50 protein-coding genes, 1 tRNA gene and 1 pseudogene (1 of these 52 cut by a window edge) are annotated in these 51,429 nt (G+C 41.4%); 28 read left to right on the top strand and 24 right to left on the bottom strand.

Annotation, left to right across the window (positions count from 1 at the left end):
- Together I8748_RS34720 and I8748_RS25445 are read left to right on the top strand one after the other, a co-directional pair.
- Positions 1-193 (top strand): annotated as a pseudogene (locus tag I8748_RS34720) (IS982 family transposase); the annotation flags it as partial.
- Positions 194-611: 418 nt separating this feature from the next.
- Positions 612-752, top strand: a complete 141-nt coding sequence (locus I8748_RS25445; protein ID WP_198127308.1) for a hypothetical protein — start codon at positions 612-614, stop codon at positions 750-752.
- 349 nt (positions 753-1,101) lie between these two features.
- Here the strand turns inward: I8748_RS25445 and I8748_RS25440 are convergent, their stop codons facing one another.
- The 5 genes from I8748_RS25440 to I8748_RS25420 all read right to left on the bottom strand — a co-directional run bounded on the left by I8748_RS25440 (position 1,102) and on the right by I8748_RS25420 (position 6,071).
- Entirely contained in the window at positions 1,102-1,440 is a 339-nt protein-coding gene (locus I8748_RS25440) for a P-II family nitrogen regulator (protein WP_017317688.1), read from the bottom strand.
- A gap of 306 nt (positions 1,441-1,746) precedes the next feature.
- Positions 1,747-2,355, bottom strand: a complete 609-nt coding sequence (locus I8748_RS25435) for a hypothetical protein (protein ID WP_198127307.1) — start codon at positions 2,353-2,355, stop codon at positions 1,747-1,749.
- Positions 2,356-2,723: 368 nt separating this feature from the next.
- Positions 2,724-3,545, bottom strand: coding sequence for a bifunctional hydroxymethylpyrimidine kinase/phosphomethylpyrimidine kinase (gene thiD / locus I8748_RS25430; RefSeq protein WP_198127306.1), 822 nt, complete (start codon positions 3,543-3,545; stop codon positions 2,724-2,726).
- 71 nt (positions 3,546-3,616) lie between these two features.
- Positions 3,617-5,248 (bottom strand): hypothetical protein, encoded by a 1,632-nt coding sequence (locus tag I8748_RS25425; RefSeq protein ID WP_198127305.1) that lies wholly within the window; start codon positions 5,246-5,248, stop codon positions 3,617-3,619.
- 388 nt (positions 5,249-5,636) lie between these two features.
- A complete protein-coding gene (locus I8748_RS25420; RefSeq protein WP_198127304.1) occupies positions 5,637-6,071 on the bottom strand; it encodes a hypothetical protein in 435 nt (144 codons plus the stop codon).
- A gap of 120 nt (positions 6,072-6,191) precedes the next feature.
- Between I8748_RS25420 and I8748_RS25415 the strand changes: the two genes are divergently transcribed.
- Both I8748_RS25415 and I8748_RS25410 read left to right on the top strand, forming a co-directional pair.
- On the top strand, positions 6,192-8,042 hold the full coding sequence (locus tag I8748_RS25415) for a S8 family peptidase (RefSeq protein WP_198127303.1): 1,851 nt from the start codon (positions 6,192-6,194) through the stop codon (positions 8,040-8,042).
- 119 nt (positions 8,043-8,161) lie between these two features.
- The gene (locus tag I8748_RS25410) at positions 8,162-8,395 is read left to right on the top strand and encodes a hypothetical protein (RefSeq protein WP_198127302.1); all 234 of its coding nucleotides are present in this window, start codon (positions 8,162-8,164) and stop codon (positions 8,393-8,395) included.
- Between the two features lie 202 nt (positions 8,396-8,597).
- Here I8748_RS25410 and I8748_RS25405 read toward each other — a convergent pair whose 3' ends face one another.
- From I8748_RS25405 to I8748_RS25365, 9 genes are all read right to left on the bottom strand, one after another.
- Complete coding sequence (locus I8748_RS25405) at positions 8,598-8,918, bottom strand: thioredoxin domain-containing protein (RefSeq protein ID WP_198127301.1); 321 nt, start codon at positions 8,916-8,918, stop codon at positions 8,598-8,600.
- A gap of 1,636 nt (positions 8,919-10,554) precedes the next feature.
- Positions 10,555-10,950, bottom strand: coding sequence for a nuclear transport factor 2 family protein (locus I8748_RS25400; protein WP_404800366.1), 396 nt, complete (start codon positions 10,948-10,950; stop codon positions 10,555-10,557).
- 191 nt (positions 10,951-11,141) lie between these two features.
- The gene (locus I8748_RS25395) at positions 11,142-12,350 is read right to left on the bottom strand and encodes an FAD-dependent oxidoreductase (protein ID WP_198127299.1); all 1,209 of its coding nucleotides are present in this window, start codon (positions 12,348-12,350) and stop codon (positions 11,142-11,144) included.
- 66 nt (positions 12,351-12,416) lie between these two features.
- Positions 12,417-13,214: a DUF3598 family protein gene (locus I8748_RS25390; RefSeq protein WP_214662745.1), complete on the bottom strand. Its 798-nt coding sequence runs from the start codon at positions 13,212-13,214 to the stop codon at positions 12,417-12,419.
- A gap of 45 nt (positions 13,215-13,259) precedes the next feature.
- On the bottom strand, positions 13,260-14,603 hold the full coding sequence (locus tag I8748_RS25385) for an aromatic ring-hydroxylating dioxygenase subunit alpha (RefSeq protein ID WP_198127298.1): 1,344 nt from the start codon (positions 14,601-14,603) through the stop codon (positions 13,260-13,262).
- A gap of 221 nt (positions 14,604-14,824) precedes the next feature.
- The gene (locus tag I8748_RS25380; protein ID WP_198127332.1) at positions 14,825-15,187 is read right to left on the bottom strand and encodes a Lin0512 family protein; all 363 of its coding nucleotides are present in this window, start codon (positions 15,185-15,187) and stop codon (positions 14,825-14,827) included.
- 352 nt (positions 15,188-15,539) lie between these two features.
- A complete protein-coding gene (locus tag I8748_RS25375; protein ID WP_198127297.1) occupies positions 15,540-15,986 on the bottom strand; it encodes a type II toxin-antitoxin system VapC family toxin in 447 nt (148 codons plus the stop codon).
- A complete protein-coding gene (locus tag I8748_RS25370) occupies positions 15,986-16,285 on the bottom strand; it encodes a hypothetical protein (protein ID WP_198127296.1) in 300 nt (99 codons plus the stop codon). Before I8748_RS25370 ends, I8748_RS25375 begins: the two co-directional genes overlap by 1 nt.
- 123 nt (positions 16,286-16,408) lie before the next feature.
- A complete protein-coding gene (locus tag I8748_RS25365; protein WP_198127295.1) occupies positions 16,409-16,846 on the bottom strand; it encodes a DUF2262 domain-containing protein in 438 nt (145 codons plus the stop codon).
- Between the two features lie 101 nt (positions 16,847-16,947).
- Between I8748_RS25365 and I8748_RS25360 the strand changes: the two genes are divergently transcribed.
- From I8748_RS25360 to I8748_RS25350, 3 genes are all read left to right on the top strand, one after another.
- Positions 16,948-17,967: a S66 peptidase family protein gene (locus I8748_RS25360; protein ID WP_198127294.1), complete on the top strand. Its 1,020-nt coding sequence runs from the start codon at positions 16,948-16,950 to the stop codon at positions 17,965-17,967.
- 119 nt (positions 17,968-18,086) lie between these two features.
- A complete protein-coding gene (locus I8748_RS25355; protein ID WP_198127293.1) occupies positions 18,087-18,464 on the top strand; it encodes a hypothetical protein in 378 nt (125 codons plus the stop codon).
- A 433-nt stretch (positions 18,465-18,897) separates the two neighbouring features.
- Positions 18,898-19,074, top strand: coding sequence for a hypothetical protein (locus I8748_RS25350; protein WP_198127292.1), 177 nt, complete (start codon positions 18,898-18,900; stop codon positions 19,072-19,074).
- Between the two features lie 48 nt (positions 19,075-19,122).
- On the opposite strand, the gene I8748_RS25345 is transcribed toward I8748_RS25350, so the two are convergent.
- Positions 19,123-19,488, bottom strand: coding sequence for an ArsR/SmtB family transcription factor (locus I8748_RS25345; RefSeq protein ID WP_198127291.1), 366 nt, complete (start codon positions 19,486-19,488; stop codon positions 19,123-19,125).
- Between the two features lie 80 nt (positions 19,489-19,568).
- Here I8748_RS25345 and trxA point away from each other — a divergent pair, with 80 nt between their 5' ends.
- The 7 genes from trxA to I8748_RS25310 all read left to right on the top strand — a co-directional run bounded on the left by trxA (position 19,569) and on the right by I8748_RS25310 (position 26,121).
- Positions 19,569-19,901, top strand: coding sequence for a thioredoxin (trxA, locus tag I8748_RS25340; RefSeq protein ID WP_198127290.1), 333 nt, complete (start codon positions 19,569-19,571; stop codon positions 19,899-19,901).
- Positions 19,902-20,008: 107 nt separating this feature from the next.
- Positions 20,009-21,121, top strand: coding sequence for an alkene reductase (locus I8748_RS25335; protein WP_198127289.1), 1,113 nt, complete (start codon positions 20,009-20,011; stop codon positions 21,119-21,121).
- Between the two features lie 304 nt (positions 21,122-21,425).
- Positions 21,426-22,091, top strand: coding sequence for a nitroreductase family protein (locus I8748_RS25330; RefSeq protein ID WP_198127288.1), 666 nt, complete (start codon positions 21,426-21,428; stop codon positions 22,089-22,091).
- A 217-nt stretch (positions 22,092-22,308) separates the two neighbouring features.
- Positions 22,309-22,998, top strand: coding sequence for an SDR family NAD(P)-dependent oxidoreductase (locus tag I8748_RS25325; protein WP_198127287.1), 690 nt, complete (start codon positions 22,309-22,311; stop codon positions 22,996-22,998).
- A 165-nt stretch (positions 22,999-23,163) separates the two neighbouring features.
- Positions 23,164-23,862, top strand: coding sequence for a glutathione binding-like protein (locus tag I8748_RS25320; protein ID WP_198127286.1), 699 nt, complete (start codon positions 23,164-23,166; stop codon positions 23,860-23,862).
- 325 nt (positions 23,863-24,187) lie between these two features.
- On the top strand, positions 24,188-25,384 hold the full coding sequence (locus I8748_RS25315) for an MFS transporter (RefSeq protein WP_198127285.1): 1,197 nt from the start codon (positions 24,188-24,190) through the stop codon (positions 25,382-25,384).
- 245 nt (positions 25,385-25,629) lie between these two features.
- A complete protein-coding gene (locus tag I8748_RS25310; RefSeq protein ID WP_198127284.1) occupies positions 25,630-26,121 on the top strand; it encodes an orange carotenoid protein N-terminal domain-containing protein in 492 nt (163 codons plus the stop codon).
- A 385-nt stretch (positions 26,122-26,506) separates the two neighbouring features.
- Here the strand turns inward: I8748_RS25310 and I8748_RS25305 are convergent, their stop codons facing one another.
- Both I8748_RS25305 and I8748_RS25300 read right to left on the bottom strand, forming a co-directional pair.
- Positions 26,507-26,929 (bottom strand): hypothetical protein, encoded by a 423-nt coding sequence (locus I8748_RS25305; protein WP_198127283.1) that lies wholly within the window; start codon positions 26,927-26,929, stop codon positions 26,507-26,509.
- Between the two features lie 141 nt (positions 26,930-27,070).
- Entirely contained in the window at positions 27,071-27,916 is an 846-nt protein-coding gene (locus I8748_RS25300; RefSeq protein ID WP_198127282.1) for an FAD-binding domain-containing protein, read from the bottom strand.
- A 111-nt stretch (positions 27,917-28,027) separates the two neighbouring features.
- Here I8748_RS25300 and I8748_RS25295 point away from each other — a divergent pair, with 111 nt between their 5' ends.
- Together I8748_RS25295 and I8748_RS25290 are read left to right on the top strand one after the other, a co-directional pair.
- On the top strand, positions 28,028-29,554 hold the full coding sequence (locus I8748_RS25295; RefSeq protein ID WP_198127281.1) for a cryptochrome/photolyase family protein: 1,527 nt from the start codon (positions 28,028-28,030) through the stop codon (positions 29,552-29,554).
- A 142-nt stretch (positions 29,555-29,696) separates the two neighbouring features.
- Complete coding sequence (locus I8748_RS25290) at positions 29,697-30,641, top strand: M48 family peptidase (protein WP_198127280.1); 945 nt, start codon at positions 29,697-29,699, stop codon at positions 30,639-30,641.
- A 20-nt stretch (positions 30,642-30,661) separates the two neighbouring features.
- On the opposite strand, the gene I8748_RS25285 is transcribed toward I8748_RS25290, so the two are convergent.
- A complete protein-coding gene (locus I8748_RS25285) occupies positions 30,662-31,789 on the bottom strand; it encodes an alpha/beta fold hydrolase (protein WP_198127279.1) in 1,128 nt (375 codons plus the stop codon).
- A 388-nt stretch (positions 31,790-32,177) separates the two neighbouring features.
- Here I8748_RS25285 and I8748_RS25280 point away from each other — a divergent pair, with 388 nt between their 5' ends.
- The gene (locus I8748_RS25280) at positions 32,178-32,453 is read left to right on the top strand and encodes a hypothetical protein (RefSeq protein WP_198127278.1); all 276 of its coding nucleotides are present in this window, start codon (positions 32,178-32,180) and stop codon (positions 32,451-32,453) included.
- 831 nt (positions 32,454-33,284) lie between these two features.
- The gene (locus I8748_RS25275) at positions 33,285-34,061 is read left to right on the top strand and encodes a WGxxGxxG-CTERM domain-containing protein (RefSeq protein WP_198127277.1); all 777 of its coding nucleotides are present in this window, start codon (positions 33,285-33,287) and stop codon (positions 34,059-34,061) included.
- Positions 34,062-34,515: 454 nt separating this feature from the next.
- Here I8748_RS25275 and I8748_RS34715 read toward each other — a convergent pair whose 3' ends face one another.
- A complete protein-coding gene (locus tag I8748_RS34715; RefSeq protein WP_214662744.1) occupies positions 34,516-34,665 on the bottom strand; it encodes a hypothetical protein in 150 nt (49 codons plus the stop codon).
- Positions 34,666-34,747: 82 nt separating this feature from the next.
- On the opposite strand from I8748_RS34715, the gene I8748_RS25265 reads away from it, so the two are divergent.
- The 7 genes from I8748_RS25265 (at position 34,748) to I8748_RS25235 (ending at position 42,214) form a co-directional block, all read left to right on the top strand.
- Positions 34,748-36,370, top strand: a complete 1,623-nt coding sequence (locus I8748_RS25265; protein ID WP_198127275.1) for a type I restriction-modification system subunit M — start codon at positions 34,748-34,750, stop codon at positions 36,368-36,370.
- Positions 36,367-37,605: a restriction endonuclease subunit S gene (locus tag I8748_RS25260; RefSeq protein WP_198127274.1), complete on the top strand. Its 1,239-nt coding sequence runs from the start codon at positions 36,367-36,369 to the stop codon at positions 37,603-37,605. The genes I8748_RS25265 and I8748_RS25260 overlap by 4 nt, the downstream gene beginning before the upstream one ends.
- 68 nt (positions 37,606-37,673) lie before the next feature.
- Complete coding sequence (locus tag I8748_RS25255; RefSeq protein ID WP_198127273.1) at positions 37,674-37,934, top strand: hypothetical protein; 261 nt, start codon at positions 37,674-37,676, stop codon at positions 37,932-37,934.
- Positions 37,912-38,280 (top strand): type II toxin-antitoxin system VapC family toxin, encoded by a 369-nt coding sequence (locus I8748_RS25250; protein WP_214662743.1) that lies wholly within the window; start codon positions 37,912-37,914, stop codon positions 38,278-38,280. Before I8748_RS25255 ends, I8748_RS25250 begins: the two co-directional genes overlap by 23 nt.
- Before the next feature lie 45 nt (positions 38,281-38,325).
- A complete protein-coding gene (locus I8748_RS25245) occupies positions 38,326-38,940 on the top strand; it encodes a Uma2 family endonuclease (protein WP_198127271.1) in 615 nt (204 codons plus the stop codon).
- Between the two features lie 59 nt (positions 38,941-38,999).
- A complete protein-coding gene (locus I8748_RS25240; protein ID WP_198127270.1) occupies positions 39,000-41,888 on the top strand; it encodes a type I restriction endonuclease subunit R in 2,889 nt (962 codons plus the stop codon).
- Positions 41,889-41,905: 17 nt separating this feature from the next.
- Positions 41,906-42,214 (top strand): helix-turn-helix domain-containing protein, encoded by a 309-nt coding sequence (locus tag I8748_RS25235; RefSeq protein ID WP_318781263.1) that lies wholly within the window; start codon positions 41,906-41,908, stop codon positions 42,212-42,214.
- Positions 42,215-42,265: 51 nt separating this feature from the next.
- Here the strand turns inward: I8748_RS25235 and I8748_RS25230 are convergent.
- Positions 42,266-42,338: transfer RNA gene (locus I8748_RS25230), tRNA-Val, on the bottom strand.
- Positions 42,339-42,596: 258 nt separating this feature from the next.
- Between I8748_RS25230 and I8748_RS25225 the strand changes: the two genes are divergently transcribed.
- A complete protein-coding gene (locus tag I8748_RS25225) occupies positions 42,597-43,616 on the top strand; it encodes a zinc-dependent alcohol dehydrogenase family protein (RefSeq protein ID WP_198127269.1) in 1,020 nt (339 codons plus the stop codon).
- Positions 43,617-43,739: 123 nt separating this feature from the next.
- On the opposite strand, the gene I8748_RS25220 is transcribed toward I8748_RS25225, so the two are convergent.
- Both I8748_RS25220 and msrB read right to left on the bottom strand, forming a co-directional pair.
- The gene (locus I8748_RS25220; RefSeq protein ID WP_198127268.1) at positions 43,740-45,065 is read right to left on the bottom strand and encodes an OmpP1/FadL family transporter; all 1,326 of its coding nucleotides are present in this window, start codon (positions 45,063-45,065) and stop codon (positions 43,740-43,742) included.
- Between the two features lie 237 nt (positions 45,066-45,302).
- Entirely contained in the window at positions 45,303-45,803 is a 501-nt protein-coding gene (msrB, locus tag I8748_RS25215) for a peptide-methionine (R)-S-oxide reductase MsrB (RefSeq protein WP_198127267.1), read from the bottom strand.
- Positions 45,804-47,003: 1,200 nt separating this feature from the next.
- Between msrB and hetF the strand changes: the two genes are divergently transcribed.
- The gene (gene hetF / locus I8748_RS25210) at positions 47,004-49,526 is read left to right on the top strand and encodes a cell division protein HetF (RefSeq protein WP_198127266.1); all 2,523 of its coding nucleotides are present in this window, start codon (positions 47,004-47,006) and stop codon (positions 49,524-49,526) included.
- Between the two features lie 263 nt (positions 49,527-49,789).
- Here hetF and I8748_RS25205 read toward each other — a convergent pair whose 3' ends face one another.
- Together I8748_RS25205 and I8748_RS25200 are read right to left on the bottom strand one after the other, a co-directional pair.
- Entirely contained in the window at positions 49,790-50,314 is a 525-nt protein-coding gene (locus I8748_RS25205; RefSeq protein WP_198127265.1) for a DUF411 domain-containing protein, read from the bottom strand.
- 81 nt (positions 50,315-50,395) lie between these two features.
- A complete protein-coding gene (locus tag I8748_RS25200; protein ID WP_198127264.1) occupies positions 50,396-51,124 on the bottom strand; it encodes a class I SAM-dependent methyltransferase in 729 nt (242 codons plus the stop codon).
- A 141-nt stretch (positions 51,125-51,265) separates the two neighbouring features.
- On the opposite strand from I8748_RS25200, the gene I8748_RS25195 reads away from it, so the two are divergent.
- On the top strand, positions 51,266-51,429 hold the 5' portion of the coding sequence (locus tag I8748_RS25195; RefSeq protein WP_198127263.1) for an SDR family NAD(P)-dependent oxidoreductase. 817 nt of this gene lie beyond the right edge of the window; the window shows 164 of its 981 coding nt (coding positions 1-164); it begins with the start codon at positions 51,266-51,268; its stop codon lies beyond the right edge, outside the window.

Here is a 51,429-nt window from a genome sequence, read left to right as displayed (position 1 = left end):
GTCCGCCAACCCATAGAAGGTGTTTTTCACGAAATTCACCCATACTGGGCGTAATCCTGAACGCTTACTCAACAAAACTGTTGATGGTTTTTGTGTCCATATTGCTGCAAAAATTGCATCTCACACTCTACGTCTATTACTTCGTCGCCGTTTTGGCATTAATGTTCTCACTTTCCAGTCTCTACCTCTTTAATTCACATTAGGCGTAATTCGTAATTCGTAATTAACGTGAGTCTCCAACAAAGACCCATGTTTAAGTCTGTTTTGAAAAGTTTGTTATGGTGGGAAACCCTCCTGACAAATTTTCGCAAAATCCAAAATTTAAAATCCTATCAGTCTACTTACTATGGTCATCTGCAAATTTTGAATATAGCAACCTGAAAAATACATAAATTCCTACCTCCTCACAAAAGATCTCCCTATCCCCCCATCTCTCCTGCTAAAGACGCGGTGTTACCCCTCATCCCATTTTTCGATTGCAGAGCTTAAAATGAGAAAAACAATCACAGTAATAACTGCGATCGCGACGAATTAACTATAAGCTCAATAATACTACGGATAAATACTGATTACCCTATCCTCCCACAGGGGGTTTTTTATGTAGCTGAAATATGCGTATTGAGGTGTTGATAGCTCAATCAGGTGAATCAGGATGTATTTGGGGTAATCAGGACTTACGCAACTGGCACACATATTTTCTGCGATCGCAGTCAATAGTCAACAATCAAGGTTTTTGGACTATTGACCATTGACTATTGACAACCCACGCGAAAAAAATATGACAATGCGCGTCAGTCCTAGTAATGTTATTTTTAAGTTGAAATTAAGAAAAACTGCAACTTAGTATTTTGTTTTACCAAGTTGCAGTCAAGCAAATTTCAAAATCCGGCTAGGGTTCTGCCCTTAAAGTACACGCACTGTAGTAATGCGTCTAGCCCTTATGCAACTACACTTCAAAAAACTACACAATGCACATTTTGCAGGTAGCGTCAACAGCTAGTAACATTGGTTCCATAAAGGCAGAACGATAGCGAGAAACGTTGACTGCTGACCGTCATCAGTCAACAGTCATCAGTCAACACAAATATATGCAACTTTGATTTAGACTGCTTCTGTGTTCTTTTCTCCAGTACGAATCCGCACAACTTGCTCAACAGGTGAAATGAAAATTTTGCCGTCGCCAATTTCGCCTGTGCGGGCAGCAGCAATAATTTTGTCCACTACCATATCAACTTGGCTGTCCTCAACAACGATTTCCACTTTCAGCTTTTGCAGAAACTCAACGGTATACTCAGAACCACGATAGCGTTCAGTTTGACCTTTCTGCCGTCCGAACCCCCGGACTTCAGAAACTGTCATGCCTACAATACCAGCGTTCACCAAAGCAATTTTTACCTCATCAAGTTTAAATGGGCGGATAATTGCTTCTACTTTCTTCATCTTCTCGACTCCTTAGTTCTAATAGGTTCGTTTATCTATCTAACCAGATCCACTGTCTGACACTTTCACCATTTGCACTATTTCAAATAGATATGTAAGAATTGCAACTTTTTTTTAAACTGTATACACCCTCAACAAGCAATTCTGACATTAGCAGTGGCCAGGATTGATCAATCCTTGAGATTCTGATTATGAGACATTGTTGTGTAGTGAACGTTTTTGTATGTAGTTTTGTAACTTAAAAGACAAATTTCATTTATTGAAACAGTGATTTTGGATCAATTACACCAAAAATGCATGTATCAACTAACGACTCTGATATTCAAATAGTGGACGCACAATCAAATAACCAGCAGCAAAAGCAGTAAGCATAATTAACAGGATAGTGAAGGCTAACCACCAACCATTGAATTCCTTTGCCTCTGCCTGTGTGGTAGGATAATAGCCGACTTCCTGCTCTTCAATGAGGACTGTTTGTGGCATTGGGGCATTTATGTCCATTGTGGGCACAGAGAAGTCAGAACGATGACTTTTGCTGTTCGACACTTGAGAAACCGTAGGTTGACGCGAACGAGAAAACTGCTGACGTGGATGTGTATCAGCCGCTGGATGGTTATTTAGACTTTTCCCATCAAAAGAAGAATTTTGAGCTTGGTGAGAACCAGGTGTAGCATCAAAACCTACCAATTTTTGCAGGTGTAAAAAAGACTGAACCACTTTGCTAACCTCGTGGCGGAGTAGTTGATTTTCTTGCACCAGTTGTTGGTTTTTGGCAGTCAGTGCATCTAACTTTGCCTGTGTTGCTTGTAACTCTACTGCCAATTCCCGGTAAACGTACATTGGTACAGAGGGGGGGTAGGTTTGAGATGTTGGTTTTGCAGGATTGCTGTGAACAGAACCTGTGGTTGTTCGCATTGTTGATTTGGTATAAAAAATAGAGGTAATCAGGTCATCCAGAGAGACTATCAAATTCTAGTCATCCCTGAAACTATGCCCAAGAATAATAGAAAAATGCCGAGAGAGCAAAGATTTTTTCTTTACATTTGGAATAAAGTTAGTGGTGAGCCAGCGCGGTCTTGGGGGTTTCCACGCCACTTCCTTCAACGGGGGGAACCCCCGCAACGGAGTGGCTCCCCATGAGCGACTGGCGATCTCAAGAGCGTTAGCGACGGAAAGCGTAGCGTCTCCCCTTGGGAGAAGGAGCGTCACCCCGAAGGGGTAAGTGGTTAGTGGTCAGTGGTCAGTGGTTAGTGGTGACTAGCAACTGACAACTGACCAAAAAGTTAATTTTGTAACAATGAAAAAAAGTGTCCCACAGGGCCTTGCCCTTTGCCAATATCTAAGGCGTAAGAAAGTGCAGTGGTGACATATTCCTTTGCCTGTTGTACTGCTGGCCACAAGTCATTTCCCATTGCCAGATTAGCAGCGATCGCAGCTGATAATGTACAACCAGTACCGTGGGTATTTTTGCTTTCCACTAGCCTTGTGGTCAAGATTTCCAGCTTTTCGCCATCAAACCAGACATCAACACCACGTAAATTTCCTTGCATTCCTCCACCTTTAACTAAAACAGCCTTCGCCCCCAAATTTTCATGAATAGTTTGAGCAGCTTTGCCCATATCATCTAAAGAATTAATTTGTAAGCCGCTCAAAATCTGTGCTTCATAACGATTTGGCGTCACAATAGCCGCCTTGGGAATCAAATTTTCGCGCAGAGTCTTCACAGCGTTATCATCAATCAATTGTGCCCCGGTGCGTGATACCATCACCGGGTCAACCACTAAGTTATCGATTTGTAAAGCTTCTACTTGCTGGGCAACAGCAGAGATAATTTCTTGGTTGAGTAACATTCCGGTTTTTGCAGCTTGTACGCCGATATCCTCAACCACTGCTTGAATTTGCGCCACAACTGCCTCCACTGGCATAGCATCAACCCGCGCCACCCCCAAAGTGTTCTGTGCCGTGACACAGGTGATAGCGCTAGTACCGTGAACACAATGAAAGGCAAAAGTGCGTAAATCAGCTTGAATTCCCGCACCACCACCACTATCTGAACCAGCAATGGTTAAAGCAACAGGTACACTGGATATTGTTTCAGCGTTCATAAATTTGGAGGAAGTAGGGAGTGGGGAACAGAGTTATTTTCATTTCGTAGAGACGTTGCATTGCAAAGTTTCTACTTCAATTCGTTGACTTTTGCTGCCAAAGGATTTGTTTGTGGGTTTTGTGGTCGTTCTTGTGGCACAACCGTGAGATAAGGTTGAAGCTTGGCTGCATCAACCCAACCAGAGTAATATTTTACACTAGTTGATTTTGCCGAAAGCTGAAGTAATTCTAAATCGCCACGCATACTATTCCAATCAATAGGCGCATCCGGTGAGATTTGACCAGAACCAATGCCGCGCGGGCCGCCGCCGACTAAATTAAGGGAGACTTCATCCAATCCTCGCACAAAGCGCTTACCATTCCAATGCCACTCAAAACCAGGCCAATAAACAGGTGGTTTTCCTGGTGATAAAGACCGCTTAAACTCATAAATACTTCCACCTTCATTCACCTCCACCTTAAACCCTTGAGGATATCTCACCTCATAGCGTCCTTGGAGAGTTTGGAAATTTGTAGGACTCCACCACAACACCTCTACATCTTCACTGTTATTACCAGACAAAGAGACAGCAGGAGTTTTATTAGTCAATGCACTGTAAAGTGGTAATTTATCTGATGGCAGTTTAGCCATTGCTGTAAATCGCCAGCAAGACCAATCACGATTATCAGCAGTTTGCCACTTCACTCGACAAACGCCGTTACCAGTACCGATCCATAGTTGGTCATTTTCCAACTTGAGTTTATCAGGAATTGCCCCCACCAAAGGACTATTATCAATAGTGTAAGCAGTCAAAGAACCCGAATTCGGATTTTGGGAATTAGGACGGTAAGCAACTAATCCTTTAGCAGGAATATAAAGATTGCCTTCTCCACTCACATTAGTACCCATCCACAAAGTAGGATTCTTGCCATCACCAGCGATCGTTAAATCAGTAATTTGGGTAGACCAGAGTTCCTCTGGTTGAATGAGGGTAAATTTATCGGTCTGCGGGTCATAACTGACAATAGTGGCAATACCGTTATTACCTTCTCCTTGTTCAAAAGCAACCGACCACCAGATACGATTATCAAAAATCACAGCAGAAGTAATGCGGGGAAAACCTAATTGACTTCCTATTGCTGAATAACCAGCTTTTACCGCTGCATTTTGCAAATTTTTGAGAGTATATAAAGTTTTTTGCTGAGTTTTTTTACTATTAGGATTAACTAACTCAAAGACAACTTTATCTTTTGCAGGTTCCGGTTGATTTTGTCTTGATATATTACCATTCTCACCTAAAGAAAACTTCGGTTCTCTCAAGACTCGATACTGATAAATTTTTCCTTGAAAAACGATATTTTTGAACTTAGGATTAACCGTTTCTTGTGCGAATGCTGCATAGTTACTTTGTGGCTGTAACTCCTTGGGTAGAGTGCCTGGTTGCACCGTCCAAGAATTGTTACTACGACAGAAAACAAAATCATACTTTAAACTCTGAAACCGAACCGTATCTGCATCAGTTACAATATTACGAATGTGGAAATCAAACCTATCATAAAAGCTTTCATTCTTCTTCACAGCAGGTAAGGAAACAACCGTAGCCTTTGGACAATTTTTAGCTTGAGGTTTAGGATTAATATTTGCTTGCGAAGAATCATTAAAACCAGAAACACAAGCATTGAGCAGTAAAGCAATCCCAAAAAAGGGAATAATTTTTTTCATCACCAACTACACTCTTAAAAAAGAGCCTCAACATTTTTAATTCATAAAAATCACTACAAACTCTTTAAAGTGAATTCCTAAATTTATTAAATTTATTGCATAAATATTTTTTAATTCACGCAGAGGCGCAAAGGCGCAGAGAAAGAGTTAAAAATCGAGCCTTTTACAAGAGGCCTATTGAAATAACTTTATAAAACTCTTTCTTCTCTTGGCGTCCTTGGCGTCCTTAGCGGTTCGATAAAAAAATACTTATCACAACACCAACAGGATTGCTATATCTAACAAAAACTTAAGCATAATTAATAAAACTTGCCCATAGTAGAGCTAGCACACACCACACTCTAACTCTACTAACCATTCATCCTTAATGATAACTAATGACTACTGCTTACTGATTTTGTTCCAACTGTAAATTTTGCAATGCTCCCTGCAAATACTTACCCCATTCTGCCGCCAAAGGTATTTCTGTAAACGGAACCCGCACAGAATTAGCACCTTTACTAAACAAAAACTCTAACTCAATAGTCCGACCTTTTTCTGGCAACCTTTCCAATTCTATTGATTTACCATCTATTAACAGCCTGACTTCTTGAACATCAACTAGAGAAAATGTTTCTAGTTTTATCGGCCCTTTTGGTGTGGGTTTACCCCAAGTTATATTGTTACCTTTTTGACCCAATACAGCATAAATATCATACTTAGCTCTTTCAAATTGTTCTGCCCAAGCACGATAAGCCTCGACTTTTTGATACTCCTTCGAGCCTTGCCAAGCCAACCAGAAAAACATTGCTAACAAAGGCAACCACAAAAGACCACGTTCCATTGTTTAAACTATCCTGAATGTGAGTAAAAGTTGTGTAACTAAAGTGCAAAATACATCCACATAGGGACGGATATAAGTTATCGTAGTGAGCAAACTGGCAAATAGCGGTGATGAGTTAATATGAGAAGACTTATATTATTGTGCTTGTTTGTCATTGGGTTAGTAACTGCTGTGTTTGGCTACCTAAATTTTCAGGGGCTAGCAGCTAAAGGTGAGTTTGACACGATTTTGCTTGATTTTCGGGAAGATATTCCAAGAGAATTAGTAAAGCAGGATTTACAAGCGATCGCAGCGCAATACAACGTTATACCCCAATTAGACAACAAATTTTCAGCCCAGGACAATGTTTATATTATCAAAGGCGATCGCCAGCGACTGAAAGAATTACAAAAATCTCAATTTGCCAAAGCGACAGAATTCATCGAACCAAATTACATCTACAGAATAATCCCCCAACCAAGTGAAGCCGTTGGGCTAGCAACAGTTTTAAAATCTTCAGATGGTGAGCAAGTAACCCCCTCGTTAACTGGCCCTAATGACCAGTATTACAGCAAACAGTGGAACTTGCACCAAATTGGTGTTGAAGGCGCGTGGAGTCAAACTAAAGGTAGCGGCATCACCGTTGCTGTAATTGATTCAGGTATCACTCGTGTACGCGACTTGGAACAGACGAAATTCGTCAAAGGCTATGATTTTGTTAACGACCGTGAAGAAGCCACAGATGACAACGGACACGGTACTCATGTCGCCGGTACTGTTGCTCAATCTACCAATAATAACTATGGTGTAGCTGGCATTGCTTACGAAGCCAGTCTCATGCCGCTAAAAGTACTCAGTGCGAACGGTGGTGGTACCGTAGCTGATATTGCCGAAGCCATTAAATTTGCTGCTGATAACGGTGCAGATGTGATTAATATGAGCTTGGGTGGTGGCGGTGACAGCCAGTTAATCAAGCAAGCAATAGAACATGCCCATAGAAAAGGTGTAGTCATAATTGCCGCCGCCGGCAATCAAAACGCCAATGGTGCAAGCTATCCAGCACGTTATCCCCACGTTATCGGCGTTTCTGCACTCGGCCCAGATGGCGAAAAAGCAAGCTATTCTAACTTTGGTGCTGGGGTTGATATATCCGCCCCTGGTGGTAGTAAAGCTGGTACAATTCTGCAAGAAAGCATCGACGAAAACGGCGAAGTTGCATTTGTGGGGCTTGAAGGTACTAGCATGGCTTCGCCTCACGTTGCTGGTGTGGCAGCATTAATTAAAGCCAGTGGTATCAAAGATCCAGATGAAGTATTAAAAGTCCTTAAGCAGTCAGCAAGAGTTATCCAAGATGATAGTTTGAACTATTATGGTGCTGGACAACTCAATGCCGAAGCAGCAGTTAAACTTGCCACTCAAGGGCAAATTACTTTCCAAGATTTCTTCCAGTGGTTACGCGATAATGGCTATCTTAACCCAGGTTTTTGGATTGACGGCGGCGCGATCGCACTTTTACCCAAACTTCTCATGGTATTGGGTTCCTATTTGTTAGCTTGGTTTTTACGAGTTTACTTTCCCTTCACTTGGAGTTGGTCTTTATCCAGTGGCTTAATAGCTGGCAGTTCTGGGTTATTCTTCCTCAAAGGAATTTATATCTTTGACCTTCCCCAGTGGCCTATGAGAGTTTTGGGCAGTTCCATTCCCGAACTCGGCAACACCATACAGGGCACAAATGCTTTTAATCCTTTATTTGCCAGTGTCTTGATTCCCCTTGTTTTAATAGCATTATTACTAGGACATCCTAGTTGGAAATGGTTTGCCATTGGTTCCACCTTGGGTGTTGCAGCTTGCTTGACAGTCAGTGCAATTTACGACCCAGCAGTTTGGGGTTTAGGAAGTGGTAACTTAGCTAGGTTCTTCCTCATCATCAACGCCCTACTTTGTTATGGTTTGGCTAGATTAGCATTAAAAAACGAAAATAAACCAGCATAGAAGGGGACTGGGGACTGGGTACTGGGGAATTAGGAATTTCTACTCCTAACTCCTAACTCCTAACTCCTAACTCCCTACTCCCTACTCCCCACTCCCCACTCCCTACTCCCCACTTAATTATGAGCATCACAGTTACAGGCACTATCGAACGTCGTCAAATTGGCACTGGCGCTTGGGCGTTAGTCACAGATGAGGGTGTTACCTACGAAATTCTCAAAGGTGCAGACAAAAGCTTACTCAAAGCTGGACAAAAAGCAAAAGTTGAAGGACAGGTGCGCGAAGATATCATGACAATTGCCATGATAGGCCCTGTCCTAGAAGTCAAATCTTTCCAGGTGATTAATTCTGACTAGAGTTCAGTTGTCAGTTGTCAGTTGTCAGTTGTCAGTGGTCAGTTGTCAGTTGTCAGTTGTCAGTTGTCAGTTGTCAGTTGTCAGTTGTCAGTTGTCAGTTGTCAGTTGTCAGTTGTCAGTTGTCAGTTGTCAGTTGTCAGTTGTCAGTTGTCAGTTGTCAGTTGTTGTTCTCCCCTGCACCCCTGCTCTTTTGACCCAAGCATCAAGCACTAGCCGTTGAATTCAGAACCTCTTGCAAACGGCTTCTAAACTCTCCTTTGGGATGACCTCCTTTGACTTCACCGATAATTTGGAATTCTCCCTCTGGAGAATCACAGAGAATATAAGTTGGCCATCCCATGTCTGATTTATCAGGATATTGAGTTAACAAAATTTTACGATACCTGCGGTAAGTAGCTGTATCTTGCATTTTCACATCAATAAATTGCAAACCCAGCTCTTCAGCCACCTTTTGGTCATAAAAAGACATTTTGTGGCAGATGCCGCACTCTTCCGAAGAGAACTTAATGACAGCTAAACTCATCTGGTTCTGTGCCTCTCTGCATATTTAGCGGTATATCCTAGCATAGCTTCACGGAGCCTACCATATTATCTAGAAGACTAACAATTTACATAAAGCATTTAAACCTATAAACCTCAAACCCATAGAAAAAAATTAAGAATTTCAGCAAATAAGTACCTGGCTGCAATTCAAAATCAAGTGTGTTCTTGGTTTGCCAAAGAGCGTAAAGAGCTTTAAATTCAAGGACTAGAGCTATTATTGATTTGGAGTCAGAACTTCTGGATGGACTATCTAGTTCATCAGGAAATGAAAATTATCTGGAAACCAACATAGAAAGTTAAACAATATTAATGATATGATGTGCTAACTTCCAACTTTTAGGCGGTAGAAGTCTTACAGGGTGTCTAGCGATCGCAAAAAAAGCAATATCCTTAAATAATTCGTTATTTGGCTAATGCTGCGAGTTAAAGCATCTAAACTGATTCATAAGCACCAAGAGTAACCTGAAAACCCTATAGGGATAAGGATGCTTGCTACGATTCAAAGTAATGGGTCAACAAGCGGTGACAGAAAAAGAAATGGCACACTATACACGCTAGAATATTTTACCAAACTTGCGCTAGAATATTGCCCTAAGCCAATATCCGCAGTTACAGCAGACAAATAACAGATTTTCCACAAAAATCCCCCAGTGGGTGTTAGCCAGCTAGGGGAGTTAGTTATCAGGGTGCATCTACCAATTAATTGTTCTAACTTGAAACACAATCCTCCGGATTAATTTGTACCAATTGAAGTGGTTTTTTTCTTCAAATAGAAAAATCCCCCAGCGGTGGCAGCCAACCAGAGGAGTTAATTATCAGGGTGCATTTACTAACAATCTGTTCTAGGATTAAACAGTATGTTCTGGATAAAATTGTCACAAATAAACTTGCTGTTTTCTCAGCACAAAAAAATCCCCCGGTGGTGGCAACCGACTAGGAGAGTTAATTATTAGGGTAAGTTTATCAGTAATTGATTTGTTTGAGACTGAATGAGTAACTTTCGGGTAAGATTGTTGTAAACAGGGTTGCTGTTTACCCAGCATCAAAAATCTGTTAGTGAGTGTCAAGTAACCAGAGAAGTCATTATCAGGTACATCTACCAATCAATATTCGCTATTTCACCAGCAGCCTCCGGATAAATCTTTTATAATCGTGGTTGTCAGTGATACCGAAAAAAATCCCCCAGCCAGTGTTAGCCAGCCAGGGGAGTTAATTATCAGGGTGCATCTACCAATTAATTGTTCGCATCTCAAACAGCATCTTCCGGACAAATTTCTAATCGTGATACCAAAAAAAATCCCCCAGCCAGTGTTAGCCAGCCAGGGGAGTTAATTATCAGGGTGCATCTACCAATTAATTGTTCGCATCTCAAACAGCATCTTCCGGATAAATTTCGATATCACGTTTGCTTGATTATTTATACCTGAAACAGATATCTTGTAGGGGCGTACAGCTGTACGCCCCTACAGTTAATCCATGTGTCGCAAAGATTATTTCAAATATCATGTCCTTTGGTTATTACTTGCGATATGTCCGCAGCGATCGCAACGAAGTGAAGCAATTACAAAATTTCCGCGATCGCTTCCCTACTCTGTATTCCTCGCAACCTGAAACGTTTAAGAGCGCAGTTGAGCTACCATCAAAGCAGGATTCCAATATGCGCGAGTCGTTTGAATCTTGTTAGCTTCGTTAATCTCGAAAATAGTGATTCCCTCGAAGGTTACTGATTTGCCACTCTTGCTGAGTCCGTGCATTGTCCACTTGACTGCTGCTTCATTACCAGCAACGAAGGTATGCTCAGTTATTGGTTCCAGTTTTTCAAAGACTGCTTGCAATTGCCCGATAAACTGACGGAATCCTTCATGAATTTTTGTTGGTGGTTCACCAACCGGATCATAACTAACAGCATCTTCAGCAAAATTCTCTACCCAGCCTTCTGGATTCATGGCTGCAATGTTGGCAAAGTAGGCGGCGACTATTGTTTCAATAGCTTCTGGATGGTTGGTCAAAATAATTCGTAATTGATAATTCTTAATTCGTAATTATACCCCATACCTCAAGGTAGTTGCTCTGAACAATGAATAACTTTTGTATTTTACATTAATAAATTAAGTTGCACTACATCCTCAATTTATTAAATATTAATTCATGATTATTAAATTATTAATTACGAATTACGAATTACGAATTAGTAATTATTTGGTCACAGGCTTTTTTGCTCACTAACTATGCATGGTCTAGGATTATACAGCCAATCATCAAACTCTGATTGGCTCACCTGTGCCAAACTTAACGATTCGTGCAGAAAGACTTCATTTTTAATATCTAAAGCGCGGTTGCCTTCTATGGCACTGCGAGCTTGAATTACTTGGGTACGTTGTATGCGTTGATTGTCGTAGTTAGTAAGGGCGTCTTCCAGGCTAGAGCTATGGGCTAGGTACTGGGAGAGTTCCCAGGCATCCTCCAAGGCTGTATTGGCTCCCTGTCCGATCGCTGGTATCATTGGATGAGCAGCATCACCTAAAAGCGTTACCCTCCCTTGACTCCATTTTTGCAAAGGTGGTCTGTCACATATCAGTCGTTCTACAATTTCTTCGGCATCCGTTGCTTCAATAATTGCCTGTACTGGTTCTGCAAAGTCTGCAAACAGTTGTTCAACTCTTGACTTCACCTCAGCAGCATTTGAGGAGAGAGTTTTCTCAGGTGATACCACTCCAGCACTCCAAAATATGTCTCCTTGACTCTGGTCAATAACTAAGAAATATTTGCCTGTAAATGTGCTAATTAATGTTGTTTCGTCAGCAGCTAATAGTTCATGGCTGAATTTGATTGCAGCACGCCAAGACAGGCGTCCAGCATAACGAGGCTCACCCTCACCAGTTAGTTGCTGTCTGACCTGGGAATTTAACCCATCAGCCCCGATGAGTAAGTCTGCTTCTACTGTCTTGCCATCTGCAAAATATACTTTGATTTTGCTGTCACTTTGCTCAAAGCTGGTGTAGTAATGATTGAGGTGGATAACATCGCTTGGCAATCTTGAGGCAAGAATTTCTTGCAAGCGTGACCATCCAATTTGTAACAATGGTTGACCGTATTTATCCGTAAAAGTGATGGAATTTTCTCCAATCATTTCTCCGGTAGTTTTCTTCAAGTTGATTTTGCGGATCTGGCTACCCGAACGTTTCAAAGCGTCAGTTATACCTGGGGCGATCGCTTCTAAACTATTCAAGCCGTTGGGATGTAGTGACAACCCAGCCCCCACTGGTCGCAAAGCATGGGCTTTTTCATAAACTTGGGCATCAATACCATGTTTTCGCAAAGCGATCGCCGCTGCTAACCCGCCAGGCCCAGCACCAACAATAGCAACTTTCTTGACAACGGGAGTAAATTGACTTTGATAGTTTTCAAGCATAAATTATCAAGTTCAAAGTTAGTTTATAATTTTTGATACCAAATTTAGATAACTCCTCCCCACTTCCTATTTATTCTCAAATTGCCGATGAAATACTTCATAAACCAATAGTTCAAAATTACCCAAAACGTTATATTTTGCTGTTAGTCGCTTAAAAATAGTTGGAGATACAAATCTTCCGGCTACAATTTTAAATGCCTGACCAGTTTCTAATCTTTCAGGAGTATTTACAACCACACCATCAGGTAAGAAAACAGTTTTATTTATACCTTTTGTCGGGTCTAAGATGAGTTCTGGAATAGGTTCAGTATCGGAGACTCTTAAATCAGGAGTCATGTACTGTTTTTTCCCTATCCACTGACCATCTATTTCTTTCACCTCAGAACTAGGAGGTTCTAAAGTAAAGCTACCTAAATGTTCACGAATGTGAGTAATCCTTTCTATATCGTGATTTTCTGCATAAATAATCCCAACACTAGTTCGCCAATCATTGTGTCGGAAAAATAACTCTAGTGCGAATTTTTTTTCTGCTTCCAAGGTTTTACTTAACCAAACAGTTGCACCTTGACCAAAAGATAACGTCCTCATAGAAGGGACGGCTGTATGAACTAAACCATCAGGCTGGTTACAAGTTTGCTTTTCCAGTTGCCAGCTTTTTTCTGCTGTACTTCCATCAGAGTAAGTGTAATTATTTGTGTGATAAATCAATGTTTTATCTTCATTAGCATGAAAACTTCTCACACATTGAAAGGTATTGATAACTTCTTGAGTTGGGGAATATTGAGTCCAAGTTCCATGCCAAGCAGTTTCTTCAAGAGTGTGATTACCAAATAAATTTGTCCAGTTTTGCTCTTGTAGATTCATAATATTCAATTCTTAAATTCGATAGTTTGCTTGAATTAGATAAAATTAGTGGCGTGTGTAGGAACGCTCAAACTGAATTTTGAGTTTCTGGGCACCAAATGCCAAACCAACAGACGCAATAGCAGCTAAAATTATGCCTATTTTCAACTGTGGATTATCTATTAATATGCCTAAAGATGCTAGGGCGATCGCTACTCCTATAAAGATTTGTTTGAACTGATTTGTCACCTGATAAGCTCGGTTGCAAGAATGACAAATTTGTGTATGTTGTAAGAATCGGTCTAGGGATGTCGAATTTTGATTAGATTCGCTCGTGTCTATATTTTTGGCAGAAGTATAACCTTGATAAAAAGGCAAAAATTTACCATATTTATCTAACCATTTGCGGTATTCAAGTACCAAAGTATCAGACGTTTTCAGCGGTAAATAGACTTCTTTTAAACTTGTTCCCAAACGTTCAATTTGTGCCTTTTGTTCCACAACAAGTTGCAAATCTCCTTCCAAGACTTGGTTTCGCGTCATGATGTGATCTACCCAACTAGGCAAATATTTGAGTTTCCAATTGAAAAAATTACCATAATTTCTGACGAGAATTCGGCATCTATTCTTACCGAGAGGGATAGAATACAAACCTGTTCCACCTTGCCAACCTCGTTGTACAAAGTTAATTTTATAAGCAATTAAGTTGGGAGCAATGAAATCTAAATCATTCCAAGGCTGATTAGGTGTTCGTAATCTCCTATACCGTCCCCGAATACCTGCAATTGAGCTTTCGATGACTTCCATTTCCAGCGGTTGGGCGTCGTTTCGATTGCCCATAATGCCATCATGGCTAATGGGAATGTGTGCAGGGTCGATCACATTTTCTATGAAATAGCTTTGGTCATAAGGTAGATCACGCATGTAATCTGTGCTGAAAAATCCTGGTGTTTCTAAATCCGTTAAAGTAGGAATTAATTCAACAGCAGCAGTGTCATTTTCTCCCGCCCAAACCCAAACGATACCTTGGTGTTCTACAACTTTAAAAGACGATACACAAGCATTGACAGGAATTTTGGCATCAGCAGGTAACTGAGGAATGTGCAGACATTGGCCATCTGTACCGAACTGCCAACCGTGGTACAAGCACTCAATTTGACCATCAATTAGTTGTCCATCGGAGAGTCTAGCAGCACGATGAGGACAACGATCTGTTAGACAAATAAGTTTTCCTTCTTGATTTTTGAATAATACAAAAGGTTCTTCATACAAAGAAAAAGTGTAAGGTCGGTCTTTTGGCAAGTCTTGGATAAAACACACAGGATACCAACATTGTCGCCAGTTAAATTCTTGCTTTGCTTCAGATGTTTCAAAAGTAGAAGTTGATAGCCTGTTGATTTCTAATGTCATAATTGAATTTGAGTTTTTATCTAGAAAAATTAAAAAATTTACTTATTAAGATGATACACAACTAATAAATAGATAATATTATTACCTATTCCCCATTCCCAATTCCCAATTCCCCATTCCCAATTCCCAATTCCCAATTCCCAATTTCCAATTCCCAATTCCCAATTTCCAATTCCCCATTCCCAATTCCCCATTATCCAGTGTAGCGATCGCATCAGTTACTAATTTTCAATCAAAACGGTCACAGCAGCGATCGCTATCAACATTTCGTCATTTTTGTCGTTCAGAGATTCAATAGCTCGCCCTTGCACCACCATTCCCCCAAATTCTACGGTGAGAGTTTTTTTGCCAAAAGGTAGTACAGCTAGTACTTCCTCTTCTCTAACTTGTTCTGGATAAGGTACTGCTACTTGGACTTGGACAATCATCTCATTGGGGTCACTCAAACCAGCGATTTCCCAAACACCAGGTAAAGCATTGTGAGCGATAGCATTACGTACAGCTCTTGCTGCTGCTACCGTTGGTTCTTGTCCATGTTGATCTATTCCCATCCCCATTTCAATAATTAAGCGTTTGCGCTCCACTGCTACCTCCCGGAAATCTTTCTTTTTCACTTTATCTTTCAATACAGCAACAGCATACTCTCTTTAAGAAGGATTATTAACTCTTTGGGTAGATTCTGAAAACAAGGGATACGGAATCTATGAGGTGTAGAGTAGCCAATATATTTTTCTTGGTGTCTTAGTGACGCCAGTTGCTTCAAGTCTGGCGACCGAACGCACTGGCTCGACTTAGTGGTTAAAAAATTGACTTGTGAACCACTAAGACACAAAGACACAAAGGTGAAAAGCCCAAAATTCGGTAAATTTTTTGAATATGATTACTTTGCGCTTGTGTAGCATTAGATATTGCCTTTCTCATGCCTTATAAATTGTCTTATGGTGTTATATCTTTGGGGTGAACACCAGTAATTTCTAAATAACGGGCAAAATCACTATCATTAAACGTCAGGATATGGGTTAACCCATGCACTAACATTGCTGCAACCAACCTTGTATCATGTACCTTGACCCCTGACACCCTATAATCCACAACTAAACGCCGCCATTGCGTATGAACGGCGGCACTATCAGGCAAAAAATTGAAGTAACGTTTTATCACTTGCGCTCTCTGGTCTGTCTCCTCAATTGATAAGCCAAAACCGCTTCGTGCCGTTGTAGGTCGCGTACATACGTTCCAAAATTCTCCCAGAATTTGTGATGTGTAACAGATTTCTTCTCCCCTTTGCAGTAAAGAATAGATGGCATCACGAACCAAAATATGATTTGGATCTGAAGGAGAAACGAACCGTAATAGGATGTTTGTATCTGCCATGAACAGCATCAGTCATGATTCCCATAAATGCTTTCACGGGTAAATGCTTCTGGCGGTAAAACTGGTATTTTTTCCGCACCTTGAGCTAATAATTTCATATCGGCTGACCATTGTTGTGGGTCAAAAGTACGCTTTGTACCCAGATCGGCACTTTGTTGTTTCTGTCCGTGTGATGTGCCGAATATATCCCTTTCAATCAAATCACGGATATATGCTGCTCTGTCGCCTCCAAAGTGCCTCACTCGCTCATCAATCAGCCAAAGGAGAGGTTCACTGATTCCAGTCACTTCAATTTTGTTATTGTCCATGTTGTTTTTCACTTCCATACTTAAATTATGGATCTATGCCAAAAGCAAAAAAATTGTTCTAATACACTTAAGGACAAAATTACTAACTTAAATGTATTAATCAATAAAAACCTTTATGCTAAATTATCCAGAAATACTAGCATCTATGAAGCAATTATCTTTATCCATTGTGATCAGAATACAATGTCCAAAAAATAGATTTCCATCGTTATAGTAGAACTCCACTTCACCATCTGGAGAAAAGACTAATCCTTCAAGTATGATTCGGTTTTTGAACTCTTCAGATGTTAAAAATGTCTCGTCTTCATATAGCCATGTTTTATTCTTAAGTTCTAACAACTTTTTTACAGCATATTCTTCTGCATTTTTAGCATAATTTTTCAGATGTCTTACAACACTACTAGCTCTAGTCAATATTGATTCGATTTTATCGTTATCTTCTATTGAAAGGCTGATTGAAAGTTGTGTTTCATAAAAAACAACTTGACTTTCATACCAATCAAATTTGGTGTCATACCGTAGCTCTCCTAAAATTTCGTGCTTGATATTGGGTAAATTCATGTATTAAGCAATAATAAAATATACTAATAAAATAATAAGGCAGTAATTGGAGAGGGAAAAAGTATGAATGAGAGCAGAGAATGTGAGGGTAAACTTCTATCATGAATATCCAGCGCCGCCAATTTCTCGCAACCTGTGGACTAGCTACTTTATCCACTCAGATTCCAATACTGGCTGCTCAAGGCAAGTTGTCTTTGAATACCATTATAAAACCGCCGCGTTTGCAAGTTGGTGATACTGTAGGATTAATTGCTCCTGCGGGTATTGTTGAACCCAAAGATATCGAAGTAGTTAAGCAATATTTGACAGAGTTAGGATTAAAAGTCAAGCTTGGGGCGCATATTTTAGACCGTTATGGTTATTTAGCGGGTAAAGATGCCGATCGCGCTCTTGATATAAATACCATGTTTGGCGATCGCTCGGTGAAAGCAATTATTACTATGCGTGGTGGTTGGGGCTGTAATCGAATTTTACCGCTACTCGATTATCCTCTCATTCGCTCCCATCCAAAAATTTTAATGGGATATAGCGATATTACTTCTCTATTATTAGCAATTAATGCCCGCAGTCGGATTATCACTTTTCACGGCCCCGTCGCCATATCTACTTGGAGTCCATTTGTATTGGATTACCTCAAGCGCATCTTATTTAATAAAGAAGCGATGACAATGGAAAATATTAAGACTGGTGAAGTGCGAGTAGAAGCGATCGCACCGGGAAAGGCAAAAGGTAAACTTGTGGGTGGTAACTTATCGGTACTATCAGCAATGGTAGGTTCACCTTACTTACCTTCCTGGTACCAAAGTATTTTATTTGTAGAAGATACTAATGAAGATGTTTATCGAGTAGATAGGATGCTGACTCAGTTAAAAAATACTGGCATACTTAATCAAATTGCCGGTTTTATTTTTGGGCAATGCACTGATTGTAGCCTTGGTGATGAACCATCATTTACCTTAATGCAAGTATTGCAAGACCACATTCTACCTTTGGGTATTCCCGCTTGGTACGGTTCCATGATAGGTCATCTAAAAGATAAATTTATCTTGCCAATTGGTCTAGAAGTGGAAATAGATGCCGAAGCTGGGACAATTAAGTTGTTAGAAGCCGCTGTGAGTTGAAATAAACACTCACTAATTTACCTTCCCCTTCACCTTCTCCTTAAATTCAGTGCTTATACCGAGTTATAACTACTGAGATGAGGAGTAGAAATATATGCAATCTTATAATTTTAACGCAGATGTTAATTAAAATAGGCGGTATGGTGGGAGCGATCGCTATTTTGTTGAGCAGTAATGTAGCGATCGCCCAAGACACAGACAGATACATCACAGTAGGGCATGATAAGTTAGGAAACAGTATAGCTTTAGACAAGGAAACTATTACCGGCACCACATACAAGCTTTATGGCATGTATAAAGATGGCATATTCGAGACGACATTCCATGCTTTGTGCAAAGAATCGCGGCTATTTCTCAATCACATAGCTATTTACGGGTCAGAGGGACAGCTACTTCAAGAAGATAATAAAAAAGGAGAAATACCTTTTGTCGCCACTTCTTCACCAGGTAAAGCAATGCAAATTGTTTGTCAACAAATTGGTGCGCCTAGTAGGTAGATGCTATATAGCAGTCGAAGCATAGTTTAGGTAAGTCGGCACTAAATACAGCAGTTTGCAAGTAAATGAAGTACACAACGCAGAATTCATTCATCAGATGGAAAGCTTCTAACTCCTGCCTCCTGCCTCAAAGCCTGTAATTTTTGTACCTCATACCAATGAAAAATGCTGTATTTAACCCACATTCTGCACCCAGAACCTGAATTCTGGCTTCTGAATTCTTCTTCAAAACAGGACTTCCGCACGGACTACGATTTTACGTCCGCAGCGAGCGTACTCCTTCAAAGAACCCGCTTTCAATGTGAAGTAATCGCAAAAGCTTAGTTTTTCGTCACGAGTGCGTAATTCCTACAAAATCTCTGTTTACGGACATATGTCAGAACACGAATTTGTTAGTTAATTTAAAGCTGGAAACTAAAATAGGTCAGAAAAGATGAATAAGACGCTTCTATCAATTTTAATGTTTGCATTTTTACTGTTGTTTATTGTCTCTCCCTTTGCTGCCCTTTCTGGTTTAATGCTTGTTTCAGTAATTGCAGGGTTTTTATTTGTATTAAGTAATTTGCTTCAAGTGGTTATTCATCATAATACGGATTCCAATGCACCATAAAATCTATTGAACTTTCAAGTATTAATACGTAAGAATTGTGAAAAATCCTTACCTCTCACTCTGTCTTTGCACCACTTTAGCAGGAACTTTTGACTGATTACATATCATCAATGGTTGAGCCGATCGCAACACCGCATCTAATAACCCTGGAAACAGTGCCTCTAAATCTTCACGCCGCAACTGATTAATGTGTTGTGTCCCTTCTTTATGAGTCAAGACTACCCCCGACTCCCGTAAAATCTTGAAATGATTGGACATGGTAGACTTGGCGATCGCAAAATCAAACTCAGCACAGCATTGCTCACCCTTAGTCGCCAGCAAGCGCACTATCTCTAGCCTGACTGGATCGCCTAACGCATATAGCACTCCCGGTAAAGAAATGTTTTTTCGGTCTGGATGATATAAGAATCTCATATTTGCATTATCTCTTAAAATCGACTATATTTTAATTATTCGATATTACCGAACAATAGAATTAAATCAAAAAGGCAATTATGTCATCCGTTACAAATGTCACAGAAGCCACATTTAAACCAGAAGTCCTAGAAAGTGAAATTCCAGTATTAGTAGACTTTTGGGCACCTTGGTGTGGCCCTTGTCGGATGGTGGCTCCGGTTGTAGATGAAGTTGCTGCTGAATACGAAGGACAGGTGAAAGTGGTGAAGCTGAACACAGATCAAAACCCCACAATTGCCAGCCATTATGGAATTCGCAGCATTCCCACGCTGATGATCTTTAAAGGAGGGAGACAAGTCGATACAGTCGTGGGTGCAGTACCGAAAACCACCTTGACTAAGACTCTAGCACAGCATATTCAAGAAAGTTAGTAGAAGGCGGGGGAGATGGGGGGATGAGGGAGATGAGGGAGAATACCCCATTCCCAATTCCCAATTCCCAATTCCCAATTCCATATACTCTATTTAAAAATGTAACCATGAGTACTGATATCAACTTATTTTCTCCCTATCAACTGGGGAACCTGGAACTACCCAACCGTATAGTAATGGCCCCCTTAACCCGAAACAGGGCAGGGCAGGGAAATGTGCCACACCAACTGAATGCCACCTACTATGCTCAACGGGCTTCCGCTGGACTAATCATTTCTGAAGCAACTCAGGTTGCTCCTACTGGACAGGGATATCCTCATACACCAGGAATTCATTCACAAGAACAGGTAGCAGGTTGGAAGTTGGTGACTGATGCCGTGCATCAACAGGGAGGGCGAATCTTTCTACAACTATGGCATGTAGGCAGAATTTCTCACCCGGATTTGCAACCTGATGGAGAATTACCTGTAGCACCTTCTGCCATTACTCCCAAAGGTGAGGCTTTAACCTATGAAGGGCCAAAACCCTTTGTGACTCCCCGTGCATTAGAAACTTCGGAAATACCAGGAATTGTAGAACAGTACCGTCAAGGCGCAGCCAATGCCCTAGCGGCTGGCTTTGACGGTGTGGAAATTCACAGTGCCAATGGTTATTTACTTGACCAATTTCTCCGGGATGGCACTAATCAACGCACAGATAAGTATGGAGGCAGTATTGAGAATCGTGCCCGACTGCTATTAGAGGTGACAGAGGCAGTAACTAGTGTGTGGGGTGCTAAACAAGTGGGAGTACGCCTTTCTCCTAGTGGGACGTTTAACGACATACGTGACTCCAACCCATTAGAAACCTTTGGTTATGTAGCCCAAGCACTGAACCAGTTTGATTTAGCCTACCTACATATTTTTGAGGCTATAGACGCAGACATCAGACATGGTACAACAGTCGTGCCAACCAGTCATTTGCGCGATCGCTATACAGGTACAATTATAGTCAATGGCGGCTATACCCGTGAAAAGGCTAATACTGTACTAGCAAACAACGCAGCAGATTTAGTTGCCTTTGGTACTCTATTTATATCCAATCCTGATTTACCCCAGCGCTTAGCTATCAATGCACCCCTAAATCAGCCAGACCAATCAACTTTTTATGGTGGTGGGGAAAAAGGATATACAGACTATCCATTTTGGTCAACTGCTAGCCAAAAAGTAGGGATTTCCTAATACCAATTTTGGATTTTGGGTTGCACCAAAAAAGTGCTGTCAGCGTAAATTGGATTTTGGCTTTACAATCTTTAGTGAAAGGCTGTTTGAGGAATTTCAAGCAATACTAAGCTGTTCTACATAAAGATTGCATATCTATTTGTGTTGACTGATGATTGTCATCGGTAATCGGTCAAAGACCTTCTTTTTTCAAAGACGCTACCTGAACACGAATAATTATGCAATGAATATGTGTTTTAGCTGAATTGTCCCAGTTTGATAGAATTCCTGGCTCGTCAAATTAAAATTAAATTAGGAGAATCTCATGAGTGCTATCACCCAAACTCAACCTTTAGATGTACCCAGTGCGATCGCTCAGCGACGTTCCATCAAAACTTTTAAAACAGACCCCATCGCTCCAGAACTCCTGAAGCAATTGGTAGAGTTGACCGTGGCTGCACCTAGCAGTTTTAACATCCAAGACTGGCAAATCATCCTCGTTCAAGATGAAGCCCAAAAAGCAGCACTGTCAGCAGCATCTTTTAATCAACAGCAAATTGTCCAAGCACCAGTTACATTTGTCTTCGCCGCCGATCCCACAGTAGGCGAAAAAGACTTAACCCCAATTCTAGAGCAAGGATTTCAGACAGGGGCATGGAATGAAGGCACTGTAAATTACTTTAAAACTGCCGTTCCCCAATTTCAATCAACCCTAGGAGATAAACGACGGGAATATGCCATCAAAGATGCGATCATTGCAGCCACCCATTTAGTATTAGCAGCAGAAAGTTTAGGATTGTCTACTTGCTTCATGAACGGTTGGATAGAGGAAAAAGTTAAAGAAGTGATTGGTGCAGCAGATAATCCAGATTTAGCGATCGCCGTTCTGGTTCCCGTTGGCTATGCAGCAGAACCCCGCTTGAATCCTGGTCGCTTACCATTTTCCTACAACGTCTCTGTTGACAGAATCGGTAATCCATATCAGGGTTAGTTCTGAGTTGAGGGGATAGGGAGATGGGTAATGGGTAATGGGTAATGGGTGATGGGTAGTGGGTGAGATGTGATGACTAATAGTAGAATCCAATTCTCTTTTTCCCAATTACCAATTACCAATTACCAATTACCAATTACCAATTACCAATTCCCCATTGCCCCTTATCCCCAGAAGGGGCCCCGAGTTCCCCATTCCCTATGTAGGAATTAAATCCATGCCAACAACAGCTTTAATTGTCGGAGCAGGTAGTGGACTTAGTGCTTCTTTAGCTCGCTTGTTTGTGAAAGAGGGAATTAGTGTAGCTTTAGCAGCTCGCCAAATTGAAAAACTCACTCAACTCAGTAGTGAAATTGGAGCGGTCAGTTTTGCAGCTGATGTCTCAAAACCAGACCAAGTACAGCAGTTATTTAATGATGTTGACAATAAACTGGGTTCAGTGAATATTGTCGTTTACAATCCCAGCTATCGAGTGCGGGGGCACCTTGTGGATTTAGACCCAATCGAGGTAGCAAAAACTCTAAGTATAACTGCTTACGGTGGCTTTTTGGTTGCTCAAGCTGCTGCAAAAAGGATGTTGCAGCAGGGGAATGGTGCTATCTTTTTTACCGGAGCCTCAGCCAGTGTGAAAGGTTATCCTCAGTCTGCACCCTTTGCTATGGGTAAGTTTGCACTGCGTGGTTTGGCTCAAAGTATTGCCCGTGAACTAGCACCAAAGAATATTCATGTAGCGCATTTCGTAATTGATGGTGCTATCCGCTCAGCATTACGACCAGATCCAGCAGACAAACCTGATAGTACTCTTGATCCGGATGCGATCGCTCAAACTTACCTGAGCATACTACGCCAACCCCGTAGTGCTTGGACATGGGAAGTTGAATTACGGCCTTGGGTTGAGCATTTCTAGGCAGGGGAGTAGGGGAGATGAGGGGCTATAAATAGCGATCGCACTTTTGCTCCCGTATCTACCTAAATTTTATCAATAGTTCGGAAACCTTTAGCGATCGCCTGAACTTATATTACCGCCTTAACCGTGTTTCCACTGCATTAAACACTGTAGGAAAAATAAACTATGATTGACCTTTACTATTGGACAACTCCAAACGGTCATAAAATCACCATATTCCTAGAAGAAGTCGGCTTACCTTACAAAATTATTCCTGTAAATATTGGCGCTGGAGAGCAGTTTCAGCCGGAATTTCTCCAGATTTCTCCTAATAATCGCATCCCGGCAATTGTTGACCATGAACCAGCTACTGGTGGTACGCCAATTTCTGTTTTTGAGTCTGGTGCAATTTTATTATATTTGGCAGAAAAAACCGGAAAATTGATACCGGAAGATTTGCGCTTACGCGTTGAAGTTCTTCAGTGGTTATTCTGGCAAATGGCAGGTTTGGGGCCAATGGCAGGACAAAACCACCACTTTAGCAACTATGCACCCGAAAAAATTGACTATGCGATTAACCGCTATGTGAATGAAACAGGACGCTTATACGCGGTGCTAGATAAGCGACTAGCAGATAGAGAGTTTGTCGCTGGTGATTATTCCATTGCGGACATTGCTGCTTATCCCTGGATTGTCCCCTATGAACGCCAAAGCCAAAAGCTAGAGGATTTTCCCAACCTGAAGCGCTGGTTTGAGACAATTAAAGCGCGTCCAGCAACAATTCGCGCCTACGAGAAGGCAGAGGCATTCAAAAATCAGACGCTAGATATCGAAAAGTCGCGGGAGTTATTATTTAACCAATCTGCAAAAACGATTCAGCGTTGACTGAAAACGGGGTATGGGGTATTGGGTGTGGGGTGTAGGGGAAGAGATTAAAACTCTCACATCCGCGCATGGTATAGAGCAAACGAATGTAGGTTGTGGAGAAAAAGAAATAATTTGTTTCGAGGAGAGTGTCTCAAGAAACAAAGCGTCCCTGAAACGAAACCTGTAAAAGAGCAAGCATGGGGTTAACCACACCCCACACCTTAACCCCTACACCCTTTTCATCTTTCAACATTAGATGCTATCTGTGATGTACCCGTTGATAGTTGCCATAAAATCGTTGAAGTGTGAAAAAATGTAAAGACTTCAACAACAGGAGAACTTGGTGGGTAAGTTCACAACGGTTCAACCTGGCAAAACGCCTGCTTCATTAGGACTTTTAGGCGCTGCTGCCTTTATGGTAATTGCTGATGCACGGGTAATTGACCCACTGCTGTACATCATTGCTAAAGAGTTCCACGTCAGTGTTGGCAGTGCTGCGGTGATTATCTCAGCCTATACAATTCCCTATGGACTGTTTCAACTAGTGTACGGCCCACTAGGCGATCGCATCGGCAAACTGAAGGTAATTACAGCAGCACTAGCAGCATTTGCTATAGGTACAGCGATTTGTGCTTTTGTCTCAAATATCCTTTTACTAACCTTACTACGCTTTTTGACAGGAGTTGCTGCTGCTGGTATAATACCAGTCACCCTAGCTTATATTGGTGATAACTTTCCTTACGAAGAACGTCAAGCGGCGATTGGAAAGTATTTAAGTGCCTTGATGCTTGGTCAAATCCTTGGCGGCAGTTTGGGAGGCATTTTTGGGGAATATATTAGTTGGCGCGACATCTTTTTAGTATTTGGGATAACTTCCTTAGCCGTTGCTGGCTTGTTGTGGCGCTTAACGCGCCATCACAGAGATGGAAATCGTCAAAGAGGTCGGCTGAGTTGGCAAATGTTTCAGCCTTACTACCAACTCATCACCCAGCCTACTGCTCGTATCGTAATTTTAGGGGTATTTATTGAAGGCTTTTGTGCTTTTGGAGGATATGCTTACGTCGGTGCATTTCTTCGAGACCAATATAGCCTACCCTATTTAGCGATCGGCTTTATGCTTAGTGGTTTTGGATTTGGTGGACTAATTTACACTTACTCCGTGAAATGGTTGGTGCGGAGGCTGGGTGAGATTGGTTTGATTGGGGTTGGAGGGTGGTTGTTGTGTTTTGGTTTTTTAGCGATCGCATTATTTCAGAACTGGGTATTATTTATTCCCTTGACCATTTTAATGGGATTGAGCTTTTATATGATTCATAGTACCCTCCAGACCCAAGCCACCGAGTTAGCACCTGAGGCTAGAGGTGTTGCAGTCTCGCTATTTGCCTTCAGCTTTTTTATGGGCCAGGGAATTGGCGCTGCGGTCTTCGGTCTAATTGTGGATAATTACGGCTATGCTCCTTGTTTTATTTTGACAGGAGTAGCGATCGCTTTGCTCTCCACCTGGCTTGTCAAAACCAAAAGAAACCACAGTGAAAGCTAGCTGTTAAGTTATTTACCCGTGCCCAATTTTCAATTCCCAACCCCAAAAGGGTTTATTGGAATCTGTCTATTGACCGATAATCACGAATATAAATGTTGAGAATTTTGGCATAGATTTTACCCATTTTTTACTAGTCATAATTATTCTCTCTGGTTTGGATACTTCTGTCTTCAGTAAGGTTAAACACCGAAGATACGTTTGTTACGTTTGTTATTGAAATTCAATTAATAGCAACAAACCTTTTTATGACTTATACCCAAACCAACGATCCAACTATTCGCGAATGTGTCCAAGCTTGGCAACAATTGGATGTAGACCAACAGCTGGCTTTGTTCTGGTTTATTTACGAAGAAATGGGGGAATCCATTACACCAGCAGCCCCAGGTGCTAGCACTGTTTCACCAGATATTGCAGAAGGTTTGTTCAATCAAGTTCAAGAACTATCTCACGAACAACAATTACAAGTTCAGCGTGACTTAATTAATAAAGTTGATTCTCAAATTAGCCGTGAATATGGCTCTTTGAGTGATACCACCAAGTTACTATTTTGGTATCGTTTAGCTCAAGGTATGGATAGCGGTAGTGTTATTCCTGTGCCTGATGATTATCAGCTTTCAAAACAAGCTGACACCTTGTTAGAGAAAATCAAGCAATTACCTTTTGAGAAACAAATGAATCTTTTCCGAGATTATGTTTCACCATTAGGCGCTCAACCAAAAGCGGGTGCAGAAATCTAAAGTTTCGTACTTTGCTAATCAACTCAGGACTTACGCAGGGACTAAGATTTTACGTCATTACGAACTGAGGGTTGTAATTGCAAAAGCTTAGTTTATCGGGAGTTCGATGACCTCTCCCTCTGCTAAAAGGCGCTATCGTCTACACATAAGTGATTTAATCACCTAAAATCTCCTTTTGTAGGGTGCGTTATGGACTCTTGTCCTAACGCACCGTCAGAGATTTGTGGTGCGTTATGCTTGCGCGATAACGCACCTACCAGACTCTAAATTATTGCAATTATGGCGATGGCTAGGTTGGGCTACGCCAACGCAATTGTTATTTTGGCGAACGCATTTGTTATTTTGGCGAACGCATTTGTTATTTCGGCGTGTCCATAACGCACCCTCAGCCATCTTCAAAAACATATTTCTCAGCTACTTTCCAATAACGCGAGAACCGTTTCAGGTCAATATAGCCGTCGTAGTCAAAAAATGGTTCTACTTCCAGCACTTCCACTGCTAAAGAAGACTCAATCTGATTGCAGATATCATCAAATCGGGGACTGGGACTATCTGCTGTGACAACTAAGTTAGCATTATGCTCTTTGGCAAAGGCTAAAATTTCCTGAGCGACATCTCCACGCCGGATCTCAACAGGTAACTCTAGCAAGCATTCATAGATAAAAGTGAGGCGTTTGAGACCCAGTTGCCATTCTTCTATTAAAGCATCGTCCCAAACCCAGATAGCTGGTGTGTTTGGATATGCTTGCAGTGCGGGGTTATATGGACTTAAACAGTCTCCATGTACCCAAATGATTGGTTTAGTCATTTGTCAGTTGTTAGTTGTTAGTTGTCAGTTGTCAGTTGTCAGTGGTCAGTTGTCAGTTGTCAGTGGTCAGTTGTTCCTTATCTCCCCTGCTCCCCTGCTCCCCTGCTCCCCATCTCCCCTGCTCCCCTGCTCCCCATCTCCCTATCTCCCCTTCCCTCTCTTGCCACGTTGCCAGCTTTGGCTGTTAGATTGTTTGGTAAATTCTCCTTTGGGAAAAAGTTGCTGTTCTATTTGTTCATAGCTGCCTTCAAAGTCACAATGTCCGTAAAGTGGGCATTTTTGACAATAAACTCCTTTGGTATAGCGTTCTAAGTTTTCACGGTTGAAAAAGTAGGGTTTGTGGCTAAAAGTGCTGGCTACCCACTGCCATGACATATTATTACTAGCAGGATCGCCATCTAGCAAATGTTCGAGAAACCATTTAGCCCCTGCTTGCCAACGAATCCGTCGCCAATGCACTATGTAAGCAGCTAACCACATACGGGCGTGGTTGTGTAGGTAGCCAGTTTCTTGCAATTCACGGCTAAGGCTGTCAATGCAAACTCGCTCTGTACTGCCTTGTTTGATATCCTCTGGTAAATCGGGTGCGTAGTCTTTTTGGGTGTAACCTGTTTTGTATTCTTCTTGGTTTTCCCAGATACCGTTACCCAGTTTGACATAAAGCCGTTGCCAATAGTCACGCCAGCCTAATTCATTAATTAGTTTCGTGGCGTCGTCTGGGTGCTTTACGTTGTCAAGCACATGATCCCGAATTTCTCGCAAACTTAAAACCCCGTAGCGAATATAAGGCGAAAGTCGCGTGACTGCACCTGTTAAAAAGTTGCGGGTTTTGGCGTAAGTTGCAGGGTCTACTTTTTGCAATGCTTTCTTAGCAGCTTTGCGTCCCCCCACGATATCACTGATGTGGCGATCGCGTTCTGCCGCTTTGGGGAATTGTTCCTGGAGATAAGCTATCAATTCATCACGGTTAGAGAATTTTTTTAACATAAAGCGGTAAAAATAACAAGAATCTTGAGTGATATAATTGGCGATCGCTAACTAGCTAACTATATTTAAGCTTATGCTGAAAGTGACTGCATAGGTATTTGTGGTACTAACATGACAATTGGGATTTGGATATTGGGCGACCAACTGTGGCCAGAACAAGCAGCTTTGCAAAGTTGTACTCATCAGGATAATCTGCCTGTAATTTTGATTGAGTCGCTACATCATGTTCAAGTAAGACCTTACCATCAACAAAAGCTAATTTTGGTTTGGTCAGCAATGCGACATTTTGCACAGGAGTTGCAGCAACTAAAATATTCAGTCACCTACAAAATAGCTGAAGATTTTGAAACACCACTAACTGAATGGATCAAGGCAAATGGAATTACTCAGTTGCGGGTGATGATGCCAAATGACCGACCATTTAGCAAGATGATTCAAAATTTAGAACTCCCTTGTCAAATAACTCTGATTCCTAATAACCAGTTTTTGTGGAGTACAGAAGAATTCAATAATTGGGCTTCATCTCGTAAGCGTCTACTGATGGAAGATTTTTATAGAGAAGGAAGGCGGCGTTTTCAAATTTTGATGGATAAAGATAAACCAGTAGCAGGACAGTGGAATTTAGATAAAGAAAACCGTCAACCGCCCAAAGGTAAGTTAAATACACCTGGGGCGAAATGGTTTGAGCCAGATGAGATTACACTTGATGTCATAGCTAAAGTGAATTCTCTATGTTTGACTACTTATGGAGAAGTAGAAACATTTCGGTGGGGGGTAAATCGCCAACAAGCACTCTTAGTATTAGACTGGTTTATTCAACATCGTTTAACAGATTTTGGCCCCTATCAAGATGCAATGGTAACAGGAGAAGAAACCATGTGGCACGCACTGCTTTCTCCTTACTTGAATATTGGGTTACTCCAACCAATGGATGTAATTCAAGCAGCCCAACAAGCTTACTTTCAATACCAATTGCCTTTAAATAGTGTAGAAGGTTTCATTCGTCAGGTGTTGGGTTGGCGAGAATATATGCATGGTATTTATCATTTTGTAGATGCCGATTACTCAAACAAAAATTGGTTTAACCACACACAACCGCTCCCGGAATTTTTCTGGACTGGTAAAACCAAAATGAATTGTTTACACCAGATATTAACACAAGTGCAACGTACTGGTTACGCTCATCATATTCAGCGGTTAATGGTGTTGAGTAATTTTGCATTAATTGCTGGACTTGAGCCACAAGCAGTGGAAAACTGGTTTCACGCAGCGTTCATTGATGCTTATGACTGGGTAATGCAGACAAATGTGATTGGTATGGGTTTATTTGCTGATGGAGGATTATTGGCATCTAAGCCTTATGCTGCTTCCGCTAACTATATCAATAAAATGAGTGACTATTGCAAAAGTTGTGTTTATAACCACAAAGAACGGACAGGTAAAAATGCTTGTCCGTTCAACTTCTTTTATTGGGATTTTCTTGACCGACACCGTAATAAATTACAGTCTCAAGGACGGATGAGCTTTATCTTGAACAATCTTGATAAAATGTCTCCTGAAGAATTACAGTCTATTCGCCAACTAGCTCAAGATTGGCACGCTCAAGAAATATCCTCGCCAACGGTGGATCAACCGTAAGGCTGTAGTTATAACGTGCGATCGCTAATAAAATTCTGTTTCCGTCTTCACTGAAGTTTTGGATACAAAAAGTTATATTCTAACACCCAAAGTAAATACCAAAATGTGCTAAATTATTGACTTATTTATATTAAAATATCAAATGAACGTTGAAGGTATTCGCCTGAAAAATATCAAACTGCAACAAAATAATATATTGCAGAAAGTTTTTAATTTAGCTTCTGAAGCTAATTATGAATCAACTCAAATACAACAATTAAATCAAAATTTAATTATAACAGCAACAACAATTGAAAAAATATGTTATAACCAACAAGCAACCCCAGCAAGTCTGACTCCTCCATCCCGTAGAATCTACTCATGGATCAAGTTTTTGACAAATGAACATTATTTGGAACTTCACCTAAGAGCTAGTAGCTATGTGTTGTCAACTGCCAAAGAAATCCTGAATCAACGTGGTCAAAAGTCGCTCCAACTAATGATAGGCATAACTAATTTAGCTGGGCTATATCAGGGAAAAAGAAATAATAGCACAGCTAATATCATGATTAGTGAAGGGTTTATCAATGCACCAAAAGTAGTATTGCAAGCATTAGTGGAGTCTGCTCTTTTTGGCAAGAATCAACAGAATACGCAACTAATCAGATCATTTGTCAATACAGAAGGATACACTAATGTAGTGTCAGAGCTTGATTTGATTATCGAAGTAGTGGCAGAAAACCCACAAGGAAAGTTTTATAACCTAGATGAGTTATTTAATAAAATTAACCATGAATATTTCGCGGCAAGTCTTGCCAAACCGCGTCTAGCATGGAGCCGAATTAACACTTACCGTAAATTTGGACACTATGAGACAGCTAGAGATAGGGTAGTGATGAGTTTAACCCTTGATAATCCTAAAGTACCTGAATTTGTAGTTAAGTTTGTGTTGTATCACGAATTGTTGCATAAGTATTACGGCACGAAGTTAGTTCACGGCAAAAAAATGGTTCATACAAAAGAGTTCCGTGCCAGTGAAAGCCAGTTCAAATCGTATGACGAAGCATCAAGATGGTTGACAAAATTGGCATCTAGTCGCTTTTTATAAGTAATTAAGCGAACTTGATATTACTCGATTATATGGCGATCGCTTTCACGGTTGCAAAATGCGTTAACAGCTTCGGCAAATTGATGATTTTGCTCCATCAACGCCATGTGTCCACCTGGTTTGATAGTAACTTTTTGAGCATGAGGTAATTCTGCTACCATGCGATCGCTTGCAACAGGTTTAGTGGCTATATCTGAAGCACCAGAGACAACCAAAACAGGAACGTTAATTTTTGCTAATGTCTGTGTTTCATCGAACTTGAACATTGCCAGGGTACCACGAGCCAAAACACCAGGCGAACCCAACGCTGATAACAAACTTGCAAAATTGAGTTGACCGCGTGTTTCAGTACCAGTGAAACCAGACAATTCTACACTGATATACAGTAAACCATTGAAATAGGAAAGCCAAGTCATCAACCACAAAATGGGTGATAGCAAGATAGTGAGGTATAACAAAGGTTCGAGCAGGGGTTTTTGCAATTTGCGTACCCAACTACTAAATATACAAGTTTTGACTGGATTAGTGTAAGTAGTATCCACTAAGATTAAACTTGCCACCCGTCGCCGCAACTGCTCTGGAAACAGTCGACAAAATGTCAGGTTAATCATTCCACCCATACTGTGCCCTAGCAGAATAACAGGTTTATCTCCAGCAATGCTAATAACAGCTTCTAAATCGCGAGCATATTTTTCCAAAGAGTAATCGTTATTTTTTGGTCTAGAGGATTTTCCCAACCCTGGTAGATCCCAAACAATCACTCGAAAGCGATCGCTTAGTTGTCGTTTGGCATAGTACCATACTGTACTGTTGGGCCCCCAGCCGTGTGACATGATAATTGGTTGGGCATCTGATGGCCCAAAAAACTCTACTTGCAATACGCTACCATCTGGTTGTGATAAGCGCTTGACAGTTTTACTACGCATGAATTTAGGTTCTTCTACTCCAGGACGACGTAGCAGAGGTAAACTGATAAAGCGACCAGCAAAAGTCCACAAAACCATTACCAGTCCGCCTACTAAATATGCTGTTCCTACCAATTCCCGTTCATACCACTCATAAATAAGATAGATTCCAGTACCAAGTACCCCAACTGACAGTAGTTGAGCCAACCAGACGAGCAGAAAATTATGAGGCATGAACAGCATGAGCCTGAACCTTTTTAACTGCGTTGTTCTTTAGCTTCATACCATACTTGCACTTCTGAATTTTTCAACCTCAAGGATGATTTATACCTATTGTCCTCACTTGGTAATTTGTTAACCTCAGCATGGGAACCACCCTCCATACTCGGCTTGAAAACCATGTGTACGATGGAAGAGATATTGGCGAATTGAGTGTGAGTATACCTTGGAATATACTCATAAATGAATATATTTTATGATTCTCATTTCAGCAATTAGATGCTTGGTAAGTATATTGTTTTAATGTTTTAATAACATTTAGTAACTTACATTTAAATGTAAGCATATTGTCAATCACCCACTTGGTATATTTCGTAAATTGCCAATTTTAACTGACTAGGAAATAAAAGCTATGGAAAGTACACTCTTTGATAAAACCTTTCGTGACAGCGAGGGCAAAATTGTTGTAGCTCAAATGCCAAATCTACCCCTGATTGTTTGGGCAGTAACCACTATACTGACTTTAATTTTTACGACTGGCAAAATTAATACAGTGTTAGAAGTACTGTCAAATGGCTCCCTGTTTACTTGGGCTTGGCTGGAATTATTTGAGGGGGTTAATTATTTTCGCAGAGCGTTAGGTCTTGCCGTATTAATTGCTATTTTGGCATCAAAAATTTTAACTTAAGTGTTCAGCCAAGGGTAGAGAAATAAATCAATTTAACATATCAGAAAACAGGGAGTACGTTTCAAGCCGATTATTGCTCATGTTTGATGATTAGTCCTTGTCCTCAAATATAGCAGTCCTAAATCACTCGTGAAAATTATATCTCTCTTTCTTCTTTCCTTTGCGTCCTTGGCGTCCTTGGCGGTTCGTTTCCTAATCTATATTTTTCACAACTCAAATAGGATTGCTACATATAGCAGTCGAAGCATAGTTTAGGAAACTGCTAATTGCTCAAAGCCGTAAAAAAAAACTTGTTTTCTAACGCTAGGTGCGCGGCTGTCGGGAAACCGCGCTCTTTACACTGGCTTCTCAGCACTTTGCCATACTTCAAATGCTATAACTTTGTTAAACATTAGATTTAACAAAGTCATTAATTTATTATTGGCTGAATTTAGCAATTATTAGGAATGAAAGCACTTTGGAATAATAACTTAATTCTTTTGGAATAAAGCATTTGCATCTTCAGATAGAAAGTTTTGTTTTTCTATCAAGTTATTATCTGTTACATGTGGATGTCTAGTTGCTCTTTGGAAATTGCATGTATTCAACAATTTTCTTGTGTCTAAACATCTGTATTTATAGCTAATAGATATTAGCTGAACCTAAAATATTCAGGTTTTAAACTTATTGAAAAGATGACAATAAGCTTTCAAATCTGCACAGATGGTTAAAGTTTTGTGTAGTAGAGCCAGTATATTTGGCAGATTCTCTGTTTATTATTAGCAAATGCCAAAGCGTCCAAGAGTAAACAAATAAACCATAGGAATTTAGAACATCTAAGGGGCCATAATCATGAGATCTTCTCACTTATCCAAATCTGTTTTCGCGGGTCTGTTCGCTTTAAGTTTTATAGCTGTACCGTTATCTATGTCAGTTTCTGCTCAAAGTGGTGGAACTGGTTCTAGTTCTGGCACCAGCTCCAGCACTGGTACAACAGGTTCTGGCACAACTTCTGGCACTGGCACTACAGGCTCTGGTACTACAACAAATACAGCTCCTGGCACTGGTACTACAGGTACTGGCACTACAGGCTCTGGTACTACAATAAATACGGCTCCTGGCACTGGTACTACAGGTTCTGGCACAACTTCTGGTACTGACGGTACATTTGGTACTGGTACAACAGGTTCTGGTACTACAACAAATACGGCTCCTGGTACTGGTACTACAGGTTCTGGCACAACTTCTGGTACTGACGGTACATTTGGTACTGGTACAACAGGTTCTGGTACTACAACAAATACGGCTCCTGGTACTGGTGCTGACGGTACATTTGGTACTGGTACAACAGGTTCTGGTACTACAACAAATACGGCTCCTGGCACTGGTACTACAGGTACTGGTACTACGACAAATACGGCTCCTGGCACTGGTACTACAGGCAATGAAACAAATACAGATACAACACGCTATCAAACAGATAGTGAGCAGAGGAACGAAGACGGCTCTGATTGGGGTTGGTTAGGTTTACTTGGCTTAGCAGGTTTAGCAGGTTTAGCTCGTAATCGACAACAACCTAAAGTTTATCGCGATCCTGCTGATAGAGTAAATTCTGGTACTAAATATTAATTGGTCGTGGCGTTAGCGTAGCTAAGCTAGCTGTGTCTTCTGCCCTGGGGAGCCACTGCGGTGAAGTAGCGCCCCAGGGCAAACGCCACATCCTCAAGTTGGGGTAAAATTGGCGATCGCAATGTTATCTAGTCCCCAAAAGTCGCAGATTTTGCGTCAATTGTCAATAAACCTTCCTCAGTTAAGGGTTTTCACCTTTGCTATGATTCGTGGCTTTATGCCGTTAGGCGTTGCTCAAATATCGAGGTCAAATTACTGACTACGATCGCACAAGTGATTCGTAGCTTGATAAGGTTGGGTTATTCCTTCAGCAACTTCCGCTAACCTTTGATGATACGGTTAAGGATGCAGAACCGGGGCGTAGCGTAACTTTTACTAAGGGAACGAAAAGTAACTTTGGTAAAGCAGAAGGTGAAATTCGACAATGAGCATAGAAGAGTTAGAGTCAACTTGATTAGCAAATATCAAAAATGCGATCGCAAAGTTGAGGTTTTGATTCCTGGTAAGCAATTAGTATCTTTAGCGGCGTTTTGTCACGCGGGTCAATCACTATAAACTTGCCATGCTCATCTAGCACAATATTAGGACTTACGCACTGTACCAACGAATCATCTTGTGTGTTAGTCTATACGTTGCTCAGATACCACTTCTTGGCGGTGCTAGCGATCGCCCAGTACGAGAGATAAATGACGAACGGACTGAACGGACAAAACGGACACAAGAAAAAACTAGAAACCCAGCTTTGGAATATTGCCGACTCGCTTCGGGGCAAGATGAATGCTGATGAGTTTCGGGATTATTGCTTAGGATTTATTTTCTATAAGTACCTCTCTGAGCGGCAGCATCTTTATGCCAATGAAGTTTTAGCCGAAGATGGCATTGACTTTCTGAAGATTGATGAATCTTCGGAGGAGGGGCAAGAATATATAGAGGCGATTCGGGACGAGTCGATCGCCACGCTGGGATATTTTCTGAAGCCGTCGGAATTGTTCAGTTCTTTAGCGGAGCGGGCGTTAGGGGCGAAAAAAGCCCATGAAGAAAATTTGAGGGATGAGGATTTTGAGTCGTCAAATTTTATTTTGGATGATCTCGCCCAGGTGCTTAACAGTATTGAACGCTCCACAATGGGCAAGGAAAGTGAGGAAGATTTTGATCATTTGTTTGAGGATCTGGATCTGAATTCGACGAAGTTGGGGCGGACTCCGAAGGCGAAAAATGCTTTGATTGCCAAAATTTTAGTGCATCTAAATAAGATTGATTTTCGGCTAGAGGAAACCGAGAGCGACGTGCTGGGAGATGCCTATGAATATTTGATTGGGCAGTTTGCCAGTGGTGCAGGTAAAAAGGCAGGGGAGTTTTACACGCCGCAGCAGGTGTCTAAGGTGTTGGCGAAGATTGTGACGACGGGGAAGAGTCGTCTGAAGTCGGTGTATGACCCCACTTGTGGATCGGGTTCTTTGTTGCTGCGGGTGGCGAGGGAGGTGGAATCAGTCGGGGATTTCTATGGGCAAGAAATGAACCGCACAACTTACAACCTGGCGCGAATGAACATGATTTTGCATGGGGTGCATTATCGCAATTTTGATCTGCGCCAGGAGGATACGTTAGAGAACCCCCAGCATGAGGGAATGCGGTTTGAGGCGGTGGTGGCAAATCCGCCATTTTCGGCGAATTGGAGTGCGAATAAGTTATTTGAGTCGGATGATCGCTTTAGTCAGTATGGGAAGTTAGCCCCTGCTTCTAAGGCTGATTTTGCGTTTGTACAACACATGATCCATCACCTAGATGATAATGGCATTATGGCGGTGGTGTTGCCCCACGGGGTTTTGTTTCGTGGTGCGGCAGAGGGGCAGATTCGCAAGTATGTAATCAAGGAAAGGAATTGGTTAGATGCAGTGATTGGGTTGCCTGCGAATATTTTTTATGGGACGAGTATCCCGACTTGTATTTTGGTGTTTAAGAAGTGTCGGGAAAATCCTGAAGATATTTTATTTATTGATGCCAGTGCCTATTTTGAAAAAGCGAAGAATCAGAATTATTTGCGGGATGAGGATGTTGACAAAATTGTCTCTACCTATCGGCAACGGTTGGCGGAGGAGAAGTATAGTTATCGCGCCCCGTTAACGGAAATTGAGGAGAATGATTTTAATTTAAATATTCCCCGTTATGTGGATACCTTTGAGGAGGAGGAGGAGATTGATTTAGACGCGGTGGCGCGGGAAATTCGAGAAATTGATCTGGAGATGGTGGAGACAGATCGGCTGATTCGTGGGTTTTGTGAGGAATTGGGGATTGAGGCACCTTTATGAGTAAGAAGTTAAACAAAAATTTGCCTCAGTTGCGGTTTCCTGAGTTTGAAGGAGATTGGCAACCCAAAACTTTAGGAGAATTGGCTGAATGGAGTTCAGGTGGAACACCATCTAAAGATAATTCAGATTATTGGGGTGGTGCTATTCCTTGGATTAGTGCCTCGTCAATGTATGACGATATCTTGCTTAGTTCCGATCAGAGAATAACACAACTTGGCTTAGAGAATGGCTCAAAATTAGCCACCAAAGGTTCAATTTTAATTCTTGTACGTGGAATGATGCTTTATAAGCGTATTCCCATCGGTATAGCAGGTAGAGATTTGGCATTTAATCAGGATATTAAATGTTTAAATATCCGAAACAAGAGAGAACTACCTTTTTTGTTCTACTGGTTTAAGTCTAAAGAAAATCTCATAAAATCTTTGGTATCTAGTACAAATGTTGGAACTGGCAAATTAGATATTTCCCAATTGAAAAGATTAGTTGTTGTCAGACCTTTGATCGCCGAACAAGAAAAGATTGCTAGTTTGTTGGGGGCAGTCGATCGCCGTCTAACCCAACTCCGCCGCAAGCAGGAACTCTTGCAGACCTACAAACGCGGCGTAATGCAAAAAATCTTTTCTCAGAAAATTCGGTTTAAAGATGCGATCGGTTCCCCCTTCCCTGATTGGAAAAGGAAAAAGTTAAGTGATATTGCAAAACCTATAAAAAGAACTCTTGAGTTTGAAAAAGAACTTCCAGTAATGTCTATTTCTGCTGGTTTTGGGTTTTTAGACCAGAAAGAAAGATTTAATCAAGTTATAGCTGGTTCAAGCTTAGATAAATACACTTTGATACACAAGGGTGAATTTTCTTATAACAGAGGTGCATCTAAAGCTTTTCCTTATGGTTGTATTTATCTAATGAAAGAATATGAAGAGGCTTTAATTCCATTTGTTTATAGAACTTTTCAATTAACTCATGGCGTTAAGTCTTTTTTTGCTCAATATTTTTTAACAGGCATTCTAGATAGACAACTTCGCAAACTTATTTCTTCTTCTGCGAGAATGGATGGACTATTAAACATTGGAGAAAAAGATTTTTATACTTTATCTGTTCCATTCCCAGTTGAAAACGAACAAGAGAAAATAACTAATTTTATAGCCGCCATCGATCACAAAATCGAAACCCTCTCCCGCCAAATCGAGCAAACCGAAAAATTCAAAAAAGGCTCACTGCAAAAACTGTTTATTTGAAAAAAGAAAACAAGGAATAAAATAAAGGTATTACCCATTACCTAATATAAAATATGGAGATTTAAGCAATGCTGAACTTGCAAATTACCAAAGAACAAGTATTTAGTTTAATTGAACAATTATCTTTGACAGAGCAACAGGAGATTTTGCAATATCTGAGTCAAAAACTCCATAGTCAACCAATTGATAGTCAATCTAATCCTGATCATACTTCAGAGCATCCCATTAACCAACTCTCAGGGAAAATTACAGCTTTTCAAGGGGTTAATGCTTTAGCTTGGCAAGAGCAAATTCGGAGTGAGTGGGATGAAACTGGATTATCTCATTGATACTAATATTTTGATCTCATTGTTCAATCAAGAATTAACCCAACCCATACCCAACGGTAACATAGGTTATTCTGTCATCACAAGTATTGAGATTTTATCTTTTAAGGGTTTATCTTCGCAGGAAGATAATTTAATTCGCTCAACTCTAAAAACTCTTATCGAAGTATCTCTAGATACGACTATTGCCGAAAAAACAATTCAATTAAGGCGAAAATATAGCTTAAAGATGCCTGATGCTGTTATTCTTGCGAGTGCTTGGGAGTGTGCAGCAGTGTTAATTACCAATGATAAGCAACTGTCCAAAATCAGCGAAGTACAGGTTCTTTCTTTGCCAACGAAAAGTTAGTTAGGGGATAGCGAATAAAATCAAAGTATTACCAATTACCCAAAAATGATCGATGCTAAAGACAAACCCACAAACTTAACCCCCGAAGAATACTTTGCTTGGGAAGAACAGCAACTAGAAAAACACGAACTGATCAACGGTCAAGTTTATCCTATGGGTATCTATGCCATGACCGATGGTAGCAAAAACCATAGCTTACTTGCTGCCAGATTGATCACATTTTTTAGTAATCATTTAGAAGGGAGTGGCTGCGAAACTGCAACTTCAGACCTACGAATTAATATTGTCGGCACAAATAACTACACCTACCCAGATGTCAGCGTCACCTGCGATGATCGCGACAAAACCACAACCCAATATATTACCTACCCCTGCTTAATCGTCGAAGTCCTCTCCGCCAGCACCGAAGCCTACGACAGAGGCGGCAAATTCCGAATGTACCGCCAAAACCCAGCCTTAATTGATTACCTACTAGTCAGTTCTACCAGCATTGAAATCGACCTGTATCACAAAAACGACGCAGGCGACTGGTTGATTATCAACTACAAACCAGGCGACACTATCGAACTCAAAAGCATTAACCTCAATTTCCCCATTGAACAAGTCTATCGCGGTTTAACCCTCACCCCAGAAACCCCAACAGACATCATTAGGGAATAGGTAGTATTTTATAGGTAGTAGGCAATAAATAATACCTTTATTATATTCCCCATTCCCCTATGCCCCAAACCGAAGCCGAACTAGAACAAAAACTGATTGAACGTCTAACAGGACTAGGCTACGAACCTGTCACCCTTCGCAACGCTGAAGACTTCAAAGCCAACCTCAAAACCCAACTGGAAAAACATAACCACATCAAACTCAGCGACACAGAGTTTAAAAGCATCCTCAACCACCTCGATAAAGGTAACGTCTTTGACCGCGCCAAACGCCTGCGCGACAAAATGGAACTCAGGCGCGACGATGGCACCACCTTTTACCTAGAATTCCTCAACACCGAACATTGGTGTCAAAACCAATATCAAGTCACGAACCAAATTACCCAGGAAGGCAAATACAAAAACCGGTACGACGTAACCCTGCTGATTAACGGCTTGCCCCTCGTCCAAATTGAATTGAAACGCCGAGGGCTGGAACTCAAAGAAGCCTTTAACCAAATCAACCGCTACCAACGCCATTCCTACGGCGCAGACAATGGACTATTTCAATATGTCCAAATTTTCGTCATCTCCAACGGAGTTAATACCCGCTACTACGCCAACAACCGTAAACAAGAATTTAAACAAACCTTCTACTGGGCAGACCAAGAAAACAACCTCATAACCCAACTAGAGAACTTTGCCGATAGCTTTCTGGAGAAATGCCACGTCTCCAAAATGATCTGCAAATACATTGTCCTGCACGAATCCGACAAAGTGCTGATGGTGCTGCGCCCCTATCAATACTACGCAGTAGAAGCCATTATTGAGCGAGTAAGGGATACCAATAACAATGGCTATATCTGGCATACCACTGGATCAGGCAAGACCCTCACCAGTTTCAAGGCTGCCCAAATCCTCACCCAATTCCCCAAAGTACATAAAGTGCTGTTTGTCGTCGATCGCGCTGACCTCGACTACCAAACCAGCAAAGAATTTAATTATTTTAGTCCTGACTGTGTAGACACCACCGACAACACCAGACAACTGGTAACACAAATGGCTGGAGATAGTAGCCTGATCGTCACCACGATTCAGAAACTCAACCGTGCGATAAAATCCCAACGCCATGAAGTCGCAATGGAGAGCTTGAAAGATAAGCGCATTGTGTTTATCTTTGACGAATGCCACCGTTCCCAATTTGGCGAAACTCATAAAAATATCGTCAAATTCTTTACCCAAGCCCAGATGTTCGGCTTTACTGGGACTCCCATCTTTGCCGATAACGCCGCCAGTAATCAACACGGTAGACGCACCACTAGAGACCTATTCCAAGAATGTCTGCATAAATATGTGATTACTAATGCGATCGCTGATGAAAATGTTCTTAAATTTTCCGTCGAGTATTGGGGCGCTGTCAAAGATTCGGGCAAACGCAAAGATGGCACACTCATTACAGAACCAAAATTAGATCCCGAATTCTTTGAAAATCCCGACCGAATTTCTCTGATTGTTGATTGGATTATTGCCAACCATAACCGTAAAACCCACGGCAGAAAATTCTCTGCTATGCTCTGCGTCAGTAACGTAGATACCCTAATTACTTATTACGAAACATTTAAAAATAAACAGAAACAGGCATTACATGACCTACGAGTTATTACTATTTTTACCCCCAGTGATAACGAAGAAGACGAAGACGCAAATGGCTTAATTGGAGAACCTGATTTCAATATCAGCACAGATACGAGCAGCAGCCATAGCCGCGACAAATTGAATAAATTTATCGCGGACTATAACCAGATGTACCAAACCCAACATTCAGCCAGAGATAGTCAGGCATTCTATGCCTACTACAAAGATATTTCCAAACGAATGAAGGATAGGGATCGGGAAAACTTTCAGGATCAGGAACGGGCTGATATTCTGTTAGTGGTTAATATGTTTCTTACGGGTTTTGATGTTAAGAAACTCAATACACTTTACGTTGATAAAAATTTGAAGTACCACGGGTTAATTCAAGCATACTCACGTACTAACCGCATTTTGGGCGAACTTAAATCTCAAGGAAATATTGTTTGCTTTCGCAATCTTAAGGAAAATACCGATCAAGCCGTTGCCCTCTTTTCCGATCCCGACGCTAATGAAGAAATTTTCATTGAACCCTACGATTACTACATTGAGAAATTTAATGAAGGTGTGCAAGAACTGAGAGCGATCGCCACTATCCCTAACGATGTCAATAAGCTGATTAGTGAAGACGACCAAGTTAAGTTTGTTAAAGCCTTTCGTAATCTTATCCGTTTACAGAATGTAAGTAAATCATTTACTGAATTTAGTTTTTCTGACTTGAATCTGGATGAACAAACCTTTGAAGATTATAAAAGCAAATATCTGGACATCTATGATAGAACGCGATCCAAACCCGATGACGAGAAAGAATCTTTGGTTGAGGAAGTTGATTTTGAACTGGAACTGATCCAGCGAGACGAAATCAATGTCGCCTATATTCTCAAGCTGGTAGCTAACCTTCAGCGCGATCGGCAAGCAGATGTCACGCCAGAAGAGTACCAGAGCCAAAAAGCTTCTATCCTTGAACTCATTGGTAAGGAAGCCCAATTACGAAGTAAACGGGATCTGCTGGAGAAATTTATCGAAGAGCGACTACCCACCCTTGAACCCGAAGAAAAAGTTGAAACTGTCTTTCAAGACTTCTGGACTCAAGAACGTGTTGAAGCAATTCAGCAACTTTGTATAGAGGAAAATCTCAAGGTCGAAGTTGTTAATCAAATGATTGCCGACTACAAATTTTCTGGGAAAGAGCCATTAAGAGAAACTGTGCTGAGTGCTTGTAGCGAAAAACCCAAATTATTAGATCGTAAAAAAATCTTTGCGCGAGTCGTATCAAAATTACTCGACATCATCAACAAATTTGATGACGCTCTTGGTGAGCTTGGCGAGGAAGAATAAAACGGTCTGAGACGAATGTGATTGTTACAGAACTATCAGAGGAAGCCCAACTCAAGCTAGAAGTGATACAAAGTTTGCTCGAACCATGCGATCGCACAACTTATGGGCAGAAATTGAAGGAGGCTGCGGAAAAACTGGGTGTGACAGTCCGAACGGTGCAGCGTTTAGTAAAAAAATGGGAGGAGAATGGTTTAGTCGGATTCACTCAGACAGGTAGGGCTGATAAAGGAAAACTTAGTCATCGGTGCTTTCAAGACACTAATTTGTCACAACGACAATTAAAAAGTCATTACGACAATAATCTGTCACTGATGACAAACAATTAGTCACTGTACAATAAAGTCACGAAAGCCGCCAAAATAGCGACTTTTCTTTCATGGGTAGTACTGGACTCGAACCAGTGACATCCTGCTTGTAAGGCAGGCGCTCTACCAACTGAGCTAACCACCCGCTGCACCACACAATAAATAAGATTAGCACAATTTTTTTAAAAGTGCAAGTACTTGGGGAAAAATTTTTTCTCTTAGGTATTCATATGTTTGTAGTCATCTGGCTTAACCCCTATCTGTTCAAGGTATTCTTGAGAAAAGCAGCGCAGTCAGTCGGTGCGTTCGTCGTTCGCGCCCTTCGTCTTTGAAGGAGAAGACGTTGCCCTTGGCATCGCTCTACCACCCAAGTCAAGTTATTGAACTACAAGACTCCCAATATATGAAAGCTTACGAGATTCAAAGCAATGCTGGCGTTGATGCTTTGACGTTAGTTGATCGCCCCCAACCCCAACCCGCAGCGGGGCAAGTTTTGATCAAAGTTCGAGCCACATCGCTAAATTACCGCGATTTACTAGTGACTGAGGGAGCCTATGGTTCAGGGGTGAAATATCCGGTGATTCCTCTGTCTGATGGTGCAGGGGATGTAGTAGCGGTGGGAGAAGGTGTCACACGGGTGAAGATAGGCGATCGCGTGGCTGGTATTTTCTTCCAAAACTGGATTTATGGCTCTTTGACCAGAGAGAAAATGAAATCGGATTTGGGAGGTGGTATCGATGGGATGCTCGCTGAGTATGTCGTTTTACACCAAGATGGTTTAGTTTTATTACCTGACCACCTATCCTATTGTGAAGGTGCAACTTTGCCCTGTGCTGCTCTCACAGCTTGGCACGCTTTGGTCACAAAGGGCAATATTGGTGCAGGTGACAGTGTTTTGTTACTCGGTACTGGCGGCGTTTCGATTTTTGCTCTTCAGTTTGCTAAGATACATGGCACTAGGGTGATTGTGACTTCTAGCAGTGATGAAAAATTAGCACGAGCCAAACAACTTGGTGCTGACGAGACTATCAACTACAAGATCACACCAGACTGGGAAAAGCAAGTTTATACACTGACTAACCGCACAGGTGTAGATCATGTGGTGGAAGTAGGCGGTGCTGGGACTCTACCAAAATCCTTACAAGCAGTCTGCATTGGGGGACGTGTCAGCTTGATTGGCGTATTGTCCGGTAGAGGAAATGAAATTGACCCCATGCCAATTTTGTTTAAGAGTTTAGCAGTTCAGGGGATCTATGTGGGTAGCCGGGAAATGTTTGAAGCGATGAATCAGGCGATCGCTCAACATCAACTTCACCCAATTATTGATCAAGTTTTCCCTTTCAGTGAAGCAAGACAAGCTTATCTTTACCTTAAAAGTGCTGCTCACTTCGGTAAAGTTGTAATTGAGCTGGGTAATGGGTAATGGGTAATGGGTAATGGGTAATGGGTAATGGGCCAGATGTGATGACTAATAGTAGAATCCAATTCTCTTTTTCCCAATTCCCAATTCCCAATTCCCAATTCCCAATCCCCAATCCCTTTTAAATTAAAACTGCCAATTGAGTTGTAACCCTAGAACATCCACTTCGCTTTCAAATTCACCTCTTAATGTAGCCCCTGTGGAATTGGTTTCGTTAATGGGGCTATCCTCAGAGAAAATATGGGTGTAACCAATGTCAAAACTCAGTGACTTAGAGGGTCGGTAACTAGCGCCAAACCCTAGCAGAGTGCGATCGCCACCAGGTAATCTGGCTGTGACATCTTCATCACTAATAGGGCTAGGATCATAGGTAACACCAGTCCGCAGTGTTAATTGATCATTCACAGCGTAGTTAACCCCCACCCCAAAACGGTAGGTATCATTCCAGTTCTCTGGCTGTACGATAGCTGGTTGATTGGGGTTGGCAAACTTAATTCGTAATTCCTGAAAACGGCTCCAGTGTGTCCAGGTAACATCACCAACAATGGCAACACGGGGATTAAGCTCTTGGTAAATAGCAAGTGACACGGTATCGGGCAGTTTTAAAACGGTGCTAGCACCTGTGTCTGTGAACCCTCCCGTTGCCGCGACAAATCTTGATACACTGGCCGGAACTGTAAAGTCGGCATCTCCCCGGATATCTTGGGTAATGGGAGAACGGTAACTTAGACCGATGCGCGTGCTTTTACTCGGTTCGTACATGACTCCCAAGTTGTAACCCACACTCCAATCAGAACCAGTAATTTTAACTAAACCGTCTGCTTGTTGTGGTTGGATAGGTAAGCCTCGACTCCGAACGATTGAACCAAAGTCAATGGCGTTAGATAGTTTTGCTTCGGCATATTGTACATTCAGACCCGCACCTACAGAAAAGTTATTAGTTAATTTAGCTGCAATGGTGGGATTGATATTGATGGTAGCGAGTTTAGACTCTATTGCTTGGTAACGCCCAACCCAATCTTTGTTATATGTGGTAGCCAGTCCAAAAGGAACATTGATACCAATACCCGCTTTCACAGTATCAGAAAGGCTCCAAGCAGCATATAAGTTGGGCACAGCAATATCAACACCTGCATCACCGCCATTGTTACCAGTCAATGCTGCACCTGATCTGAGAGTAGAGTTTTGGTTTTTAAATTTGACTGTGGGGAAAATTACAAAGGAACCCCCAACAACAGAATTGCCTGTGAGACGAGTCAACCCAGCGGGATTAGAAAAAATCGTACTAGCATCCTCAGCGCTGGCTGCACTTCCAGCGAAAGCAGTTCCCAGATCCTTAACGCTCTGTTCATTTAAAGCAAATCCTCCAGCAAATGCTAAGCTTGCTGTACTACTTACTGTCAGTGTCGTCAGTATTGGTACTAGCGACAACTTTATCCGTAACTGCTGCATCTTCAGTTTTTATAACCTTGTCTTATGTTTGTTTTTTAAGTGGTTACACTTAATTTTCACTGAAGATGAGTTAATTACATGAATTCGTAATTAAGAATTACATAAAAAAACTCCACCCACAAGGGGATGGAGTTTCCCGCCAACTTCCATAAAAGCCCCGTAAATTTGATACGGGGCTAATTGCTAGATAATTAGGATTTCAGTTGGCAGTGCGATCGCAAATGTTCTGGCGCTATCTTAAGCAGGAATAAACTTGAGTGAGACACCGTTCATACAGTAGCGTTTGCCAGTGGGTGCAGGGCCGTCATCAAACACATGACCCAAGTGTCCGCCACAGCGATGGCAATGCACTTCAATTCTAGTCATAAATAACGACCGATCTACAGTAGTAGCGATCGCGCCTTCAATTGGTTGAAAGAAACTAGGCCAGCCTGTACCACTGTTAAATTTGCTGTCAGATGTAAACAACGGCAGTTCACAACCAGCGCACACATAAGTGCCTTCAGCATATTGCTTATCAAGTGGGCTGGTGAAAGCCCGTTCAGTTCCATGTTTCCGCAATACACGAAACTGTTCTGGCGATAAAATTGTCTGCCACTCTTGTTCAGGTTTGTTAATTTCAAACTCAGTATTAGAAGTTGTCATGTTTTCCGACCTCTGATTGATATTGATAGAACGTGATAAAAAGGCAGCACCAACTAATACAGCGCTAGCCTCTAAAAAATAGCGTTTGTTCATACATCTATTATTTTCCAATTCAGCGCCAATCTACTCTAGTAGTCTGCCAACCCAAAAATGCGCTTGTGGAGCTTGGGTAAAGGTTAAAGGGAAAAGGGTAAGGGACAAAAACCTTTCCCCTTTCCCCTTTACCCCGCCAAGGCAACTTGGCGTACTACTAGTAGAGATATCACCTGACAGCAGGCATTTTTGTAACTAGCAACTTGAGCCAAAAAAATCCCCCAGCCAGTGTTAGCCAGCCAGGGGAGTTAGTTATCAGGGTGCATCTACCAATTAATTGTTCGCATCTAAAACAGCATCTTCCGGACAAATCTCTAATTGTGATACCAAAAAAAAATCCCCTAGCCAGTGTTAGCCAGCCAGGGGAGTTAATTATCAGGGTGCATCTACCAATTAATTGTTCGCATCTAAAACAGCATCTTCCGGACAAATCTCTAATTGTGATACCAAAAAAAATCCCCCAGCCAGTGTTAACCAGCCAGGGGAGTTAATTATCAGGGTGCATCTACCAATTAATTGTTCGCATCTCCAACAGCATCTTCCGGACAAATCTCTAATGGTGATACCAAAAAAAATCCCCCAGCCAGTGTTAACCAGCCAGGGGAGTTAATTATCAGGGTGCATCTACCAATTAATTGTTCACAGCTCAAACAGCGCCTTCCGGATAAATATCTCATAATATGGTTGTTGGTGATGCCCTTTAAAAAAATCCCCCAGCCAGTGTTAGCTAGCTAGGGGAGTTAGTTATCAGGGTGCATCTACCAATTAGTTGTTCGCACCCCAAACAGCGCTTTCCGGATAAATGTTTCATAATCATGGTTGTAACTGCTATTAAGTATAAAAAAAAACATTTAATGTTAATCAATTTGGCAACTTAATTCTTAAGGAGCAATTTTTTGTTCAGTTGTATTCTTTGGTAAAGAATCCTTGTATTGGTGGTTGTGACTGTTTGCCAAAATTAAAAAAACCCCTAATAGGCATGAGCCGACTAGGGGAGTTGAAGATCAAGGTGCATCTACCAATAAAGTGTTCTATGCCGATGCCAACTAATCCGGATAAAGTTGTAGAAGTACAAAAAGCAAAACAACTGAGTTGAGAAACATTAAGTAGCAGGATGCATCTAAGGTATCAGAAGGAGCGAAAAATCGACTTGAAACTTTCGCGTTTCCAATTAAATTTAGGAGGCGGACAGGAGAAGCTGTGACTCAGGAATTCCACATTTCGGTAACTCCTGTAGGGCAAAATGACTACTTGGTGCGGACTGAACGAGTCGCGCCTGGAGTGCCATTGGCAGAAGAACTTGTGACTTGGCCTGTGGGTGAGTGGTTGGCGGCGGCTGGGTATCTGATGAATGACCCATTAAAGTCGGTATTGCAAGGTGATGTGTTACCTTTTGGCGGGCGCGAAAGTGACATAGCTAGGAACTCTGTCAACTTGGTGGCATTGGGTCAGCAGTTTTATAACGCACTGTTTCAAGGTACTCTCAGAGATAGTTGGATTACTGCCCAAGGTATTGCCCAAAACCACCAACAAGTACTGCGTCTGCGCTTGGGGTTAAAGGATACAAGGTTAGCACGTCTGCCTTGGGAAGTTATGCACGCAGGCGATCGCCCCGTCGCAACTGGCCCTTATATTGCTTTTTCTCGCTACCAAAGCGGTATTCTGGCGTCAGCATCTCGCTTTCCATCGAGAAACATACCAAAGTTAGCACAAGAAGATGGTGTAAAAGTCTTGATGGTACTTGCGTCTCCCCCAGATCAAGTACGGCTTGATCTTCTCAAACAAGAAGCTATTAGACTGCAAGCAGAATTAAGTAGGAGTATACCACGAACTGCCGAAAATGGCAATCATTTACCCGAAATTGAACTCACCCTGCTAGACCAGCCAGGGCGGGAAGAATTGACGCAAGCTTTAGAGCAAGGAAGATACCATGTTCTGCATTACTCCGGCCACAGTAGCTTAGGGCCGAACGGCGGAGAAATTTATCTAGTTAGTAGTAGAACTGGTTTAACAGAAACCCTCAGTGGTGATGACTTAGCAGGTTTGCTTGTTAACAATAACATTCAAATGGCAGTGTTTAACTCCTGCTGGGGAGCATACACCGCTACATCTGAGATTGTTGGGGAAACAGGTGAACGTAACCTCACAGAAAGTTTAGTCAAGCGCGGGATCAGAAGCGTCTTGGCTATGTCAGAACGTATTCCTGATGAAGTCGCGCTCACGCTGACACAATTGTTTTACCGCAACCTCAGTCAGGGATATCCTGTAGATTTGTGTGTCAGTCGGGTGCGTCAGGGATTAATTTCTGCTTATGGTTCTCACCAGACTTACTGGGCGTTACCGATTTTGTATCTCCAGCCAGAGTTTGATGGTTTTCTCTCCCCGGAAACTTCTTTTAACGCCAATGCGGAATCACTGAACGATTATAGACCGCCTTTCAAGTCAACTCCCCCAGCGATGTACTCTGGGATGGTGGATGATATTGAGGACATGCATTTACCAATCGACGACATGATCCCCTCTGGTTTGGTTCATGATTCTTCTGAGCTAGACTGGTTAGGTGAGGATACTTGGGGCGATCTCGTTGATGAAATTGAGTATGATGACCCAACCTATGCAGAAGATTCGGCTTTGGTTTCAGATTTATTTCGTCAGCTAGATCACCAAAAAGCAGGAAATGAGCAACCTGCTATAACTGAGGAAACTACACCACAAATTAGAGAAAATAATCTTCCACAAGCACAGGCTTCTGAAGAAATTGTTGGTTTTAATAGGCAATTAGGAACTAGAGGAGAAATTCCCGAAGCGATAACTGAAGCTAGCCGGGATTTTGCAGCACATAGGGATAATTCTTTGCTGACCTCATCACCAAAAGTTTCATTGAAATCTCGTGTTCGTCGTCAACTGCGACCGATTTTAGGCATTGTCGGAGTAAGTGCGATCGCAGCTGCTTTTGGTTTAGGTTGGTGGTGGCAAAATCGACAACCACAACTGCTTAATATACCAGTAGTTGCTCCCAAGTCTTCGTCTGCTGCGGGCGACCCTCAACTTGATTTAAAGACCGCTGCTACCGGAGTTGTGACTGCTACTGCTACGGAAAAATTAAGCCAAGGCGACTTACAAGCCGGACTGGCTGCTGTGGAAGAATTACTGAATCGTGGGGCATTTGCTGCTGCTGAAACTGCCCTAAATTTGATACCGTCAAAGCAAGCTGACGATGCAGCCGTCAACTTCCTCAAGGGGCGATTAGCGTGGCAGTTTGTCCAAATTGGTGACAAGAAATATAGTATTGATGATGCCCGCCGTTACTGGGAGAGTGCTGTCAAGGCTCAACCAGAATCGCTGGTGTATAATAATGCTTTAGGTTTTGCCTACTACGCTGAAAGCAATCTCAACCGAGCCAATGATGCTTGGTTTAAAGCTTTAAATTTAGCTCTCAAACAGCAAAATACAGCTTCTGCTGCACAAGTATCTTTGAAAGCAGCAGTACCTCCAGATGGTTTAACTTCTTATGCTGGTTTAGCTATTGGATTGTATAAAGCTGCACTGAATCAAAGTGGTAGTAAACAAACACAATATTTGAACGAAGCTATCAAGTTACGACAAACGGTAATTACAGGTGATCCAGTAAATTTTCAAGTAAATAAATTAAGTAACAATTGGTTATGGACAGAAAAGGCGATCGCAGACTGGCGATCGCTTCTTCAAGAAAAGAGTCAGTAGTCAGTTGTCAGTTGTCAGTTGTCATTTGTCAGTTGTGATTCGTTTGATACTGGAGAATTTGCAGAGCATTGGGAAGACTTCAGATATTACGAGGATGGCAATATTCTTACTTATGAAGAAGTTGAATCATTGTTAATAAAAACAAATATTTAAAAGAGGAGTTACTCCTTTAATTGATGAATTTAGATGTAATTATATAACGGTGCGTTAGGCTAAAGCCATAACACACCCTACTTCAAATTTACTTAATTACGAATTACGAATTACGAATTAGTATCGTATTTATTGAATACTCCTACTCTGCCTTTGGGAGCAAAAGAGAATACAGTAAATGGGTCTTTTTGATTTCCTATTTCCATTCCTGGTGTTCCTACAGGCATTTGAGGTACAGTTAAGCCTGCAACATTCGGCTTTTCTGCAAGCAGACGTTTAATATCGTCTGCTGGTACATGTCCTTCTATGACATATCCATTGACAATTGCTGTGTGACAAGAGGTCAAGTTATTGGGGATGTTGTACTTTTGTTTAACTTGTTCGATGTCAGTTGTGGGTATATTTTTAATTGCGAAACCTTGCTCTTTTAAGTGGTTCATCCACTTGCCACAACAGGTACATTCAGGACTGTTATATACAGTGGCATTTGGTACAACAGTTTGAGCATAACTGATAGGCGCATTGCTGGCAAAAATACTCAATATGCCTGCTGTTATACAAATAGTTATTATGACTCTGGCAGTCATATGCCGCCAGTTAATGAGATGTGAAAATAATTTGGCAAATTTAGACATAAATTATCATTAAATTACAAGTTTTACGGGCACACAGCTGTGTGCCCCTATTGTTGACTAATGACTGTTATCAGTAATAAATCAAAACCGGACTTTGTACAAGTCAAATAATTCTCCTGATTGACGTGTCACTACTTTAGCACCAGCAGCTTTTATTGTTTTTTCCCACTCAACTACAGGTTCTAAAAACACCTCAGCACCTAAATAGGTTTCTAGAACTGCCCAATCTTCTGCCAAAGGCTGTTGTGAATTGAGGATATCAAATACAAATTGTCCATTGGGTTTTAATACTCGTTTGACCTCATCCAATACACTACTCCAATATTCCAGGGGATAATAACAACTAAATCCTGTGGCGATCGCTAAATCAAACTGGTCTGATGAGTAGTTTAATTGATACGCTGGGCCTAACTCAACTCCTTTGAATAGCTTTGAGTTTAACTGCGAACCACGGGAATTTAAAGTCTCCTGTGCTACAGTGCTGATTTCTTGACCATAAAAATATGCTTGCCAATCTCGCCAAGGATAGATTAAAAAGCTGACACCGCAGCCTATATCTAAACAATGTTGATTCTTTTGAGGTTGAGCAATTTCCCAAAAAGGAGATACAATTCTCCCTGTCAATATACCAGAAATCCATTCTTGATATATTGGCATTTCCTTGACTTCTGGTGGTAGTTCAAAGGTTTTATTTTGATACTGCTGGTTAAAGCGATATGCTACTTGCGCTTCCCTTTTTTGCCATTTTTCTGAAAGTGTGTAAGGTGTGTTTGAGGCAAACAGACGACTTTGAAACGGCTTTTTAGACATGAGGTCTGTATAGTAGGGGACTGGGGACTAGGTACTGGGTAATGGGTGAAAAGTCTTTTTGTGTCTAAGTTTTATCATCTGTTGATGTTCTAACGACCTTGGCTGTTGCTATATATAGTGTAGACAAACTAGCACAAATAAATGAAAAGTCTTGAAGGAAAAGTAACATTAGTTACGGGTGCGACGCGGGGAATTGGTAGGGGAATTGCTATTGGTTTGGGTGAAGCAGGTGCAACTGTGTATATTACAGGACGCAGCCTCAACAAGTCTGATGCTAGCGATCGCATTTTTGGTACTCTTGGTGA

Origin of the sequence: Amazonocrinis nigriterrae CENA67, from assembly GCF_016056305.1 — a bacterium.
In the GTDB taxonomy this organism is placed as follows: domain Bacteria; phylum Cyanobacteriota; class Cyanobacteriia; order Cyanobacteriales; family Nostocaceae; genus Amazonocrinis; species Amazonocrinis nigriterrae.
This window is presented reverse-complemented; position numbering and strand designations above follow the sequence as displayed.

Excerpts from the sequence above, each read along its gene's own strand:
- I8748_RS25445 (WP_198127308.1), top strand. The coding sequence starts at position 612 with ATGCGTATTGAGGTGTTGATAGCTCAATCAGGTGAATCAGGATGTATT.
- I8748_RS25440 (WP_017317688.1), bottom strand. The coding sequence starts at position 1,440 with ATGAAGAAAGTAGAAGCAATTATCCGCCCATTTAAACTTGATGAGGTA.
- I8748_RS25435 (WP_198127307.1), bottom strand. The coding sequence starts at position 2,355 with ATGCGAACAACCACAGGTTCTGTTCACAGCAATCCTGCAAAACCAACA.
- thiD (WP_198127306.1), bottom strand. The coding sequence starts at position 3,545 with ATGAACGCTGAAACAATATCCAGTGTACCTGTTGCTTTAACCATTGCT.
- I8748_RS25425 (WP_198127305.1), bottom strand. The coding sequence starts at position 5,248 with ATGAAAAAAATTATTCCCTTTTTTGGGATTGCTTTACTGCTCAATGCT.
- I8748_RS25420 (WP_198127304.1), bottom strand. The coding sequence starts at position 6,071 with ATGGAACGTGGTCTTTTGTGGTTGCCTTTGTTAGCAATGTTTTTCTGG.
- I8748_RS25415 (WP_198127303.1), top strand. The coding sequence starts at position 6,192 with ATGAGAAGACTTATATTATTGTGCTTGTTTGTCATTGGGTTAGTAACT.
- I8748_RS25410 (WP_198127302.1), top strand. The coding sequence starts at position 8,162 with ATGAGCATCACAGTTACAGGCACTATCGAACGTCGTCAAATTGGCACT.
- I8748_RS25405 (WP_198127301.1), bottom strand. The coding sequence starts at position 8,918 with ATGAGTTTAGCTGTCATTAAGTTCTCTTCGGAAGAGTGCGGCATCTGC.
- I8748_RS25395 (WP_198127299.1), bottom strand. The coding sequence starts at position 12,350 with ATGCTTGAAAACTATCAAAGTCAATTTACTCCCGTTGTCAAGAAAGTT.
- I8748_RS25390 (WP_214662745.1), bottom strand. The coding sequence starts at position 13,214 with ATGAATCTACAAGAGCAAAACTGGACAAATTTATTTGGTAATCACACT.
- I8748_RS25385 (WP_198127298.1), bottom strand. The coding sequence starts at position 14,603 with ATGACATTAGAAATCAACAGGCTATCAACTTCTACTTTTGAAACATCT.
- I8748_RS25375 (WP_198127297.1), bottom strand. The coding sequence starts at position 15,986 with ATGCTGTTCATGGCAGATACAAACATCCTATTACGGTTCGTTTCTCCT.
- I8748_RS25370 (WP_198127296.1), bottom strand. The coding sequence starts at position 16,285 with ATGGACAATAACAAAATTGAAGTGACTGGAATCAGTGAACCTCTCCTT.
- I8748_RS25365 (WP_198127295.1), bottom strand. The coding sequence starts at position 16,846 with ATGAATTTACCCAATATCAAGCACGAAATTTTAGGAGAGCTACGGTAT.
- I8748_RS25360 (WP_198127294.1), top strand. The coding sequence starts at position 16,948 with ATGAATATCCAGCGCCGCCAATTTCTCGCAACCTGTGGACTAGCTACT.
- I8748_RS25355 (WP_198127293.1), top strand. The coding sequence starts at position 18,087 with ATGTTAATTAAAATAGGCGGTATGGTGGGAGCGATCGCTATTTTGTTG.
- I8748_RS25350 (WP_198127292.1), top strand. The coding sequence starts at position 18,898 with ATGAATAAGACGCTTCTATCAATTTTAATGTTTGCATTTTTACTGTTG.
- I8748_RS25345 (WP_198127291.1), bottom strand. The coding sequence starts at position 19,488 with ATGAGATTCTTATATCATCCAGACCGAAAAAACATTTCTTTACCGGGA.
- trxA (WP_198127290.1), top strand. The coding sequence starts at position 19,569 with ATGTCATCCGTTACAAATGTCACAGAAGCCACATTTAAACCAGAAGTC.
- I8748_RS25335 (WP_198127289.1), top strand. The coding sequence starts at position 20,009 with ATGAGTACTGATATCAACTTATTTTCTCCCTATCAACTGGGGAACCTG.
- I8748_RS25330 (WP_198127288.1), top strand. The coding sequence starts at position 21,426 with ATGAGTGCTATCACCCAAACTCAACCTTTAGATGTACCCAGTGCGATC.
- I8748_RS25325 (WP_198127287.1), top strand. The coding sequence starts at position 22,309 with ATGCCAACAACAGCTTTAATTGTCGGAGCAGGTAGTGGACTTAGTGCT.
- I8748_RS25320 (WP_198127286.1), top strand. The coding sequence starts at position 23,164 with ATGATTGACCTTTACTATTGGACAACTCCAAACGGTCATAAAATCACC.
- I8748_RS25310 (WP_198127284.1), top strand. The coding sequence starts at position 25,630 with ATGACTTATACCCAAACCAACGATCCAACTATTCGCGAATGTGTCCAA.
- I8748_RS25305 (WP_198127283.1), bottom strand. The coding sequence starts at position 26,929 with ATGACTAAACCAATCATTTGGGTACATGGAGACTGTTTAAGTCCATAT.
- I8748_RS25300 (WP_198127282.1), bottom strand. The coding sequence starts at position 27,916 with ATGTTAAAAAAATTCTCTAACCGTGATGAATTGATAGCTTATCTCCAG.
- I8748_RS25295 (WP_198127281.1), top strand. The coding sequence starts at position 28,028 with ATGACAATTGGGATTTGGATATTGGGCGACCAACTGTGGCCAGAACAA.
- I8748_RS25290 (WP_198127280.1), top strand. The coding sequence starts at position 29,697 with ATGAACGTTGAAGGTATTCGCCTGAAAAATATCAAACTGCAACAAAAT.
- I8748_RS25285 (WP_198127279.1), bottom strand. The coding sequence starts at position 31,789 with ATGCTGTTCATGCCTCATAATTTTCTGCTCGTCTGGTTGGCTCAACTA.
- I8748_RS25280 (WP_198127278.1), top strand. The coding sequence starts at position 32,178 with ATGGAAAGTACACTCTTTGATAAAACCTTTCGTGACAGCGAGGGCAAA.
- I8748_RS25275 (WP_198127277.1), top strand. The coding sequence starts at position 33,285 with ATGAGATCTTCTCACTTATCCAAATCTGTTTTCGCGGGTCTGTTCGCT.
- I8748_RS25265 (WP_198127275.1), top strand. The coding sequence starts at position 34,748 with ATGACGAACGGACTGAACGGACAAAACGGACACAAGAAAAAACTAGAA.
- I8748_RS25260 (WP_198127274.1), top strand. The coding sequence starts at position 36,367 with ATGAGTAAGAAGTTAAACAAAAATTTGCCTCAGTTGCGGTTTCCTGAG.
- I8748_RS25255 (WP_198127273.1), top strand. The coding sequence starts at position 37,674 with ATGCTGAACTTGCAAATTACCAAAGAACAAGTATTTAGTTTAATTGAA.
- I8748_RS25250 (WP_214662743.1), top strand. The coding sequence starts at position 37,912 with ATGAAACTGGATTATCTCATTGATACTAATATTTTGATCTCATTGTTC.
- I8748_RS25245 (WP_198127271.1), top strand. The coding sequence starts at position 38,326 with ATGATCGATGCTAAAGACAAACCCACAAACTTAACCCCCGAAGAATAC.
- I8748_RS25240 (WP_198127270.1), top strand. The coding sequence starts at position 39,000 with ATGCCCCAAACCGAAGCCGAACTAGAACAAAAACTGATTGAACGTCTA.
- I8748_RS25225 (WP_198127269.1), top strand. The coding sequence starts at position 42,597 with ATGAAAGCTTACGAGATTCAAAGCAATGCTGGCGTTGATGCTTTGACG.
- I8748_RS25220 (WP_198127268.1), bottom strand. The coding sequence starts at position 45,065 with ATGCAGCAGTTACGGATAAAGTTGTCGCTAGTACCAATACTGACGACA.
- msrB (WP_198127267.1), bottom strand. The coding sequence starts at position 45,803 with ATGAACAAACGCTATTTTTTAGAGGCTAGCGCTGTATTAGTTGGTGCT.
- I8748_RS25205 (WP_198127265.1), bottom strand. The coding sequence starts at position 50,314 with ATGTCTAAATTTGCCAAATTATTTTCACATCTCATTAACTGGCGGCAT.
- I8748_RS25200 (WP_198127264.1), bottom strand. The coding sequence starts at position 51,124 with ATGTCTAAAAAGCCGTTTCAAAGTCGTCTGTTTGCCTCAAACACACCT.